General features: G+C 44.2%; 50 protein-coding genes, 6 tRNA genes and 5 pseudogenes (1 of these 61 running past the window's edge). 32 read left to right on the plus strand and 29 right to left on the minus strand.

Annotated elements, in window-relative coordinates; translation table 11 throughout:
- Positions 1-128 precede the first annotated feature (128 nt).
- Positions 129-1409, minus strand: coding sequence for a cation diffusion facilitator family transporter (locus FTT68_RS06570; RefSeq protein WP_180175242.1), 1281 nt, complete (start codon positions 1407-1409; stop codon positions 129-131).
- An 89-nt stretch (positions 1410-1498) separates the two neighbouring features.
- Between FTT68_RS06570 and cadR the strand changes: the two genes are divergently transcribed.
- Positions 1499-1891: a Cd(II)/Pb(II)-responsive transcriptional regulator gene (cadR, locus tag FTT68_RS06575; RefSeq protein WP_000550240.1), complete on the plus strand. Its 393-nt coding sequence runs from the start codon at positions 1499-1501 to the stop codon at positions 1889-1891.
- A gap of 93 nt (positions 1892-1984) precedes the next feature.
- Positions 1985-2146, plus strand: a pseudogene (locus FTT68_RS06580) (IS6 family transposase); the annotation flags it as partial.
- Between the two features lie 41 nt (positions 2147-2187).
- On the opposite strand, the gene FTT68_RS06585 reads toward FTT68_RS06580, so the two are convergent.
- The 3 genes and pseudogenes from FTT68_RS06585 to FTT68_RS06595 all read right to left on the minus strand — a co-directional run bounded on the left by FTT68_RS06585 (position 2188) and on the right by FTT68_RS06595 (position 3809).
- Positions 2188-2490, minus strand: a complete 303-nt coding sequence (locus FTT68_RS06585) for a helix-turn-helix domain-containing protein (protein WP_001140620.1) — start codon at positions 2488-2490, stop codon at positions 2188-2190.
- Positions 2483-2680, minus strand: a pseudogene (locus FTT68_RS06590) (type II toxin-antitoxin system RelE/ParE family toxin); the annotation flags it as partial. The gene FTT68_RS06585 and the pseudogene FTT68_RS06590, both read right to left, overlap by 8 nt.
- 38 nt (positions 2681-2718) lie before the next feature.
- Positions 2719-3809: pseudogene (locus FTT68_RS06595) on the minus strand (IS3 family transposase).
- A 290-nt stretch (positions 3810-4099) separates the two neighbouring features.
- Between FTT68_RS06595 and FTT68_RS06600 the strand changes: the two are divergent.
- The 6 genes from FTT68_RS06600 to FTT68_RS06625 all read left to right on the plus strand — a co-directional run bounded on the left by FTT68_RS06600 (position 4100) and on the right by FTT68_RS06625 (position 11984).
- Complete coding sequence (locus tag FTT68_RS06600; protein ID WP_218947874.1) at positions 4100-4510, plus strand: cation efflux protein, CzcI-like; 411 nt, start codon at positions 4100-4102, stop codon at positions 4508-4510.
- A 48-nt stretch (positions 4511-4558) separates the two neighbouring features.
- Complete coding sequence (locus FTT68_RS06605) at positions 4559-5884, plus strand: TolC family protein (RefSeq protein WP_160240877.1); 1326 nt, start codon at positions 4559-4561, stop codon at positions 5882-5884.
- A 1-nt stretch (position 5885) separates the two neighbouring features.
- Positions 5886-7115 (plus strand): efflux RND transporter periplasmic adaptor subunit, encoded by a 1230-nt coding sequence (locus tag FTT68_RS06610; protein WP_016658777.1) that lies wholly within the window; start codon positions 5886-5888, stop codon positions 7113-7115.
- Positions 7105-10245: an efflux RND transporter permease subunit gene (locus FTT68_RS06615; protein ID WP_096902762.1), complete on the plus strand. Its 3141-nt coding sequence runs from the start codon at positions 7105-7107 to the stop codon at positions 10243-10245. The genes FTT68_RS06610 and FTT68_RS06615 overlap by 11 nt, the downstream gene beginning before the upstream one ends.
- 86 nt (positions 10246-10331) lie before the next feature.
- Complete coding sequence (locus tag FTT68_RS06620) at positions 10332-11231, plus strand: cation diffusion facilitator family transporter (RefSeq protein WP_177156119.1); 900 nt, start codon at positions 10332-10334, stop codon at positions 11229-11231.
- A gap of 186 nt (positions 11232-11417) precedes the next feature.
- On the plus strand, positions 11418-11984 hold the full coding sequence (locus tag FTT68_RS06625; protein ID WP_000678311.1) for a recombinase family protein: 567 nt from the start codon (positions 11418-11420) through the stop codon (positions 11982-11984).
- Positions 11985-12289: 305 nt separating this feature from the next.
- Here FTT68_RS06625 and FTT68_RS06630 read toward each other — a convergent pair whose 3' ends face one another.
- A complete protein-coding gene (locus FTT68_RS06630) occupies positions 12290-13084 on the minus strand; it encodes a MipA/OmpV family protein (RefSeq protein WP_016658412.1) in 795 nt (264 codons plus the stop codon).
- 877 nt (positions 13085-13961) lie between these two features.
- On the opposite strand from FTT68_RS06630, the gene FTT68_RS06635 reads away from it, so the two are divergent.
- The 5 genes and pseudogenes from FTT68_RS06635 (at position 13962) to FTT68_RS06655 (ending at position 17737) form a co-directional block, all read left to right on the plus strand.
- Positions 13962-15773 carry a copper resistance system multicopper oxidase gene (locus tag FTT68_RS06635; RefSeq protein ID WP_004733211.1) on the plus strand — a complete coding sequence of 604 codons (1812 nt, stop codon included), beginning with the start codon at positions 13962-13964 and terminating at the stop codon, positions 15771-15773.
- On the plus strand, positions 15760-16098 hold the full coding sequence (locus tag FTT68_RS06640) for a hypothetical protein (RefSeq protein ID WP_004897649.1): 339 nt from the start codon (positions 15760-15762) through the stop codon (positions 16096-16098). Before FTT68_RS06635 ends, FTT68_RS06640 begins: the two co-directional genes overlap by 14 nt.
- On the plus strand, positions 16085-17029 hold the full coding sequence (locus FTT68_RS06645; RefSeq protein ID WP_168397138.1) for a copper resistance protein B: 945 nt from the start codon (positions 16085-16087) through the stop codon (positions 17027-17029). The genes FTT68_RS06640 and FTT68_RS06645 overlap by 14 nt, the downstream gene beginning before the upstream one ends.
- Before the next feature lie 179 nt (positions 17030-17208).
- The gene (locus FTT68_RS06650) at positions 17209-17454 is read left to right on the plus strand and encodes a type II toxin-antitoxin system RelB/DinJ family antitoxin (RefSeq protein WP_104988060.1); all 246 of its coding nucleotides are present in this window, start codon (positions 17209-17211) and stop codon (positions 17452-17454) included.
- Positions 17444-17737 (plus strand): annotated as a pseudogene (locus FTT68_RS06655) (type II toxin-antitoxin system RelE/ParE family toxin). Before FTT68_RS06650 ends, FTT68_RS06655 begins: the two are co-directional and overlap by 11 nt.
- 128 nt (positions 17738-17865) lie before the next feature.
- On the opposite strand, the gene FTT68_RS06660 reads toward FTT68_RS06655, so the two are convergent.
- Positions 17866-18195: a four-helix bundle copper-binding protein gene (locus FTT68_RS06660; protein ID WP_004641881.1), complete on the minus strand. Its 330-nt coding sequence runs from the start codon at positions 18193-18195 to the stop codon at positions 17866-17868.
- Between the two features lie 346 nt (positions 18196-18541).
- Between FTT68_RS06660 and FTT68_RS06665 the strand changes: the two genes are divergently transcribed.
- The 5 genes from FTT68_RS06665 (at position 18542) to FTT68_RS06685 (ending at position 24229) form a co-directional block, all read left to right on the plus strand.
- Positions 18542-19617 (plus strand): IS3 family transposase gene (locus FTT68_RS06665; RefSeq protein WP_180057589.1). Its coding sequence is split into 2 segments (ribosomal slippage): positions 18542-18794 and positions 18794-19617, totalling 1077 coding nucleotides; the frame shifts between segments, so codons are not numbered across the junction.
- 410 nt (positions 19618-20027) lie between these two features.
- Positions 20028-20591: an alkyl hydroperoxide reductase subunit C gene (ahpC, locus tag FTT68_RS06670; RefSeq protein WP_005180661.1), complete on the plus strand. Its 564-nt coding sequence runs from the start codon at positions 20028-20030 to the stop codon at positions 20589-20591.
- Between the two features lie 201 nt (positions 20592-20792).
- The gene (locus tag FTT68_RS06675) at positions 20793-21668 is read left to right on the plus strand and encodes a pirin family protein (protein WP_180057591.1); all 876 of its coding nucleotides are present in this window, start codon (positions 20793-20795) and stop codon (positions 21666-21668) included.
- A 434-nt stretch (positions 21669-22102) separates the two neighbouring features.
- Positions 22103-23401: an FAD-dependent oxidoreductase gene (locus tag FTT68_RS06680; RefSeq protein ID WP_034598019.1), complete on the plus strand. Its 1299-nt coding sequence runs from the start codon at positions 22103-22105 to the stop codon at positions 23399-23401.
- A gap of 3 nt (positions 23402-23404) precedes the next feature.
- On the plus strand, positions 23405-24229 hold the full coding sequence (locus FTT68_RS06685) for a cyclopropane-fatty-acyl-phospholipid synthase family protein (protein WP_180057593.1): 825 nt from the start codon (positions 23405-23407) through the stop codon (positions 24227-24229).
- A 61-nt stretch (positions 24230-24290) separates the two neighbouring features.
- On the opposite strand, the gene FTT68_RS06690 is transcribed toward FTT68_RS06685, so the two are convergent.
- From FTT68_RS06690 to FTT68_RS06700, 3 genes are all read right to left on the minus strand, one after another.
- Positions 24291-24366, minus strand: a tRNA-Thr gene (locus FTT68_RS06690).
- A 223-nt stretch (positions 24367-24589) separates the two neighbouring features.
- Positions 24590-24817: a hypothetical protein gene (locus FTT68_RS06695; RefSeq protein ID WP_005180651.1), complete on the minus strand. Its 228-nt coding sequence runs from the start codon at positions 24815-24817 to the stop codon at positions 24590-24592.
- Positions 24818-25589: 772 nt separating this feature from the next.
- Positions 25590-25679, minus strand: a tRNA-Ser gene (locus FTT68_RS06700).
- A gap of 121 nt (positions 25680-25800) precedes the next feature.
- On the opposite strand from FTT68_RS06700, the gene FTT68_RS06705 reads away from it, so the two are divergent.
- A complete protein-coding gene (locus FTT68_RS06705; RefSeq protein WP_168370784.1) occupies positions 25801-27681 on the plus strand; it encodes a potassium transporter Kup in 1881 nt (626 codons plus the stop codon).
- Positions 27682-27769: 88 nt separating this feature from the next.
- Here FTT68_RS06705 and FTT68_RS06710 read toward each other — a convergent pair whose 3' ends face one another.
- Positions 27770-28417 (minus strand): hypothetical protein, encoded by a 648-nt coding sequence (locus tag FTT68_RS06710; protein WP_104513219.1) that lies wholly within the window; start codon positions 28415-28417, stop codon positions 27770-27772.
- 264 nt (positions 28418-28681) lie between these two features.
- On the opposite strand from FTT68_RS06710, the gene FTT68_RS06715 reads away from it, so the two are divergent.
- Together FTT68_RS06715 and FTT68_RS06720 are read left to right on the plus strand one after the other, a co-directional pair.
- The gene (locus FTT68_RS06715) at positions 28682-29764 is read left to right on the plus strand and encodes a DNA/RNA non-specific endonuclease (protein WP_168407385.1); all 1083 of its coding nucleotides are present in this window, start codon (positions 28682-28684) and stop codon (positions 29762-29764) included.
- Between the two features lie 69 nt (positions 29765-29833).
- On the plus strand, positions 29834-30079 hold the full coding sequence (locus FTT68_RS06720; RefSeq protein ID WP_104472615.1) for a hypothetical protein: 246 nt from the start codon (positions 29834-29836) through the stop codon (positions 30077-30079).
- Positions 30080-30138: 59 nt separating this feature from the next.
- Here the strand turns inward: FTT68_RS06720 and aqpZ are convergent.
- Positions 30139-30786 (minus strand): annotated as a pseudogene (aqpZ, locus tag FTT68_RS06725) (aquaporin Z).
- A 142-nt stretch (positions 30787-30928) separates the two neighbouring features.
- Positions 30929-31945 (minus strand): AraC family transcriptional regulator, encoded by a 1017-nt coding sequence (locus FTT68_RS06730; protein ID WP_005180609.1) that lies wholly within the window; start codon positions 31943-31945, stop codon positions 30929-30931.
- A 110-nt stretch (positions 31946-32055) separates the two neighbouring features.
- On the opposite strand from FTT68_RS06730, the gene FTT68_RS06735 reads away from it, so the two are divergent.
- On the plus strand, positions 32056-32688 hold the full coding sequence (locus tag FTT68_RS06735; RefSeq protein ID WP_075167324.1) for a hypothetical protein: 633 nt from the start codon (positions 32056-32058) through the stop codon (positions 32686-32688).
- A gap of 423 nt (positions 32689-33111) precedes the next feature.
- On the opposite strand, the gene hisF is transcribed toward FTT68_RS06735, so the two are convergent.
- The gene (hisF, locus tag FTT68_RS06740) at positions 33112-33873 is read right to left on the minus strand and encodes an imidazole glycerol phosphate synthase subunit HisF (RefSeq protein ID WP_317306787.1); all 762 of its coding nucleotides are present in this window, start codon (positions 33871-33873) and stop codon (positions 33112-33114) included.
- 110 nt (positions 33874-33983) lie between these two features.
- On the opposite strand from hisF, the gene FTT68_RS06745 reads away from it, so the two are divergent.
- From FTT68_RS06745 to FTT68_RS06755, 3 genes are read left to right on the plus strand one after another with little or no spacing between them, the layout of a single operon-like run.
- A complete protein-coding gene (locus tag FTT68_RS06745) occupies positions 33984-34934 on the plus strand; it encodes a homoserine kinase (RefSeq protein ID WP_180061509.1) in 951 nt (316 codons plus the stop codon).
- Between the two features lie 17 nt (positions 34935-34951).
- A complete protein-coding gene (locus FTT68_RS06750) occupies positions 34952-35578 on the plus strand; it encodes a DUF1294 domain-containing protein (RefSeq protein ID WP_005180601.1) in 627 nt (208 codons plus the stop codon).
- Between the two features lie 32 nt (positions 35579-35610).
- Positions 35611-36003 carry a hypothetical protein gene (locus FTT68_RS06755; RefSeq protein ID WP_005180599.1) on the plus strand — a complete coding sequence of 131 codons (393 nt, stop codon included), beginning with the start codon at positions 35611-35613 and terminating at the stop codon, positions 36001-36003.
- Between the two features lie 33 nt (positions 36004-36036).
- On the opposite strand, the gene FTT68_RS06760 is transcribed toward FTT68_RS06755, so the two are convergent.
- The 6 genes from FTT68_RS06760 to hisB form a co-directional block, all read right to left on the minus strand.
- Positions 36037-36972 (minus strand): DMT family transporter, encoded by a 936-nt coding sequence (locus FTT68_RS06760; RefSeq protein WP_168395977.1) that lies wholly within the window; start codon positions 36970-36972, stop codon positions 36037-36039.
- An 87-nt stretch (positions 36973-37059) separates the two neighbouring features.
- Positions 37060-37791: a 1-(5-phosphoribosyl)-5-[(5-phosphoribosylamino)methylideneamino]imidazole-4-carboxamide isomerase gene (hisA, locus tag FTT68_RS06765; RefSeq protein ID WP_005180591.1), complete on the minus strand. Its 732-nt coding sequence runs from the start codon at positions 37789-37791 to the stop codon at positions 37060-37062.
- Positions 37792-37969: 178 nt separating this feature from the next.
- Positions 37970-38638, minus strand: coding sequence for a 3'-5' exonuclease (locus FTT68_RS06770; RefSeq protein WP_180175243.1), 669 nt, complete (start codon positions 38636-38638; stop codon positions 37970-37972).
- 75 nt (positions 38639-38713) lie between these two features.
- On the minus strand, positions 38714-39202 hold the full coding sequence (locus FTT68_RS06775; protein ID WP_104513225.1) for a DUF805 domain-containing protein: 489 nt from the start codon (positions 39200-39202) through the stop codon (positions 38714-38716).
- Positions 39203-39353: 151 nt separating this feature from the next.
- Positions 39354-39971, minus strand: coding sequence for an imidazole glycerol phosphate synthase subunit HisH (gene hisH / locus FTT68_RS06780; protein ID WP_005180583.1), 618 nt, complete (start codon positions 39969-39971; stop codon positions 39354-39356).
- Positions 39971-40564 (minus strand): imidazoleglycerol-phosphate dehydratase HisB, encoded by a 594-nt coding sequence (gene hisB / locus FTT68_RS06785; RefSeq protein ID WP_180061507.1) that lies wholly within the window; start codon positions 40562-40564, stop codon positions 39971-39973. Before hisB ends, hisH begins: the two co-directional genes overlap by 1 nt.
- 96 nt (positions 40565-40660) lie before the next feature.
- Between hisB and FTT68_RS06790 the strand changes: the two genes are divergently transcribed.
- The 4 genes from FTT68_RS06790 to FTT68_RS06805 all read left to right on the plus strand — a co-directional run bounded on the left by FTT68_RS06790 (position 40661) and on the right by FTT68_RS06805 (position 42290).
- Positions 40661-41038, plus strand: coding sequence for a GNAT family N-acetyltransferase (locus FTT68_RS06790; RefSeq protein WP_016658426.1), 378 nt, complete (start codon positions 40661-40663; stop codon positions 41036-41038).
- 198 nt (positions 41039-41236) lie between these two features.
- Positions 41237-41312 (plus strand) — tRNA-Phe (locus tag FTT68_RS06795).
- 133 nt (positions 41313-41445) lie between these two features.
- A tRNA-Phe gene (locus tag FTT68_RS06800) sits at positions 41446-41521 on the plus strand.
- Between the two features lie 259 nt (positions 41522-41780).
- Positions 41781-42290 carry a hypothetical protein gene (locus FTT68_RS06805; protein WP_180006561.1) on the plus strand — a complete coding sequence of 170 codons (510 nt, stop codon included), beginning with the start codon at positions 41781-41783 and terminating at the stop codon, positions 42288-42290.
- Positions 42291-42372: 82 nt separating this feature from the next.
- On the opposite strand, the gene FTT68_RS06810 is transcribed toward FTT68_RS06805, so the two are convergent.
- The 3 genes from FTT68_RS06810 to ompR form a co-directional block, all read right to left on the minus strand.
- Complete coding sequence (locus FTT68_RS06810; RefSeq protein ID WP_005180567.1) at positions 42373-43890, minus strand: acetyl-CoA hydrolase/transferase family protein; 1518 nt, start codon at positions 43888-43890, stop codon at positions 42373-42375.
- Positions 43891-44097: 207 nt separating this feature from the next.
- Positions 44098-45558 (minus strand): ATP-binding protein, encoded by a 1461-nt coding sequence (locus FTT68_RS06815; RefSeq protein ID WP_005180564.1) that lies wholly within the window; start codon positions 45556-45558, stop codon positions 44098-44100.
- Positions 45559-45818: 260 nt separating this feature from the next.
- Complete coding sequence (gene ompR, locus FTT68_RS06820; RefSeq protein ID WP_005180561.1) at positions 45819-46583, minus strand: two-component system response regulator OmpR; 765 nt, start codon at positions 46581-46583, stop codon at positions 45819-45821.
- Positions 46584-46918: 335 nt separating this feature from the next.
- On the opposite strand from ompR, the gene FTT68_RS06825 reads away from it, so the two are divergent.
- Together FTT68_RS06825 and FTT68_RS06830 are read left to right on the plus strand one after the other, a co-directional pair.
- Entirely contained in the window at positions 46919-49255 is a 2337-nt protein-coding gene (locus FTT68_RS06825; protein WP_180175244.1) for a Tex family protein, read from the plus strand.
- Positions 49256-49341: 86 nt separating this feature from the next.
- On the plus strand, positions 49342-51321 hold the full coding sequence (locus FTT68_RS06830) for a DUF2075 domain-containing protein (RefSeq protein ID WP_180057347.1): 1980 nt from the start codon (positions 49342-49344) through the stop codon (positions 51319-51321).
- A 34-nt stretch (positions 51322-51355) separates the two neighbouring features.
- Here the strand turns inward: FTT68_RS06830 and FTT68_RS06835 are convergent, their stop codons facing one another.
- From FTT68_RS06835 to FTT68_RS06845, 3 genes are all read right to left on the minus strand, one after another.
- The gene (locus tag FTT68_RS06835) at positions 51356-51667 is read right to left on the minus strand and encodes a hypothetical protein (protein WP_104483908.1); all 312 of its coding nucleotides are present in this window, start codon (positions 51665-51667) and stop codon (positions 51356-51358) included.
- 82 nt (positions 51668-51749) lie between these two features.
- On the minus strand, positions 51750-52637 hold the full coding sequence (locus FTT68_RS06840; RefSeq protein ID WP_005180554.1) for an SDR family NAD(P)-dependent oxidoreductase: 888 nt from the start codon (positions 52635-52637) through the stop codon (positions 51750-51752).
- A 308-nt stretch (positions 52638-52945) separates the two neighbouring features.
- Entirely contained in the window at positions 52946-54223 is a 1278-nt protein-coding gene (locus FTT68_RS06845; RefSeq protein ID WP_005180552.1) for an O-acetylhomoserine aminocarboxypropyltransferase/cysteine synthase family protein, read from the minus strand.
- A 316-nt stretch (positions 54224-54539) separates the two neighbouring features.
- Here FTT68_RS06845 and ettA point away from each other — a divergent pair, with 316 nt between their 5' ends.
- Positions 54540-56201, plus strand: a complete 1662-nt coding sequence (ettA, locus tag FTT68_RS06850; protein WP_005180550.1) for an energy-dependent translational throttle protein EttA — start codon at positions 54540-54542, stop codon at positions 56199-56201.
- A 255-nt stretch (positions 56202-56456) separates the two neighbouring features.
- Here ettA and FTT68_RS06855 read toward each other — a convergent pair whose 3' ends face one another.
- The 4 genes from FTT68_RS06855 to gltX form a co-directional block, all read right to left on the minus strand.
- A complete protein-coding gene (locus FTT68_RS06855; protein WP_180057349.1) occupies positions 56457-56798 on the minus strand; it encodes a hypothetical protein in 342 nt (113 codons plus the stop codon).
- A 150-nt stretch (positions 56799-56948) separates the two neighbouring features.
- Positions 56949-57024: transfer RNA gene (locus tag FTT68_RS06860), tRNA-Glu, on the minus strand.
- A 28-nt stretch (positions 57025-57052) separates the two neighbouring features.
- Positions 57053-57128: transfer RNA gene (locus FTT68_RS06865), tRNA-Ala, on the minus strand.
- 57 nt (positions 57129-57185) lie between these two features.
- Positions 57186-57671, minus strand: the 3' end of a protein-coding gene (gltX, locus tag FTT68_RS06870) for a glutamate--tRNA ligase (RefSeq protein ID WP_104500009.1). 1023 nt of this gene lie beyond the right edge of the window; 486 of the gene's 1509 nt are visible here — the last part of the coding sequence; its start codon lies beyond the right edge, outside the window; it ends in the stop codon at positions 57186-57188.

Genomic DNA, 57671 nt, shown 5'->3' on the forward strand with positions numbered 1-57671 from the left:
CAATACCAGCGCACAGCCCAAAGAATGATTTCGCCCTGAAAATGCCGACCATGGAAAGGATTCATATGCTGCACCTTTAGCTAAAACAGTCTTCAGCTTACCATTCGTGGTTATTTGCAACAGTGCCCTTACTTCAAAGCCAAAATTTTTCGGGCACCATTAAGTACGAATAAAGAAACCAGTATGCCAATGATTAAGTCTGGATAAGCTGATCCCGTCCACGCCACGAGTACACCGGCAAATATAACGCCCATATTTACGACAACGTCATTCGCCGAGAAAATCCAACTGGCTTTCATATGTGCGCCATCTTCTCGATGACCAGAAATAAGATATAAGCATGTCACGTTAGCTATAAGTGCGAGCAGGCCAATAACAATCATGAGCGTTGATTCTGGCTCGCTTCCAAACATGAATCGTCTAATGACATCAACAATCACGATAACAGCAAGTAATAACTGAATCCAACCTGCGAAATGGGCTGCTTTTATTTGATATTTCGCAGCTTTTCCGACGGCATATAGCGCAATACCATAAACGGCTGCATCGGCAAACATATCTAGAGAATCAGCAATCAATCCTGTAGACGCAGCAATAATACCGCTGATGAATTCTATAAAGAAAAGTAGAGCATTAATACCTAATAACAGTTTAAGTACTTTAGCTTGTCTCACAGGATCAGGTTCATTAGGTATATCGCCTGAAGAAAGCTGTGTTTCATCAAGTTTCGCCCCAAAACCCAGTCCTTCGAGTTTAGCCGTAATTTGCTGAATCCCTTCATTATGGAAGACTTTCAGTTTTCGATTGGGAAGATCAAAAGTAAGACCTTTAACTGCTTCAAGATCTGCAAGAGTCATACGGACCATTTGCTCTTCAGCAGAGCAATCCATTTTAGGAATGGTGTAGGTACTTGTTTGCTTGGCCTGTTGATTGCTTATATAAGTTTCAGTCTTCACAAGCTTTGCCCCAAAACCCAGTCCTTCAAGTTTGGTGGTTATATTTTCATCTTTTTGATTATGTAGAACCTTTAAAGAACGGTTAGGTAAATCAAAGATGAGTTTTTGAACACCATCAATTGAAGATAGCGCCATACGAACCATCTGTTCTTCCGCAGAACAATCCATTTTGGGAACTAAGTATTCACTCATGTAGTGCGAATCTTTTAAAACGTTTTCAGTGCTTAAATTTTCTTTGGGATCAGAACCACAACAGGATTGAGCGGTATCTTCACAACTGTTTGAAGTGTTACAGCAAGGAGATGAAGATTTTTTTTCTTCCTCTTCACCACAACAGCTAAGCGTATTATCACAATTCTTTGAATTGTTTGCTTCTGCAATTGATGGATGATTTTCTTGTTGAGATTTCTTATCTTCGCATGGTGTTTCTTTACTACATCCACAACCACTCATAATTATACCCATTAAAAAAATTATAAACTTTGAATATTAGAATCCCTATAGTTACTATAGAGTCAAGAATCTTTGGAAATACTAACTCAATGCATTTAAAAATTGGTGAACTCTCTAAAAAAACCTCATGTTCAGTATTAACAATTAGGTTTTATGAAAAGGAAGGTTTAATTCCGGAACCGGAAAGAACGGAAGGAAATTACCGCCTTTACGATGTAGGCTATGTTGAGCGAATTAAATTTATTTTGAATTGCCGAACTTTAAATATGAGTTTGAATGAAATTCGTCAATTACTTACCTATAAAGACAAACCTGAGAAAAATTGTTCAGATGTGAATGAATTAATTGACTTACATGTCAGTGCTATCAGAGAAAATATAATCAAGCAACAAAAGCTTATTGAACAACTATCTGATTTAAGAGGTACTTGTGATGGTTTATGTACAATTGACCAATGTGGAGTTTTAAAAAATCTAGCTTGATTATCTAGACCTATGCTTTTTTCAAAAAATCGGCACTGTTGCAAATAACCACGAATGGTAAGCTGAAGACTGTTTTAGCTAAAGATGCAGCATATGAATCCTTTCCATGGTCGGCATTTTCAGGGCGAAATCATTCTTTGGGCTGTGCGCTGGTATTGTAAACATGGCATTAGCTATCGTGAACTGCAGGAAATGCTGGCCGAACGGGGTGTGAATGTTGATCACACGAATATTTACCGTTGGGTTCAACGTTATACGAATCTAAAAATGGGAGCCTATAGCTCCCATTTTTATTGTTAAACATTAAATCCTATATGTTTTCCTGTTGGAAGCTCTACATCAATACGGAGCTTCCCACCCATTGCCTCAACATACTTTTTCATGGTTGAAATCTTAAGATCATTGCCACGATTTTCTATTGCTGAAAGCGATGGCTGTTTTATTCCCAAAGTTTCAGCAAGCTCTTTTTGAGAAATTTCGAGTTCTTCACGAATAAGATGAAGCTGATTTTCTAGCAGTAATTCATCAGCCATTTTTTGAATACGGGCTTGGCTCTCTGGAGAGCGGCTAGCTAACAATTCTTGCAGAGTCTTAGCCATTAGATTTATCTCCTAGGGTAGTGAGATGAAGTTGGTATTGTTCATCTGCAATATCCAGCATGTCTTTATAAAAACGCTTTTTACCGCCTTTATCAGCAATACATAGAACAATAGCCTGTCGTAAGGGATCAAATGCGAAGAAAGCTCTTAAGGGTCTACCGCGATGTTGAACACGCAGTTCTTTCATATGGTAATCCTCCCATAAATAACCGAAGTTAAAAGTAGAGGTTAAGCAGCCATTAGAGGTGGCTTTCCTTTGTTAGCTAGATGTGGTCTTTCATGGTTGTAATGCCACAACCAGTTTGTTGCATAATCTTGTACTTCATCCAAAGTATCAAATAAATGCTTGCTCAGCCAACTATAACGTATGGTCCGATTATAGCGTTCAATATACGCATTCTGCTGTGGCTTACCCGGTTGAATATATTCAATACGAATACCGTGCTCAGTCGCCCAGCGCACAAATTCGTGACTGATAAATTCGGGACCATTATCGCATCGGATCACTAACGGTTTTTCTCTCCACTCCAGCAATTGATTCAACGTACGAATAACCCTGATTTTGGGCAATGAGAACCCTGCTTCAATGGCTAGGCCTTCGCGGCGGTAATCATCAATCACATTCAATAATCGAAACTTGCGACCATCGGAAAGCTGATCATGCATAAAATCTAATGACCAAACCTGATTTTCTCGGATTGGTTCCTTCAATGGTTCAGGCGCATGCCGTTTTAGTCTTCTTCTCGGTTTAATACGCAGATTCAGTGCCAACTCACAGTAAATGCGGTAAACCCGCTTGTGATTCCAGCAGCAACTCTCAACATGCCGTAAATACGAGAAGCACAAACCAAAGCCCCAATCGGAATTTTCCTCAGTGAGTTCAATGAGCTGTTCAGCAATGAGTGCATTGTCATCGCTGAGTTTGGCTTGATAGCGGTAGCAGGTTTCACTAATGCCAAATGCTTTACAAGCCAAACGAATACTAATGGCATGCTGGGCAACTGCCTGTTGTGCCATCTTACGCCGGCAAGATGGCTTTACCCTTGCGCAGCAGTGCTGCTCATTGCCATCGCTTCCTGGATGATTTCGGCCTTTAATCGCTCTTCCGCATACATCTTTTTAAGTCTGGTATTTTCGGCTTCTAGCTCTTTCAGTCGAGCCATTAATGATGTATCCATACCACCATATTTGGCACGCCATTTATAAAAGGTAGCATTACTCATGCCGTGTTCACGGCAAAGGGTCGCTACAGGTGTGCCAGATTCTGCCTGTTTCAAGATGGACATGATCTGACTGTCAGTAAATTTAGATGTTTTCATGCAGAATCTCCTGCTCGTATCTTAAGAGAGAATTCTACTTTTAGATCCTATTATTTTTAGGGGGGATTACCGGTGGCCTAACTTAAATAAAAAGTCTCCGACAAACCCGGTACGGTTCACTATCTATTGTTATTCTTACCTGAAATTGATGTGAGCTTATAGAGACAAGGTAAATTTGCAAAAGTGCCGGCTATTCAGTGTTCATTGAATGTTTAATTTAATTTATTAAGCTTGACCTTGGAGTGGCTCTAAGCCTTATACTTGGTACAAATTTTTCGATTGTTATGATGATGCGTTCTACTACATGGATTACAGTCTTGGTTGGATTGTTCATGTTCCAAAGCTTTTGGAATGTGGCGGCGGCCTTTTGTGTCCATGAAAAACAGCCTCAATCACAGCAGAGTTATCATTTTGGTCATCACCAAAATACCTTGTGTGCCAGCGATAGTCGTCAACACGATCATAATGGACAGTCAGAAAACATAAAAACATTCAGTAGCGATTTAGAAATCGGTGAAGATCATCAAGATCATCTACCATCGATGACGCATTTGATTGTACAAAATGAAAAAGTAGATGTGTTTCATCCAAGCTCTGAAGTTAAAGTGAATCCACAATTTCATTGGAAAAACAGCTATCAGGCTCCTGACCTGTTTCAACAAAGCCCACCTCCCGAATTTTCCCCGCTCATGGTGGGGTAGCCTAAAACATTCCCACCACTTTTATTATTTAAATAAGTGGGAAAAATCATGTCTTCACAATCAATTATACTCTTGCGTCATAGCTTGGTTGCTTGTATATGTACAGCGGCTATGCAATATAGCTATGCTGAAAACGTTACCAGCTTTGAATCCGCTTTAGCAAAAGTACAAAGTTACCAGACTCAAGACAAGCTGTGGCAACAAGTTCAGCAAATATCTGAATTGAATATTCAGCAAAGTCGGTTATGGCAGAATCCAAGTATAAGTTTAGAACAGTCTGGCTTTGGCTCAGGTCAAGAACAGGAATTCAATGTTGGCGTTAGTCAACCTCTAGATCTATTTGGTCAGCGTAAGCTGAACCGGGTGATTGCCAATACCTCGAATCAACAAATCCAATTGCAACAGCAATTATGGAAGGCACAAAGCCAACTGATTGTTAAATTTGCATGGTCGCAATTTGCACTTGCTGAGGTTGAGCAGTCTGCTTATTCAGTACAGTTAAAAACAAGTAAAGCCAATCTGGACAGTGCCCAGAAACGCTATCAGGCAGGCAGTATTGCCCTGGTTGATTTTGAGCGTACCCAAATTGAAGCGCTAGAAATCCAACGACTTTATCAGCAAGCGATGCTGAATAAACAAGCTGCCGGTCGTCAGCTGTCTAATTTGTGGGGGGGAGAAACATCTTCACATCTTCAATTGAATAAAACCGCTATCCCTTGGCCAGAGCAAAGTCTCCAAACTGTGCAACGGTATATTGCTGAAGGGTGGCTAGAAAAATTCTATGCCTTGAACATTCAGCAATCGGATCATCAAATTGAAAATTTAAGAATTCAGGCACGTCCCAATCCGACTTTAAATGTAGGCATGAAACGTAGCAAAACCCCTAATGAAAGCAACGATACGACTTTGGCAATCGGCGTGGCTATTCCACTGAATATTTTCAACCGCCAGCAATATGCGATCCCGATGGTCCAGCAACAGCAAATATTGCTGAACCAACAGCAGCAGCGTGAGCTGAAGCAACAAATACTCAATATTGCCAACAGCATGCATCAGCTCAAAGGTTTACGTAGCCAGTTCGATGCCACAACAGCACAAGTTACTTTGGCGACCAAAGTTCAGAGCCGTACTTTACAAGGGTTTCAGGCAGGGAAACTGTCCATTACCGACGTTCAGCAAGCAACCACCCAACTGCAGAATCTTCGATTGGGTCAATTACAAATTCTACGTCAAGCTTGGCAAACTGCCCTCGCAGCTGAGGCACTCAGTATTGGCACAAGTTATGAAGAAATTAGCCGTTCGGATGCCTATACACAACTGAATAAAAAGGCAGTCGAAGCATCGCAAAATTTAATCAATGGGGGAGCACGATAAAATGAACGCCAAGCAAAACGGAAAAATATCCCAGTCTCTCATGATTGCAATTTTGATTCTGATTACGGTCTTGGTCAGTCTGGTTATTTGGTTAAGTTCAAAAAAAACTGAATCTGAGGGGCATGGTCATGATGAGGGAAATGCCGAACATTCTGATGAAGATAGTTCTGAAGAAGGACATGCTGAAGAAGGCGAAATACAACTGACCAGCCAACAAATGGTTGAACAAGGTTTAAAAGTTGCTGTTGCATCCACAGGATTGGTTGAAAAGCTGACAACCCTGCCAGGTAAATTGGTGGTGAATACCGATCAACAAGCGCATATATCGCCTAATTTTAGTGGTCATGTCGAGCAGGTCAATGTGGCTTTAGGACAGAGCGTGCAAAAAGGACAAACGCTGGCTGTACTAATCGTGCCTGAACTGATCGACCAACAGGCAAATCTGCGTATGGCACAGGTGAATCTGGATTTGGCCCGTAAAGATTACCAGCGCGAACAGCAACTCTGGTCACAGGGGATTTCTGCCAAACAGGATTACCAGCGTGCCGAAAATGCCTACCGTCAAGCGCAGATTACTGTCCAGTCCTCACAAGCACGTTTAAATGCATTAGGTGCAAGTGGCAATAACAATGGGCGTTTTCTGATTAAAGCACCGATCTCTGGGGTGATCAGTCAAAAAGATATTGTGGTCGGTGAAAATGTGCAACTGGCTAATCAGCTCTTTGTCATTGAACAGCTGAAAGATTTATGGCTTGAGTTTAATTTGCCGAATCAATTCTCAGGTCAACTGCAAGCCGGGCAAAAAATTGACTTTAAAGTGAATGATTCAGATCAAATCTATAAAGCTACTGTACAAAGCTTAACCTCTCAGGCAGATGTACAAACAGGGCGTCTGGTGGTGCGCGCAAAACTCGATGCGCAAGCTACTGAGTTGCGTTCTAATGTGTTAGTGAGAGTGTTGATTCCGGAAGCTACAGCAAAATCAGCCCTTCGGATTCAAAAGTCTGCGCTGCAAAGTATTGAAGGTGAAGACAGTATTTTCATCGTAGATTCAGAACAAAAAGGTCAAGTCCACTTAAAAGCACAGAAAGTGCAATTGGGGCAGGCTTCAAGTGATGGACAATGGCTTGAAGTGATTTCTGGGCTGACTGAAGGGCAGAAGTATATCGCTCAAGGCAGTTTCTTGTTGAAATCTGAATTAGAAAAAGACGAGGCAGGCCATGAACATTAATTCTGATCTGCCAAAACCAGAAGGTTTATTCGAACGAATCATTCAGTTTTCCATACAAAATGCGATTTGGGTGTTGCTCTTTGTCTGTACCTGGATTGCGGTCGGGGTGTATAGCTATCAGAAACTCCCGATTGATGCTGTACCCGATATTACCAATACCCAAGTCCAGATTAATACTCAAGCCAAGGGTTTTACTGCGCTTGAAGTCGAACAGCGGATTACCTATCCCATTGAAAATGCCATGGCTGGCATTCCGGATCTGGAGCTTACCCGTTCCATATCCCGTTATGGACTCTCTCAAGTCACCATTGTCTTTAAAGATGGGACTGATATTTATTGGGCCCGTCAGCAGATTAACCAACGGATACAGGAGGCGCAATCTGAGTTGCCTGCACAAATCGCACCGACGATGTCCCCCGTTTCTACGGGTCTCGGTGAGATTTATCAATGGGTACTGAAGGCAGATCCGAATGCGAAAAAGCCGGATGGAACTGCATACACGCCGATGGATTTGCGTGAGATTCAGGACTGGATTGTGCGTCCTCAACTGCAACGTGTTAAGGGAGTTGCAGAGGTCAACAGTATTGGTGGTTTTGAAAAAACCTATGTGGTCTCTCCCGATTTAAACCGGATGCAGCAACTGAATATCTCATTAGAACAACTGCAACAGGCTTTAGCGCAAAATAATGAGAACCGAGGTGCAGGTTATATTGAAGACAATGGTCAGCAACTGACGGTACGTGTACCGGGTACATTCAATGGGCTTTCTGATATTGAGAACACCATGCTGGGTAGCCCAAATGGCAGCCCAATTCGGGTTGGTGATATTGCGCAAGTCTCTATTGGGCATGATTTAAGAACCGGTGGGGCAACCTATAACGGCAAAGAAACCGTTTTAGGGATTGCCATGATGGCGATGGGTGGAAATAGCCGGACTGTTTCTAAAGCTGTGGATGCCAAGCTTCAAGATATTCAGAATAGTTTGCCTAAAGGGGTAGTGATTGAAACGGTGTACGACCGTACTACCTTGGTTGAGAAGGCGATTAAAACCGTTCAGAAAAACTTGGTAGAGGGAGCAATCCTGGTCATCATCATTCTGTTCCTGTTTTTAGGGAATATCCGTGCTGCCTTGATTACTGCCTGTGTCATTCCACTCTCTATGCTGTTTACCTTAACCGGGATGGCACAGAAAAATATCAGTGCCAATCTGATGAGTTTAGGTGCACTCGATTTCGGCATCATTGTCGATGGTGCTGTGGTGATTGTCGAAAACTGTATCCGGCGTTTAGCCCATACACAGCAACTGTTAAAACGACCTCTCACACAAAGTGAACGCTTTAAGGAAGTTTTTCTGGCTGCCCGCCAAGCACGTCGTCCTCTTATTTTTGGTCAGCTTATTATTTTGGTGGTGTATTTGCCGATTTTTGCTTTAAGTGGTGTAGAAGCAAAACTATTTCATCCGATGGCTTTAACCGTTGTTCTCGCACTGGTGGCAGCTATTATTTTATCGATCACCTTTGTGCCCGCTGCAGTTGCTTTATGGGTTAAAGGGGAGATCAAAGAAACGGAAAGCCGTTGGATGATCTGGCTCAAAACCCGATATCAACAGATATTGGATGGAGCCTATCATTACAAAGCGGTGGTTTTAACTTTTGCCATTTGTCTCCTGGTCATTACGGGTCTGCTCAGCACGAAGATTGGCAGTGAGTTTGCACCCCAGCTGAGTGAAGGTGATTTTGCGGTACAGCAATTACGTTCTCCAAGCACAGGCTTGGAAGAGTCTTTACGTATTCAGGAAAATACCGAAAAGCTTTTACTGAAAAACTTTCCCGAAATTAAAGCTATATTTGCCCGTACCGGGACTGCTGAAGTGGCGACAGATGTGATGCCACCGAATATTTCCGATGGTTATATCATGCTGAAACCACGTGAGGAATGGCCAGATTCAAAAGAAAGCCTAGATGCACTTCGAACCCGAATGGAAGCCTATCTTGCGACAATTCCCGGCAATAACAGTGAGTTTTCTCAGCCTATTGAGCTACGTTTTAATGAACTGATTTCAGGTATACGCAGTGATGTGGGGGTGAAGGTTTTTGGTGATGACATGCAGGTTTTGAATACTGAGGCTGCAAAAATCGCGAAAATCATTCAGCAAGTCGCAGGTAGCAGTGCGGTGAAAGTTGAACAAACTTCGGGTCTGCCTTTACTCAATGTAGAGATTGATAAAGCTTTAGCTGCCCAGTATGGCTTGAGTGTAAAATCTATTCAGGATGTGGTGGCTGCAAGTATTGGTGGACAAAGCGTGGGAGAGATTTTAGAAGGCGATCGTCGTTTTGATTTTGTTATCCGTCTTGGAGAGCAAGACCGTAGTGTCGCATCTGTTTCCCAGTTACCTATTCAGCTTCCAAATGGTGGCAGTATTTTATTGTCGGATGTCGCGCAAGTCTCGACCATTGAAGGAATCAACCAAGTCAGTCGAGAAAATGGTAAACGCCGAGTTGTGGTTACAACGAATGTTGAAGGGCGTGATTTAGGGTCTTTTGTTTCTGATGTACAGACACAGCTCAAAGCATACACTTTGCCAAGTGGTTATTGGATAGAATATGGCGGTCAGTTTGAAAATTTGGCTTCAGCCAAAGCACGGATGCAAATCGTGATTCCACTGGCTTTAATCACTATCTTTATTTTACTGATGGCGGTCTTTCACAATGTCAAAGAAAGTCTATTGGTCTTTACCGGGGTACCCTTTGCCTTGACCGGTGGTGTGCTGTTCCTTTGGCTAAGGGATATTCCATTATCGATGTCAGCTGGAATTGGCTTTATTGCCTTATCTGGTGTTGCAGTCCTCAATGGACTGGTAATGCTGACCTTTATTAAGGAATTAAGGGACAAATATCCAGTGCATAAAGCCGTGTGGCAAGGGGCTATTTTGCGCTTAAGACCAGTGTTGATGACAGCTTGTGTGGCTTCACTGGGTTTTGTACCAATGGCGCTGGCAACCGGAACAGGGGCTGAGGTTCAACGGCCACTGGCAACCGTAGTGATTGGCGGGATTATCTCTTCAACATTACTAACTTTGGTGCTGTTACCCGTGCTTTATCGTTGGATAAATGAAAAGAAAGTTTCTTAATCCAATAGATTAGTCGATTTACAGCAGAGATATTGGCTGTTATCCAATATCTCTGCTCATCATAAATAGAATAAGGAAAATATTTTATGTCAGAACATCATGATCATAGCCATGCGGTTGTTACTGAAGAAAATAGTAAGAAGTTAATGGTTGCCTTAGGTTTAACGACTACTTTTTTAATAGTAGAAGTTGTCGCTGCTTTTATTACCCAAAGTTTGGCTTTGTTATCTGATGCAGCTCATATGTTTACTGATGTAGCCGCTTTAGCTATTGCTCTTGCCGCTATCAAAATTGGTAAAAAAGCCGCAGATGATAAAAGAACTTTTGGCTATCAGCGATTTGAAATTTTAGCGGCTCTGTTTAATGCGGTGATGCTTTTTGTGGTAGCAATATATATTGTATATGAAGCTTATCAACGTTTTACGAATCCTGCTGAAATTCAAAGTGTTGGAATGATGATTGTCGCGGTCATTGGTTTGGTCATAAATTTGATTTCAATGAAAATCCTTTCTGCTAGTGCTGAAGGAAGTCTAAATATAAAAGGTGCATATTTAGAAGTTCTTAGTGATGCTCTAGGATCGATAGGCGTGATTATCGGAGGAATAGTTATTTATTTTACCCAGTGGATGTGGGTTGATACCGTAATCGCTGTGTTAATTGGCTTCTGGGTCTTACCTCGAACTTGGATTTTATTAAAACAAAGTATTCATATTCTGCTTGAAGGAGTTCCTGATGAGATTGATATTGAGTCGTTAAGAAATGATTTATTGAAGCTAGAGGGCGTTGAAGGGATTCATCAGTTGAAAGTCTGGGCTATATCCTCAAGAAATATTCATTTAACTGCTCATTTGGTTGCTCCGAATAGCAATACAGATCAACTCTATCAAAATGCCTTAGAAGTTCTAAAACATAATCATAATATTACTGAAATTACGTTACAAATAGAAAATACGAAATGTAATACATTGAACCAACATAAACACTAATTTGGACTTTAGTCTTCATATAGATGTTTTGTGTAACTTTAAAGTATACCCTAAAGTTACAATCTGAAAGTTCATGAAATTATGTATCATTTAAATGATTTTTAATCATACGTAACATGTAACTTTAGTGTTAAGGAATTATAATTTACGAAATTGTTCATTTTTATCCAATTGGGGCGTGAAAAAGTGAAAGGCCAAAAAGTAGGGTATGTCCGGGTAAGTTCTGTCGAGCAAAACACTGGACGTCAACTTGAAGGAATTGAGGTCGACCGGATTTTTGTTGACCGTGCTTCAGGTAAAAATACTGACCGACCTAAATTTCAGGAAATGTTGAACTATGTCCGGGAAGGGGACAGGGTGATTGTACATTCAATGGATCGTTTTGCGCGAAGCCTAAAAGATTTGGTCACTGAAGTAGATAAACTGGTCAAACGAGGGATCGCCATCCAGTTTGTAAAAGAAAATATTACTTTTACAGCCGAATCCACCCCGATGGATAATTTGATGCTTCAAATGATGGGTGCTTTTGCACAGTTCGAACGTGAGATCATTTTAGAGCGGCAAAAGGAAGGAATAAAACTCGCCTCTGCTCAGGGGAAGTACAAAGGTCGGGTGCATAAACTAAAGCCTGACCAAGCTGAAGCTTTACGACAAGCATGGAAGGAGGGGAAGTATCCATCGAAAATGGCATTAGGGAAAGCTTTTGGGATTAGTCGTCAGGCGGTATACCGATATTTACAAGTTAGTGAATAGCTTATTGGGATTAGCAACTAAATTTAGTTTAACTTATAAAAATCATGAAACACTGTTCGAATTTTAAGCGTGGAACATGAATAATCAATAAAAAGCCGCTCTGGTGCCCTATATTCCAGAACGGCTTGCTTTAATATAATGATATTTAAAGAGAAATATCAATCATTACGTATAAGGTGTATTATGTTAATTTTAGAAATACTTGATGATGGCTAATTGAAAGTGATTACATAAAAAAAGCCTAGAATGAGTCTAGGCTTTAGATTGATTAGCAAAATCGTTTTATTAAAAATAAATATCAATACTTAAAATTTATATGTCAGTGCCATATAAAAATTAGTGAGTCCACTTTTATCAACTAATGGCCCATCTTGAACTTTACTTGGTAAAAACTTTTGCATTGCTACACCACTTAATTTGACTTTATCTGTCAGTGCATAACTTGCACCTAAAGATACATGTGGAATAAAGACATGATTTGGTTTATATGCTGCAACACCACGAGCAACTTCACTGTCTAAAATACCATAATAATAATTTGCTCTTTTATCCGATAGCCAATCTACTCCAGCATTTGGCATAAGAGTGACTTTAGGATTTATTCTCCAGAAGTATTGATAATTAAAGCGAAGTTCTGCTCCTTCACTAGCACCACCAACATCATTGACAGCTTGTAGTGAAAATAAGCCATAAGGTAGTCGTACAATACTTTCTAAACCTAAATCTACACTACGATCACGATCTTCTAATTGTGATTTACTAATATTTTTAGCAGCTAATTTTTCTGTGCTTAAGTCATCGACATCTAAATTCATCATATTGATGTTAGCAATCGCATTTACGGTAAGAAGTTTATCTTTGTAGAGTTCTACACCTGCATATAAACCACGAATAAAAAAATCCTCAGTTTCATATGAAATCACAGGTATAGGAGTGATTTCAGTTTTTTCCCCTACATATATACCGTTACTACCAACTGCACCTATGCCTAAACTTAAACCTTGAGGTTTACTGATTTGTCCTTTTTGTTGTCTATCTTCAGCAGCAAAAGTAGCCATAGGAATGCATAAAATTATAGTAAATCCGAGCTTTTTAAGCATATTTTACTCATTGTTTCATAAAAACTTATTCAATATACACGGTAAGGTAATAAAGAAAATGTGAATTTACTGGCTCAATTACGTTTTTTTTAAGCATATAACTAATAGCTTATCCAACAATATAGTTAATGATATTTTAAAAGCTTCTTAGTTGGTTCAAAATTTGAGTTGTTTACTCCATTTAACTTATGTTTAACATAATGGTTGTTATACGCAATAAAAAAAACCTGGGCACCAACCCAGGTCTAAAATTTAAAAAACAGATAAATATCAGTGCAATAAACTCATTTTTCTAATTTCGCATAACGTGTATTATGTTAATTTTAGAGAAACTACTAAATTATATTGAGTTGTAAATATTTGAAAATTCCGTTAAGATATTTTGGATTAAATTCTATTCCTAGATAGCATTCGTGTTGACTCATCTCTCCAAAAAACTTTGGTTTTGTTTTCTTATGGTTTTTGCCATAGGATGGAGTAGTGTGTCTGTTGCATCAGTAAAGATAATGCATATCAATATGCAAACTGAAATGAGCCAAGATCATTGTTTAGATCAAGCACAGCAAGTCACTCAACATGGTATTAATCACGAAGTACAGACGAATACCGATTGCCATAATCATTTAGCTCTTAATCAGAATATAGATCACAAAAAGTGTCAGGAATGTTCTAGCTTATCCTGCCAGACACAGATCTCATGTCTTCATTCTTTGCAAAGCTCGCTAGATCCCCTAGATACCTTCTATTCTATAGATCAGCCTAATTTTTATTACCCCAACCAATATCTAAATGGGTATTGGCAAGAAATTTCACGTCCCCCTAAAGCTTAACCAATTTTTTTAAAATTTATTTATTTTTCAAAAATTAAGGTTAAGTTATGTCTCATAAAATTAGTTCGTACCTATTAGCAGGTATTTGTTTTGCATCGTCGCCTTTGGTTTTTGCCGAAGTGCGTGAATATCAGCTTGTTATTGATGAAGCAGTGGTCAGCCCAACTGGAAAGCCTGTAAAGCGCATTACCGTAAATGGTCAATTTCCTGCGCCTTTGCTTGAGTTTGAAGAGGGTGATGAAGCCATCATTCGCGTGAAAAATAATTTAAAAAACCAAGATTCTTCTATTCATTGGCACGGACTGTTGTTGCCGGGCATTATGGATGGTGTACCGGGATTTAATGGTTTTAACGGTATTAAGCCTCAAAGCGAGTATGTTTATAAATTCAAGATTCGCCAAAGCGGGACTTATTGGTATCACGCTCATTCTAAAGGACAGGAACAGGACGGCTTATATGGTTCTTTTGTGATTTATCCAAAAGGTAAAACACCATTGGCAGCACATGAAAAAGCTGAACGTGACTATGTGGTGATGTTGTCAGATTTTCATGAAAAAACCAGTGATCAAATTCAGAAAGATCTTAAAATTTCAGCTGAATATTATCAAGATCAGCGTGAAACCTTGGGTGATGTTTGGAAGCAGGTTAAACGTGATGGCATAAAAGCGACATGGTCTGACCGCAAAATGTGGAATCAGATGCGTATGCTAAAAACCGACATGTCGGATGTTACAGGTTATACCTTCCTCATTAATGGCAAAACACCTGAACAAAATTGGACAGGAATGTTTAAACCGAATGAAAAAATTCGCCTACGTTTTGTGAATGCATCTGCGATGTCTTTCTACGATGTCCGTATTCCTAACTTGAAAATGACTGTGGTCAGTGCTGATGGTCAGCCTGTAAAACCTGTTGCTGTGGATGAGTTTCGTATTGGCACAGCTGAAACTTATGATGTGATTGTGGAGCCAAAAGGCGGACATTATCAAATTGAAGCTGAGTCAATTGACCGTTCAGGTTATGCGATTGGTACACTGCACAATGAACTAAATCCTATGACACATGGCATTCATATGCCTGCACCACGTCCACGCTCACTTTTGACCATGGAAGATATGGGACATGGTGACGGTGATCATGCAGGAATGGATCATTCGAAAATGAACCACGGCAATATGCAAGGCATGGATCACTCGAAAATGGATCATTCAAAAATGAACCATGGCGATATGCAAGGCATGGATCACTCGAAAATGGATCATTCACAGCATGGCACAGCAAAACCACAAGAAAATGATCAAGTGGTTTATGGTTGGGCAAATGCATCTACACCTGCGGGCAATAAAGCCTTGCAATATAGTGATTTAAAATCTTTAGAACCGCAAAAAGATACTCGTGAAGCTAGCAGTGAATTAGTAGTGCGTTTGGGCGGTACTATGGAGCGTTATATTTGGACGATTAACGGTAAAAAATTCAGCGATGCTGAGCCATTAAAAGTGAAGTATGGCGAGCGTATCCGTATCAAATTTATTAATGACAGTATGATGGCGCACCCCATGCATTTACATGGCATGTTTATGCAGTTGGAGAATGGTCAAGAGTCGGTAGATATGCCGAATAAACACACATTGATTGTACCACCGGGTAAAACAGTGACTGCTTTATTAACTGCGGATGAGTTGGGCGAATGGGCAATCCATTGTCATTTGTTGTATCACATGAGTGCAGGAATGATGAACAAGTTGATCGTGGCAAATGTTAGCGATGAACAAGTGTCTACAACGCCAATTCAAGGTACAAATTCGACTCAAACTCACCAAGTAACTGAGCAAAAAGGAGCTGGACATGCACATCACTAATTTTGTATTTAAAGCGTTTTTTTCTGTTGCGGTATTGAGTTTAACAAGCTTAAGTTTGGCGCACGAAGGGCATCATTCAACTGCTCAGACTGATGGAAAAAATGTACCATCAATGAATCATCAAGCGATGTCTGAGATGGATCATTCACAGCATTCTCCACAAGAGCATGCACAACACATGCAGATGATGGGGAAAATGAATCATGCTGCACATTCAGCACCGATGAACCATCAACATGCAGGTCATCAGCCAATGCATCACAAATCAACAGAGAAACAGCAAGATCAAAAAGTACAGAAAGGAGATCAACATGCGCACCATTAATCTTTTTTCTAAAACTGTTTTAGCAAGCTCTTTGTTGATGGTCAGTGCAGTGAGTTTGGCACATAATGGTGAAGATCATAGTGCGCCTGAAAAAATGACAGTTGCTACATCTTCTAGTCAAAATCAGCCGATGCAAATGGATCGCTCTCAAATGAACCATAGCCAAATGAATCAGGCACAACATCAGGCAAAATCTACGGTTAATCATTTACATCATGTACCAGATGCGAATGCTCAGCAGAGTTCGCATTATGATCATCGCTCAGAACACGGTGCGCAAATTTATGCGATTACGACAGTGGACAATAAGTGGCTTGTCAATGAAGATGGCACAGGTGATTTAAAGTCAGAGTTTGAAACCCGTATTGGCACAGATGAAAATAAGGTTTTTATTAAAATTCATGCCGATAAAGAAGAATCGCATGATGCACATTATGATGCCAAACTTTTATATAGCCGTATGATTTCAGACTTTTGGGATGCACAGATTGGTGCACGTTATCGTAGTGAAAAAGTTGAACTCAATGATCATCGCAAAGACACCGAAGAAAATGTTGATGCGGTGATTGGCTTACATGGTATGGCGCCATATTTCTTTGAAACTGATGCTTATCTCTATGCGGGAGAAGACAATTATGCGGGCTTTAGCCTAGAAACGGAACGTGATTTTCTGATTACGCAAAAGTTGATTATTCAACCTTATTTAGAGTTGGATGCTATCTTTAGTGATGACTCTAAATATGCGAAAAAAACTGGTTTAAGCAGTGCAACCGCAGGGTTTGAAACTCGCTATGAAATCAGTAAAAAGATCATGCCGTATATCGACATTGCCTATGAGTATTCAAAAGGTAATGATGAAACGTCGTGGCAAATAGAATCAAACTCTGAGAAAGGTTGGTTATATGGAGCTGGTGTTAGATTTAGATTTTAATTAATTTAATGATTACTAAATAGCTTTATTTAAATAAAACTCTAGCTTAATGTGGCCGGAAGCAAAATGTTAACTTATTTTGCTTCCTTCCATTTAACATAATGGCTGTTATGCGAAGTCGACTTGTAATGCAATTTGCATTACAATATTCCTAGTACATTAAATACTTGGGAAATATGATGGCTACTGTTAACTTCAGGATCGATGAAGCCCTTAAAGAAAAATCTTATTCAATCCTTAAAGAGCAAGGTATTACACCTACGGATTTCTTCACTAGTATTCTTGAGTATGTTGCTACGACTGGGAAACTGCCTGTCAAAAAAGCTTTGCTTTCAGAAGAAGATGAAGAATTATTAGCTCTTGTCCGTAAGCGCATTAATGATCCTAAAGAGATGTTTGAGGAAGTCACATTAGATGACTTATAAGCTTTTACGTCACAAGGACTTTACAGCAGAATGGGAAAAACTCCCTGTTGCTATACGAGATTAATTTAAAAAGAAACTAGCCAAAGTCATAGAGCAGCCACATATTCCAAAGAATATGCTTAGAGGCGATCTTGCAGGTTGCTATAAAATCAAATTATTAAAAGCTGGTGTCCGACTTGTCTATCAAGTTAAAGATGATCAGGTAGTTATCCTGCTCATTACCGTCGGAAAACGAGCTGATAGCATAGTTTATGACGAAGCGAAAAAGCGAATTAAAGACTAAAAATGGGAGCTTAAAGCTCCCATTTTTGGCTTCGTATAAGGTGTATTATGTTAATTTTAGGAAAGGCTCTAGACTAGCAGAATGATTATGTTAGTCTAGAGCCATATAATTAACATTATTGAAGTATTTTACATGGCAATTTTTCGACATTCTTCTGCACACTGACGGCAAGCCTCAGCACATTTTTTACAATGATCATGTGAATGTTTTTCACACTCTTCCGCACAATATTCACAGATCTTAGCACAAAGCTCACAAATCTCTTTGAGGAAAGGTGAGTTATGTTGTTGCATACGCACACATAACTGACAAATATCTGCACATTCTAGACAACGTTGAATACATTCACGCATCATCTCTAAATCTTTTTCTTTTAAACAAGAAGTTGCACATTCAGTACAAATAAGTGAACAGTTTGTACATGCAGAAATACACTCTGAAAATTCCGTATTAATCATTTTTTACTCTCAATTTATATAATCAAAGAAATAATTAAAACATAATTTTTTTCTACTAATTATTTTAAATTATTAGTAAATGTAATACATAATGTTAATTTATATGAATAATGTTAATTTTAACTAAATCTTATTTATATTCCAAATTATTAAAAAACAGTTTTTAATTAGGATAGATGATCAAGTATCAAAAGCAGCTATTCTTAAAATAACTACAATAATTTTATCACTTTAAAAATAGATTTTCCCTCTATTTAACATAATGGGTGTTATACGGTAATCCCCCCTAAAAATAAAAGGATCTAAAAGTAGAATTTTCTCTTAAGATAAGAGCAGGAGATTCTGCATGAAAACATCTAAATTTACTGACAGCCAGATCATGTCCATTTTAAAACAGGCGGAGTCTGGCACACCTGTAGCCACCCTTTGTCGTGAACATGGCATGAGTAATGCCACGTTTTATAAATGGCGTGCCAAATATGGCGGTATGGATACCTCATTGATGGCTCGACTGAAAGAGCTGGAAGCAGAAAATACCAGACTAAAAAAAATGTATGCTGAAGAGCGATTAAAGGCAGAGATTGTTCAGGAAGCAATGTCAAAAAAGTGGTGAAGCCATCTTGCCGACGTCAGATGGCTCAACAAGCCGTTGCCCACTATGCCATTAGCATTCGTTTGGCTTGCAGCGCATTTAGTATCAGTGAAACCTGCTACCGTTATCAGGCTAAACTGAGTGATGACAATGCACTCATTGCAGAACAGCTCATTGAACTCACTGAAGAAAATACAGATTGGGGCTTTGGTCTGTGTTTCTCTTATCTACGTCATGTTGAAAATTATGTTTGGAATCACAAGCGTGTTTATCGTATTTACTGTGAATTAGCACTGAATCTGCGTATTAAGCCAAGCAGAAGACTGAAACGACATGCACCAGAACCACTGAAAGAGCCGATCCGGGCAAATCAGGTCTGGTCACTGGATTTTATGCATGATCAGCTGATCGATGGTCGTAAGTATCGGCTATTGAATGTAATTGATGATTACCGTCGAGAAGGTTTAGCGATTGAAGCAGGATTCTCATTACCTACAATCCGAGTTATTCGTACGTTGAATCAGTTGCTGGAATGGCGAGAAAACCCGTTAGTTATTCGGTGTGACAATGGCCCGGAGTTTATCAGTCATGAATTTGTACGCTGGGCAACTGAACAAGGTATTCGTATTGAATATATTCAACCAGGTAAGCCACAGCAAAATGCGTATATTGAACGTTATAATCGGACTATACGTTATAGCTGGCTAAGCAAGCATCTATTTGACACACTGGAAGAAGTACAAGATTATGCAACGAGTTGGCTGTGGCATTACAACTATGAAAGACCACACCAAGCAAACAAAGGAAAGCCACCTCTCATGGCTGCTTAACCTCTACTTTTAACTTCGGTTATTTATGGGAGGATTACCATTTCAGTGAGATAAAAAGTGTAAATTTTTAAGTATTTTTTATTGAATTTTTACAAAATACAATACATAATTCATTAAGTTTTTGAAATATATATATTAATTATAATTTGGTATGTATATCCCTTCTAAGGTCATCATCTAAAGCAGAAATTGATAAAAACCCTTTGTTTTGGCAAAGGGTTTTTTATTGCCTGTGTGAAAAGTAGGATAGATCAATTGAGGAAAACGATAAAAACTTCAATGGAGATAGAATATTTAAATCTGTATTTCCGATTATTTTTATAAAAAAGTACAGTTTTACCGATTTACATCAGTTTTGTATTCTAGCTTCACAAGATAAGCAATCCCCACAACGCACTGAGGAATACAAAATGAGTTTAATCAATACCCAAGTGAAAGCCTTTAACGCTACTGCTTACCAGAATGGTCAATTCATTGAAGTGTCTGAGCAGGACATGATCGGTAAATGGTCGGTGGTATTTTTCTATCCTGCAGACTTTACCTTTGTCTGTCCAACCGAATTAGGCGATCTGGCTGATCATTATGCTGAATTCCAGAAAATGGGCGTTGAAATTTATGGCGTATCCACTGATACCCACTTCACCCATAAAGCCTGGCACGATACTTCAGACGTGATTGGTAAAATCCAGTATCCGCTGATTGGCGATCCAACCTGGACTCTGGCAAAAAACTTTGAAGTGTTAATTGAGGCTGAAGGTCTGGCTGACCGTGGTACTTTCGTGATTGATCCGGAAGGTACCATCCAGATTGTTGAAATTAACGCTGGCGGTATTGGCCGTGATGCCCAGGAACTGCTACGTAAAGTCAAAGCAGCGCAATATGTCCATGCACACCCAGGTGAAGTTTGCCCGGCAAAATGGAAAGAAGGTGAAGCAACGCTTGCACCGTCAATCGACCTGGTCGGTAAAATCTAATCCAGTTGCATTTATCTTCTGATGAAAATCCAGAACTCCGGTTCTGGATTTTTTTTGTCTGTTGAAAGAGAAACCAAGCAGAATCCGGATGCGCCTGGATGATTCTATTCTTGCAATGCAGTATGCCAGATTTGCGCTAGCTGGCCGCACCGCAAAGGCTTAACATGAAACGATCAATTCTCCTTGCAGGCGCAGGACAGTATGAAAAAAATAATTGGTTTATATCGAAATAAAAACATGCACTGGGTCGGTGATGGTTTTCCGGTACAGAACCTGTTTGCTTATGACCGTTTAGGTCAGGCCATCAGCCCGTTTTTAATGCTCGACTATGCTGCGCCTTATCCGTTTGAGGCGACGAAAGCGCAGCGTGGTGTGGGTTCACATCCGCATCGTGGCTTTGAAACTGTGACTCTGGCCTATCAGGGTGCCGTCACCCATCAAGATTCGGCCGGTGGCGGGGGCACTATTCAGACTGGTGATGTGCAGTGGATGACAGCCGGTGCCGGCGTGGTGCATGAAGAGTTTCATTCTGCCGATTTTGCCGAAGCCGGTGGACTGTTTGAAATGGTCCAGCTCTGGGTCAATTTGCCAGCCAAAGACAAAATGACCACGCCGCGTTATCAGGCCATTGCCGCTGCCGATATTCCCCGAATTGAACTGGACGATGCCGCCGGGCACCTCCGGGTGATTGCCGGGAACTATTTAGGTCACACCGGGCCGGCACAGACCTTTAGTCCGGTCAATGTCTGGGATGGTAGCTTGCATAAAGATGCGCAAACCTTTGTGCATGTCCCGGTGACTCACAATGTCCTGCTGGTGGTGCTAAAAGGCGAGCTGCTGGTGAATGGCACTCAACAGGTGCAGGACAGTTCTATCGTGATGTTTGCCCGCGATGCCGAGCCGAGCATTCAGTTGCAGGCGCAGCAGGAAACACAGTTTTTAATTCTGACCGGTGAGCCATTAAATGAGCCAATTCAGGGCCATGGTCCTTTTGTGATGAACAGCAAACAGGAAATTATTCAGGCCTTTGAGGACTTTCATTCTGGTAAGTTTGGCCAAATTCCGCCGCAAAGCTAAGCATTCAGCGATCCTGCTGCGAAAAGAAAAAAGCCTCTGATAAAAATCAGAGGCTTTCTTGTTATTGCGCTGTTAAGTTTCTTGTTTTATCTCATTTGTATCATTATCTGTAATGATTTTATGTGATGTGGTTGTCATTCTTGTGTGGAGCGTATACTAGCGGAAAGCACGCACTTTGTAAAACAACTATTCTAAAACTGGTTAATTTATACCTATTGTTTTTAAATGATTTTTAAAAATTAATAAATAAAATTTCAGGTATTTCTTATATTTACACGGGGGCTTGAAAATACGTTAAAAAATGTAACAGAAGTGGCATTTTAGAACTTTATTACACTTTGTAAAAAGGGTGAATCTGGTAGTTTTTAATAGCTCATTTTGGCAAGGCATGGTTCATAATTTCGGTCAATGTTTTCATTAACGGATAAGACGTTTTGGATATTGCAGTCATCGGTAGTGGCATGGCTGGGCTAGCTACCGCAAGAATTCTTAAAGATGCAGGGCATAACATTACAATTTTTGAAGCTCTGCCTGGACGTGGAATGGACAGCCACAGTACTGAGTTTGAAGGCGGTTTAATTGACGCACCGCTGCGGGTCATGAATCCGCATTTGTGGAAAAACACGCTCAGTTTAGCCACCTATCTGGGTATTCCGACCTTCCCGGTACGGACCTATATGGCCTGTAGCTGGTTATTTGAAGACCGGACCGAAACCTGGTTAACCACCTCGCGTACGCGTATCGGGAATTTCCCGATTATCAATAACCGTAAAGGCTTGCAGCAATACGGCTGGCGTCTGGTTAAAGGCATGTTGCAGTTAAAAACGGCAATTGCCAAATTCTTCCGGTCGAAGAATCAGGACATTACCCTGGCTGAGTTCATCAACCAGAATGAAATTGAAGAAGTGTTCTGGCATGGCGCGGTAATGCCGGTGTTGTACACCATCTGTACCTGTAACCCGAAAACCATTGGCGAATGGCCAGCGAAGCCGCTGTTGACCTTCTTGCGTCAATTGACCGATGGTGATGCGCTGTTGCGTATTCAGGGTGGCACTCCGGCGCTGGTGAATAAGCTGATTGAAGGTATTCATATCAAGAGTGGTTCACCCATCACCCATATTAGCCAGCAAGATGATCAGGTCTATGTCAAAAATGCCGAAGGCGAAACTGCGGTATTTGACCGTGTGGTGGTGGCCACCCCAACCACCAATATCGAGAACTTCCTCGATCGTGAACAGTTTGCCGAAGATATTGCCTTGTTAAAGCAGTTCAAGTTTGAACAGGGCGAACTGGTGATTCATACCGATAGCACAGTGATGCCGCCAAAACGCAAAGACTGGTCGGTACTGAGCTATATGATGGACCGCAAGTTTACCCGTCAGCAATTTACTGTCTGGCTAAACTCGATTGAGCCATCGCTGGTCGGTAAAACGCCGGTGTTCCAGACCTGGCGTCCGGTCACGCCTATTGATCCGAAGAAAGTCATTTCTTCTGTCACCCTGACCCGTGCGGTGGTGGATTCAAAAACCGTGGCACTGAACAAAGAATTGCAACAGCGTCATAAAGTCGCTGATCGCAAGGTGTTCTTCTGTGGTTCATGGTCATGTGACGGCTTGCCAATTTTAGAATCAGCCGTGACTTCAGCCATGCATATTGCAGAAATTTTTGGTGCACCGTTGCCGTTTGTGGGCTTAAAACCTAAAGTAGAGGTTGCTCCCCAACTCGGCTATTAATCTATGCGCTGGCTTCAGGCAATTTTTCGACAGGCTCCTTCCCATAAATATGCAATCAATGCAGCGCTTTTGGGAGATCCTGCCGAGTTGCCCTGGAGCAATCTGGGCTATTGGCACTCATCTGCACAGGACTATCCGGCGGCGTGCCAGCAGCTGGCCGATCATTTGGCCGAAGCCGTTCAGTTGCAATCCACAGATCGTCTGCTCGATTTAGGCTGTGGACAGGGCGCCAGCCTGTTGCACTGGCAACAGCATTATCAACTTTCAAATATCACTGCTGTTGAACTGCAAACGACCTGTGTCGAGCAGATTCAAGTGCGCTGGCCAGAGCTGCCCATCTATGCGCAGTCTTTTTTAAATTTAAAAAATCTCATACCTCTGGCGCCATTTGATGTGGTGCTGTGTATTGATGCGGCCTATCATCATGCTTTGAATTCATTTCTGGATGCCGTGCAACCGGTTTTAAATTCAAAAGGCCGTCTGGGTTTTCACACCCTGATATTGTCACCGCAGTTTTTAAAATCAAATACATTACAACAGCACGCTTATCGCGCTTTATTAAAGGCGGCGGATGTGTCGTTGCCGGAACTGAAAACCGCAGTACAACTGGAGCAGTGTTTGCAGGAACGCGGTTTTACCCAGATTCAGATTGAAGATTTATCTGCACCAGTGTTAAACAGATTTGCCGAATATATCCAGCAGCTGCACTGGCCGCAGCACAGTCCAGGTCTGGACCGGATCAAGATTGCCATGACCGCAAAGCTGTGCCGACGTTTATATAAAGATGGCTGGGTGAGATATGTGCAAGTGACCGCACACACGCAATAAAGCAGAAAAAATAGCGACATAAAAACAACAAAGGCCCACTAAAATAGCGAGCCTAAGAAAATGGTGCCGGCACACGGATTCGAACTGTGGACCTACTGATTACAAGTCAGTTGCTCTACCAACTGAGCTATGCCGGCATTGTGGAGTTGCATTTTACAGATTTTTAATTCGGGCGCAAGCGAAAAAATAAGCAATTAAAAGTAGGCGACAGGCGCTGTTTTATTTTTATCCAGCTCTTGTTTTCGCGCTTAAACATCGTGGAAGAGGCAAGTTTCTGCTCAAGACAACAATAGCTCACGTTCAGGGTGAGCTATTGTTTTGAATTTAAAATAAAGGGGGGTTAAGTGCCGCAGAGGCGTGCTACTTGCTCCTTAAAATACGGTCTAAATCTTGTGCACATTCTTCAAGGGTAAAAGCCATATCGAGTTGCATTTGTGGTTTGAGTTCGTTGGCGAGAGATCTCCACTGCTCAATAAGTTTAAGGGCTTTTTGAATTTTATGTCGATTGAGGTCTTTGGCGATGGTGGGGGTATAACCACCACGTTTGGCATTTTTAATTTGTTTGACATAATTTGCGCTGTTATTCATGCTCGCTCCCGAATAGCAGTTTTTTGACTGATTGGCTTTAAACATCTTTTTTGGCACGATTAAATGAAGAATATTTTTTAAGTTAATAGTTTTAAACAGTTGTTTATTTTGCCTATTGTTCTCCTTGTTCTGTTTAGGTCTGTGTTTAACATAGCACAATGCTTGCTGCTGTAAAGCTTGCGAATTCTATGCCACTTTTTACTGTTGTAGCATGAGATGATGACTTTTTGTTGACATCTGTGGTTTAAAAACAGGTTGGAACTGTGGCAGGCTGTAACTTTCACATATATGCGGGCAGGATGGCATAACCCGAAGATCATGCTTAACAACCCAAGAGATGAACGGGGAGTCAGAAAAATTGATGCTATTTTCAGCAAAGCCTGAGATGGTGCTGGAAAAATAAGCGCTACAAGTCAATGAATTTATCAATATAGTTTTGAATTTGATAGAAAAAGTCTATCTCAGGTTTCCTATTTTATCTGTGTTAAAAACTTGACCATCCATTTAAATTTTAGGGAAGCAGATGCGATAGATGCTCTGCTTTTTCAACTATAAATTTAAATTCAAAAGCTGATGAATTTAAAACTTAGCGGATGTATTCAGGCTCAAGTTTTTAAATTCAAAAAAATAAAAGTACTGTTGTTATTTTAAAATCTAATCCAGAAACAATCAGATAATTTCACTGTCTGGAACTGAATAATTTTGAAAAAGCAGAAAAGTCGAAGCATAAAAAAAGACCCAAATTTTACAATTTGAGTCTTTTTAAACATTCTGGCGGTGAGAGAGGGATTCGAACCCTCGATACGCGTCAACGTATACACACTTTCCAGGCGTGCTCCTTCAGCCACTCGGACACCTCACCATAGGCCGTGGATAATACCCAAAAAAAGTCACTCTGCCAAGCTGAAACAATTGATTTGCGGAAAAACTTTTGGGCTGGTGCTATTATGCGCAAAAATACGGTCTATCCATGAAGACATTCTATGCAAAGTACTGCAAAAAAAGCCGCCCTGCCTGTGATTACCCTCGCGGCACTGGGCGTAGTTTTTGGTGACATTGGAACGAGTCCACTCTATGCCTTGCGTCAATGTTTCCTGACCGCACATCTGGCCATTTCTGAAGGCAGTGTTCTGGGGATTTTATCGCTGATCTTCTGGTGCATGATGCTGACCATCAGCTTTAAATACGTCACCATCATCATGCGCGCAGACAACAACGGTGAAGGCGGAATCATGTCGCTGCTGGCCTTAAACCTGCGTACCACCCGTATTTCTGAACAGAAGAAAATCTACCTGATTGCACTGGGCTTTATTGGTGCATCGCTGTTTTTTGGTGATGGGATTATTACCCCGGCCATTTCGGTGCTGTCGGCGATTGAAGGGCTGAGTATTGCCACCCCGATGTTTAACCAGTGGCTGATTCCCTTATCTATCGGGATTCTGGCTGGACTGTTTCTGGTACAGCGTCATGGCACTGGCATCATGGGCACCTTCTTTGGGCCGTTGACCCTGCTCTGGTTCCTGTCGATTGGCGGGGTGGGGCTGTGGAGTATTATCCAGACGCCGTATGTGCTGGCGATGATCAGCCCGCACTGGGCCATCAACTTTGTGCTGGAACAGCCTTATGTGGCCTTTTTAACCATGGGCGCGGTGATTCTGACCATGACCGGTGGTGAAGCGATTTATGCCGATATGGGCCATTTTGGCCGCTTGCCAATCCGGATGGCCTGGTTTGTGATTGTACTGCCATGTCTGTTATTGAATTACGCCGGACAGGGCGCCTTGTTGCTGCGTGATCCGGATGCGATTACGAATCCTTTCTATCTGCTGGTGCCGGACTGGGGTCTGTATCCGATGATTGCGCTGGCCACGGCTGCGGCGGTGATTGCCTCACAGGCGGTAATTACCGGTGTATTTTCGATGGTCAATCAGGCTATTCAGCTGCGTTATTTGCCGCGTTTATCGGTCAAGCATACCTCAGAAGTGGAACAGGGCCAGATTTATCTGCCCTTCATTAACTGGGTACTGTTTGTATCGGTGGTGATTCTGATTCTGCTGTTCGAAAATAGTGCCAATCTGGCCAGTGCCTATGGCGTGGCGGTGACCATGACCATGCTCTGCGGCACCATTTTAATTTCCATTCTAGCGTATGGTTTCTGGCGCTGGCCGGTGTGGAAAGTGCTGCTGTTTGCACTGCCTTTTTTAATTCTGGATCTGATTTTTGTCGGTTCAACCTCACTGAAAATTGTCGCCGGTGGCTGGGTACCAATTTTAATTGGTGCCATTGTATTTACCCTCCTGATGACCTGGAAAGATGGCCGTGCCTTGCTGATTCATCATCTGGAAAAAGATGCCTTGCCGATTGAGCTGTTTATTAAAAGTATCAGCATGGGCAATGACACCAAATTTGTGCCGGGTGAAGCGGTATTCTTGACTGGTACGCCGAATATCGTGCCACATGCGATGTTGCATAACATCAAGCACAACAAGGTGCTGCATGAGCGCAATATTATGGTCACGGTGGTGACACGTGATATTCCGTATGTGCCGCAAGAAGAGCGGGTACAGATTGAACGGCTGGATGAACGTTTTTACCGGATTTTTATCTATTACGGTTTTAAAGATCAGCCAAATATTCCGCGCGCGTTAAAGCAGGCCTATGATGATTTGGGCTTTGAATTCGACATGATGCAAATGAGCTTCTTTATTTCACGTGAACGCATTATCAGTACAGTCGGCGAAGGCATGGCACCGTGGCGGGAAAAGCTGTTTATTTCGATGCAGCGCAATACCAGTCCGGTCAGTGACTTCTACCAGATTCCGACCAACCGGGTTGTGGAGCTGGGCAGTCAAATCCAGATCTGATGCAACGGCGTGGTCTCAACGCCACTGCAATAAAAAAACCAGAGCATAGCTCTGGTTTTTTTGGAGGATAAAAGCCTAAAACAGGTCTTTAATTGGCTTCATTCAGGCTTGGGGCTTCAGGTAAGGCTTGAACAGGCGCTTGCATTTGCTCGGCGCCAGCTTCAGGTGCGGCCTGAATAGCAGGGTCTGCCATTGGTGCTGCTTCTGGTGCAGCGGCTAAGGCTTCCTGGGTAACATCGGTTTCGGCTTCTATACCATTCACCGGCGCTTCAGCTGAGGAGTCCATCATGGGCGCTGCATTCTGGGCGGCTTCCGCTGCAGGTGCAGTCAACTCTGCTGCGGGTGGTTCAGTAATAGGCTGTGCGCCCTGGGCCAACGGATCAGTTGACTGGCCAGCCGGTACCGGTTGTGAGGTCAGCGCTGATGCATCGGGTGCAACCGCTTGTACCGGAGCATCATGGCCTGGTACCTGGGCGGGTGCATCTGCCGGAATCACATCCAGCTGCGGATTGGTCGGCATCGGCTGAACCACTTGCGGATTGGCTTCAGAGACAATGCGCACCTGACCGCTGGCCACGATATCCTGCAATGAACCCGGCTGACCATTAACCGTGGTCACCACTTTGGCTTTCGATAAGCTTTCCAGGGTATCACCCGGTTGAATGGGAGGTTCGGCAAAGGCAGTTGCACTCATTAAACCGGTAATCAGGCCGGCACCCAGTAATTTGGAATACATAGATTCCTCCATCAAATTTTTATCACACGATTTTTTCGTGAACTACCTTGGCATATAACACTGGCCTGACGCAACGCAGCACACTGAAAGCCATCCAGACTTATCATAAACTGCGTTAAAACTCTGACAGACTGTTACACAGTCACCGCCTGTACAGCGGTTTATTGTCTAATTGTTAAGCGAACAACAGCCAGAACATATACAAGTTGCAGACCCCTTGTTAAGCTCGGCCAATATGTGATTCTTATAGTTTTTAGCAGTGTAATGGCCAGAAAAAAGCGCAGTACAAATCCGCCTCTCTTTCCCTTTTTTCATCAAGGAAGTTTAAAAGTTGTTTTAGGTGTGGTGGCCGCTGGCAGTTTTGCGATTGCCTTTGGACAGGAAAAAATCAGCCAGTGGATGTCCTTGACACCAAGCACTTCGAATAGTGCCTGTCTGGAACAGTTTTACCGCGATGTGCCGCCGTATTTAATTAAAGACAGCCTGCGCAAAGACAGTTATCCGCTGTGTTTTAATGGCTTTAATGTGATGTATTCCGGCGTGTCCAAAACTCCGCTGTGGGTGGCAGAAAGTCTGACCCCGGCGCGTTTAAGCCAGAAAATTCCACGTGAAGACAGTTTTCATGAAGAAGAGCGGGTGAGAGAGCAGCACCGCGCGACCTTAGCGGATTATCGCGGTTCAGGTTATGACCGCGGACATATGGCCCCAAATGCGGATATGTCCAATAAAGCGGCGCAATACGACAGTTTCTCGCTGGCCAATATGGTGCCACAAGCGCCGAAGAATAATCAGCAGGTCTGGCGTGAACTGGAAGAAGCCACCCGTGCGCTGGTGACCAAGCATAAACAGGATGTGTATGTCATCACCGGGCCGACTTTTAGTGGCAAAAAACTGAAAGCGATTGGTAATGGGGTAATTGTCCCGACCTCGGTGTATAAAGCCATTTACTTACCTAAAACTGGCGCAATTGGCGCCTACTATGCACCGAATGACAATTCCCTGCAGGTCAAGGTGGTCAGCGTCTGTTATTTAGAAGAACAGTTAGGCATTAACCTGTTTCCACAGCTGACCGAAGAGCAAAAACGCAATACCTATAAATTGCCGCTGACCGCCAACGCGGTAAAAGCCAATAAACCACTGGAATATTCGCATTGGGATGCAGAAAGCCAGTGTGCTGAAGATGTTGCCCCGGAGCAGCTACAGGCCTTACAGCGTCAGTTTAAATCTGGCGGTAGCACGGCCACTGCCAGTGGTGCAACCTTGGATGCCGAAACCCAGGATGCCATCATTAAGCAGTTGATTGAGGCCTTGTTGCACTATATCTTACAGTTAATGAATAAAAGCTGATCAGCACATATAAACGGCAGGATGGCAATTGATCCTGCCACAACAACCAGCATTACGGCCGAGGTGGGTATGTTTAAACCGTTTCAACATGGGACAGAATCTCATGCCATTCATGATCTGACTGTCGAGAATGATCTGGACTGCGTGAATGTCTATGGCAATTTACAGCTCACCAAGGACCAGGCGGGTCTGGCTGCAGCCAAAGCCTTGCAGGCATTGCTGAATGAGGTGGTTGCAGCTCTGGAAAAAGAGCCAAATTTGCCTGAAAAAATCCAGCGTACCGAAGCACGGGAAATCGAAAATCCTTTTCTATAAATGGCCCATCTAAAAAATAAAAAGCCCACCGAAGTGAGCTTGTCGGACGTGCAGCAAGATTAGTCTTTCTTGCCGACCACTTTATAAATCACCGCGCCAATCACCGCACCAATCATCGGTGCAACCCAGAATAACCAGAGCTGGCTTAAGGCGGCAGTTTCAGCAAAGAATGCCACACCGGTACTACGGGCCGGGTTGACTGAGGTGTTGGTGACCGGAATACTGATTAAGTGAATCAGGGTTAAAGCCAGACCAATCGCAATTGGTGCAAAACCAGCCGGCGCACGCTGATCCGTCGCGCCTAAAATAATAATCAGGAAAAAGGCGGTTAAGACAATTTCAATGATCAGTGCTGAAACGAGTGAATATTGCCCCGGGGATAATTCACCAAAACCATTGCTGGCAAAACCACCGGTGCCGCTAAAGCCGGCCTGACCCTGGACAATCAGGTATAAAATCCAGGCTGCGACGACAGCACCCAACACTTAGGCAATGATATACGGGAGCAGTTCTTTGGCTTCAAAACGGCCGCCGGCCCATAAGCCCAGACTCACGGCCGGGTTAAAGTGACCGCCTGAAATATGCCCCAAGGCATAGGCTGCGGTTAAAACGGTTAAACCAAAGGCAATCGATACGCCGACAAAGCCAATGCCCAGTTCAGGGAAGGCTGCAGCCAGCACGGCACTACCACAGCCGCCGAATACCAGTCAAAAGGTCCCCAGAAATTCTGCACAATATTTATTCATTTTCATGTCTCCAGAATTTTATTTATGTGATGAAAATTATAAAGTGTGAAATATATCACACTATTTTTGTAAAATACTCTTTTTTTATGTGCTTCAAATTAAACTAAAAAGATGAAAGATTGATTAAGTTGTTCTGACGCCATTGCTGTGGAGTGTGCTGGGTCCACTGTTTAAAGGCACGCTGAAAGGCACTCTGTTCCGAATAGCCGAGCAGCAGGGCAATTTCCTGTAGGCTTAAATGTGGATCTTTTAAATATTGTTCGGCCAGTAAGCAGCGCACTTCCTGAATCCGTTGCTGATAGGTGGTGCCTTGCTGCTGTAAATGCCGTTGTAACTGCCGTACTGACAAATTCAGCTGTTGGGCAATATGCTCAATCTGGTACATATTGCGTTGTAAACCGGTCAGAATCGCTTGCTGTAAACGGTGATCAATCTGGGTGGAGTTTGGCAGTTTTTCCAGCAGTGCCTTGGCCTGTTGAAGCAATAAATGCTGTAAGGTCTGATCCCCCTGATAAAAGGGTTTCGACAGTTCCTGCAACGGCATTAGCACCTGGGTTTTTTCCTGGGAAAAACGTACCTTGCAATGAAAATACTGCTCATACAGTGCCACATGTCGTGGCGCCGGATTCTGGAAATGCACCTCATGCAGGCAAATATCCTGAAATTCCATAAAATGTTTCAGGAATTCCACCATCAGCGCAATGGCAATTTCATTGGTCAGTTGCGTGGTCATGGTCGGCGGCAGATCAGCCCAGCGAATGGAGAGATAATTGCCTTGCACTTCCACCTGTAACGGACTGCCGTCATACACCAGCCGGTGAAAGTCATGATAGCGTTGCAACGCTTCACCCAGATTGTCACAGGACAGGGCAATATAGGCAATAATGCCCAGATGTTTGGGCTGCACCAGCGCGGCAATTTCTAGTCCCAACGCCGGACGCTGTAGCTGCTGTTCCAGTTCGGTCAGCAAGTCGCGCCAGAGAATATAATCAAAACGTTCCTGATGTTGAACCTGCTGTAATTTTTCTGGAACCGGCAGCTGTTGTGCTTGATAAAAGTCGTACAGCAACTGGGCCAAGCCGCCATAAATCGAGCCGGTATAATCCTTTATCCGTTGCATAGCTTGTCATTTTATTCTTGTCGTGATTTGTCAATCATATTCAATTTTTCCGTCAATATCTAGCCTGTGCCGACGCTTATAGTGAAGGAAAAGCACAGGAGGACTGGAGCATGTTAAAAGGATTTATTGCAGGTTTATTGGTGGCCAATGCCTTTGAATGGGTGGCACATAAATATGTATTACATGGTACCCATCGGCCGGGGCAGCCGCGTCACAGTCCGGTGCCACGCAGTATGCGTTCGCATTGGGAGCATCATCGTGAGGTGCGGAAAAATCAGTTTAATGATGAAAGCTATGTGATTGGCTGGTCGCACTGGCGCAATAAAAACGAGATTATTTCGCTGGCCGCCGCCGCGGGTGTATTTGGGCTGGTATTTTTCCCGATTTCCAAAGGCATGATGGCCGGCAGCATGTATAGTGCCCTGAATTATTACTATATTCACCGCCGTGCCCATTTGGAGCCAGAGTGGGCCAGAACAAAAATTCCCTGGCACTATGACCATCATATGAACAGCAATCAGGATGCCAACTGGTGTGTAACCAAGCCCTGGTTTGACTATATTCTGGGCACCCGGGTTATATCTTCACCGGATTTGCAGGAGCAGAATCCGCTCGGGATTGCCTTGCCACGGCCGCTGTCGGCGCTATTAAACCGCGGCGCGGAAAAATTCTTCCCGGCCAAATGGGTCGACCGGAATGAAAAGCCATCCCCAGATCTTGAGCCACTACCTAAAGCCAGTTAATGAGAGGGTTGTTTATCTGCTGAGCAAATTCATCGTTGATTGGCCCAAAGTCAGTATATTCGCGGAACAATAATACTGGATCAATTATGTGATAGAGATCAAATAAAACTGATTGAAAACAACTGCTTTGCAAGCTGTTGTCGTGAATTGTCAATAAAATTGGCGTTGATGGTCAATATCTGTTCAGGGAAGTTTTCTATAGTAAAGAAGCTGAAGATAGCGGCAGAACTTCTGCCTACATCGAAGGTGATTCTGTTGAAATATGTACGTTTTAATGCCAAGCGCTGTAGCAATTCTTGGTTTATAGGGAGTCTTCAAGACTCCTTTTTTTTATCTTCATTTTTTATTTGTTTTGCTTTGCCGCATAAAAAAAGAGTGTATGGCTACACTCTTTTCAGTTCTGAAATTTTTGAGCCAATGGGCTTAAAGGCGCATTTCAATACCTTGTGCCGCCAAGTATTGCTTGGCTTCCGGAATGGTGTGCTGACCAAAGTGGAAAATTGAGGCCGCCAGAACTGCATCGGCGCCGCCTTTTAAAATCCCGTCTGCCAGATGCTGTAAATTGCCAACACCGCCAGAAGCAATGGTTGGAATATTGACGTGGTCATTAATGGTCCGCATTAGCGCTAAGTCATAACCGGCTTTGGTACCATCGGCATCCATAGAGGTAATTAGCAGTTCGCCCGCGCCGTAATCAGCCATTTTCACGGCCCATTCAATCGCATCAATCCCGGTCGGTTTGCGGCCACCGTGGGTGAAAATTTCCCATTTGTTGTCGCCGGTTTTTTTGGCATCAATCGCCACCACAATACATTGTGCGCCAAAACGTTGTGAGGCTTCCTGTACAAATTCCGGATTAAACACCGCAGCCGAGTTAATGCTGACCTTGTCGGCACCGGCATTTAGCAATAAACGGATATCTTCGACCTTACGCACGCCGCCGCCCACAGTCAGTGGAACAAACACGGTTTCTGCCATACGCTCAACGGTACGGTAGGTGGTGTCACGGCCATGATGGGTAGCGGTAATATCTAAAAAGGTGATTTCATCAGCGCCCTGTTCGTTATAACGACGCGCCACTTCAACCGGATCACCTGCATCACGAATATCCAGAAATTGCACACCTTTCACCACGCGGCCGTTATCTACGTCTAGGCAAGGAATAATACGTTTAGCAAGCATAATTTTTTCCAGTCATTTCAGCTGATTATGAAACTCACCCACACAAGCGCTACACCTTGGCAGATGGACACGCTATTCTATCAAACTTATGTAAGATTTTTCGCAGGTTTTCTATGTCGGTTTATACGCCTTTGACTTTAAAGGAAGTTCAGGATTTTGCAGCCCCTTATGGACTTGAGGTGGTCGATCTGATTCCGATTCAAGGCGGTATTCAAAATACCAATTACTTTTTGGTGGCTCAGGACGGTACACACTATGTGTTGACCGTGTTTGAAGACATGGATGAACAGGCAGCCGGTGAACTGGTGCCGGTACTGGAACATTTGGGTCAGGCAGGTCTGGCTGTGGCGGTGCCGCTCAGTTATGCTGGCAAGGCCATCCACTCGATTAAACAGAAACCGGCCCAGATTGCGCCGCGTTTAATCGGCGAGCATCCAATGCCGGCCAGCATCGCTCAGGTGGAAGCCATTGCCGTGGCACAGGCCAAAATGCATGTGGCCTTAAAAGATTTTCCTTTAAAACGCGCTTTTGTCCGCGATCATGCGTACTGGCTGGCGGTATCCCAGGAAATTAAACCCAGCTTGAGCGAGGCAGATAAAGTCCTGCTCAGCAAATTGCTGGGACTGTATGAAGCGCTTACCGCGATTTATCCGGACCGTCCAAAAGGGTTTATCCATTCTGATTTATTCCGCGATAATACCCTGTTTGAAGGCGATCAGCTGCAGGGCATTCTGGATTTTTACGAGCTGAATCAGGATGAATGGCTGTTTGATATTGCCATTACCTTAAATGACTTCTGTACTGAGTATCCGCAGGTCAGCCTGAATGAAGACAAAGCCATGGCCTTTTTAAAAGCCTATGACAGCATTCGTCCTTTAACCGAAGATGAAAAAGCCTGTCTGGAGCTGTATCTGGCAATGGCTGCTGGCCGTTTCTGGATGATGCGTTTACAGGTGGCACAAAAAAATGCTTTGCAAGGACGCAGCGGTGACGCAATTTTGCAGAAAAATCCGCTCGAGATGCGTAATATGTTGATTGAACGCTTAAAGTTCGTCACAGCTTAAACATAAAGGGTAGGGAAATGCGCGATCAGGGCCGGTTAATTGAATGGTTTGATGACAAGGGCTATGGCTTTATTCAACCCAATGATCCGGACAAAGACCGCGTATTTTTGCATATCAAGGATTTTGCCCGTCCGGGGCCGCGCCCGATTGTCGGTTGTGCACTGGATTATCAGGTCATTTTAGATGAACGCGGCCGCTATCGGGCCCAGCAGGTGGTGTATTTAAAAGCCTCGCAGGTCAAGCCGCGTGCTGATGTGGTGAGCAAGCCGCGGCAGCGTCCTGCGGCCAAACGTCCGGCCATGCAAATCCTGTGTGTGGCCTATATTCTCGTGCTGGCGGTACTGACCCTGACCGGTTTATTGCACGGCCTGCTGCTGTTATTGATCAGCCTGATGAATGCACTCAGCTATTGGCTGTATGCACAAGACAAGGAAGCGGCCCAACTCGGTCACCGCCGGATTCCGGAACAGAGCCTGCATCTGGTTTCGGCTCTGGGGGGCTGGCCGGCGGCCTGGCTGGCACAGGAAAAAATGCGACATAAAACACAAAAACAACCTTTTCGTAAAATTTATTTTTGTACAATTGGCTTAAATATTCTTTTGATTTTATGGTTTATTTCTCCTTTTAATCTGTTGACGCTCTGAGCATAGCGGGGCGGGGAGTGCAGGACAACAATATGAATACTTCCATTGACCGTGACCCGAATCGTAGTCTGACTTTTATTCTGTATCTTCTGTATATCGTGGCGATTTTTAGTGCCGGCTTGCTGGCAATCGTCGCGCTAATCATCAATTATGTAAAACGCGGCGCGGTACGCGGTTCGATTTTTGAAAGCCACTTTACTTGGCAAATTCGCAGCTTCTGGTGGTATCTATTCTGGAATATTGTGGCCTTTGTGCCGTTCTTTTTTATTTTCTTTATTGATGAAGACCCGAACCGCTTTGCCCAGGTCATTTTTGGTGCTTCGGCCTTCTGTCTGGCGGTGATTGGCCTGTCCTGGCTGTGGATTGTCTATCGGGCTATTCGCGGTATTATGCGCCTGAATGATAATGAGCCGATGTATTCTTAAATATCTGAATCATAAGACCGATCTTCCCAAAATTTAGTCCGGAAGATCGATCGCTGATGGCGTGTGCTGCTGTTTCTGACGCAGAAATTTCGGTTTCCATTCACTGATAATCACGCCCAGCACCACCAGAAAACCACCGACCAAAGCCATAAACGGTAAACGCTCGCCGGCCAGACGGCCAAATAGCGAAGCCCATACCGGTTCTCCGGCATAAATAATTGCCGCCTGTGCCGGGCTGACTGCACGCTGCGCCCAGTTCATCACCAGCTGAACCAGTGCACTGGCCAGACCTAAACCGCCCGCCAAGAGCAGCAGCATCCAGGAAAATTGTGGTAGTTGCTGCTCACCGACCAGTGGCATGGCAAGAAAGGCAAACAGGGAGGCGAACAGCAGTTGAATCACCGTGACCCGTTGCAGATTGACCCGTCCGGCAAAATGGCTGATCAGGATAATTTCCAGTGCAATCGCAATGGCGCCGAGCAGGGTAATCAGCTGACCAAAACTCAGCTGTAGCTGCCCCAAACCATTGCCGGTCAGTAAAACCAGCCCGATAAAGGCACAGCTAGCGCCCAGCCAGATCATGATGTGTAGCCGTTTCCGGAACAGCAGCCACAGTAAGATCGGCACCAGCGGCACATATAATGCGGTTAAAAATGCCGATTCGCTACTGCTGATGGTCTGCAGCCCTACGGTTTGCGTACCATAACCGACGGTCAGGCTGGCCCCAATCAATGCGCCGGCCCAGAGTTCTTTGGCTTGCACAGCGCGTAAATGCGGCAGCGAAATCAGTGCGACTGCCAGTGCAGCGGCGGCAAAACGGCAGCCGACAAAAAACATCGGGCTGGCATAATTCAGCGCCAGCTTGACTGCCACAAAGGTACCGCCCCAGAGCATGGTAATCATGATCAGGGCCAGTTGTGGCGCTTTGCTGTTAAGTGTGGTTTTAAGGTTCACAGGGGCATCAGACATGGCAGATCAGCGAGTATTCGAAAAAAGACATCAACCCGGTGAGGGCATAAAAAAAGAGGCCCGAAGACCTCTTTCTGACAGCAGCACTTAGAGGGCTTGCTCATCCAGCAGCAATTGCGCTTCACGCAAATTCAGGCTGCCTTCATAAATGGCACGACCGGTAATCGCCCCTAAAATGCCCGGTTGGCCTTTTAAGTTACGGACATCATCCAGATTGGTCACGCCGCCTGAAGCAATCACTGGTAAACCTGAATATTGCGCCAGATTGACAGTCTGCTCGACGTTTACGCCTTGCATCATGCCGTCACGGGCAATATCGGTATACACAATGCTGGAGACACCGGCATCGGCAAAACGTTTGGCCAGATCGGTGGCTTTCACTTCAGTCACGTTGGCCCAGCCATCGGTCGCGACCATGCCATTCATGGCATCAATGCCGACAATGATATGACCAGCGAATTTTTTGCAGGCTTGTTCGACAAATTCTGGCTCTTGAACGGCTTTGGTGCCAATAATCACAAAAGATACGCCTGCATCGAGGTAATGTTCAATGGTTTCAAACGAGCGAATACCGCCACCAATCTGAATTGGCAGGTCTGGCTGTGCTTTGGCAATGGCCTCGACCACCGGTTTATGGATTGGGGTACCTGCAAAAGCGCCATTTAAGTCGACCAGATGCAAGCGACGCGCACCTTCATTGACCCAATGCTGTGCAGTGGCCACCGGATCATCAGAAAATACGGTATCGTCTTCCATACGACCTTGTTTTAAACGGACACATTTTCCATCTTTCAGGTCAATTGCAGGGATGATCAGCATGCTTTCGCTCCTTGCTTCATCGGTTAAATTTCTTGCCGCCCATCTTAGCAATAAACGAAAATTTTCTAAATGCCATATTTGCATGCAAAAACAAAAACAGCCTGTGCTATGTCAGGCGGTCAACAAAGGTTCGATGAAGAAAATCCGGCTGTCTGTGCAGCTTGATCTTCAAAGCGGTTTAGGGCGGGGTTTTAGATGGCCGGATTCTGAGTTTGAGCGAGGTATTGGGAATCTGTTTCGGCAACAGGCCCAAACGCAACAATTCTTCAAAAACCAGTACCGGGGCATAAGCATCGGCGGCGGCATATTCCATTTGTGCTGTGCTTAATACCGGATTGGCCCAGTTCGAGGTGCTGAGCCGTTTGCTTTTGGGAAAATAGACCTGAAACAGCAGCGCCATGGCATGTTTTAATCCGACCGGGTTTTTAAAGCCAAAGCTGTGAAAGCATTTGGACAGTTCCAGCACACTGTTCAGTTCCACGCCTTTTTTACGAAACAGATGGGCATCATTTTTCAGGCCAAAGCCGACTTTAATTTGGTCACGATTGGCGAAGATTGGCTTGAGAAAGCTCCAGATTTCCTCATTCATCTGAAACAGATAGGCCCGATCTAGCGTCGCCAGCTGAATCAGGTGCGGGCCATCCGACACTTCGCCGCTTTTAAAAATTGGTTTGGATTCAGAATCAAAGCCGAGTACCGCCGCAATACTCAGCTCATGCGCATAGTGCTGACATTCGGCCAGCGTTTGAATCAGGTGAATTTTAGAGGGCGGCAGACTTTGAAAGCGCGGCAACTGTTCCAGTTGGCTGGAAGAGGGCATATGGGGTGATGTTGAAGATAAGCTCATGCCATCTTTTCCTTGGGCTGGCGATAAAAAATAAGGCCTGAATTGTCAGGCCCTATTTTAAGCAAGCGGGACCTTTTAGGCCAGCACTGCGCCAAAGATGGCAAACGCAAATAGCAGTACCAACAGAATAATATAAATCCAGGCCAGCGCCGCTTCCCAGCCAGCCGTGGCACGTGGCGGGCCATAGCTGTTAACACGCTGATCGCCCGGGGCGAAAAACAGATACAGCATCAGCAGCAGGTTGGCCACCGGAACCAGCATCAGTAACGACAGCCAGCCGGTATGGTTACGGTCATGCAGACGGCGGATGGTGAAAATAAACATCAGATATAACACCCCCAGATAAATCAGTGCGCCCAGCACCAGCGGGGTGAGCGGAATGCCGCCAGCAGGGTCAATATTCATCAGCCCGGGAAAGAGCAGGGCCAAAACCAGAAAAACCGGAATCATTAACAGTGCAATCAGGCAGTTCCAGGCCAGATAGGAGAAACGTCCAAAACGCCCCGCCGCGCTGAGTGCCGAATCTTGTGTCGTGATGTGTTGGGTATGAGTGGTGCTATGCATTTTTGAATTACCTGTTTTATTTTTATTGAGTTGTATAAAAAGAAGTCAAATATTACTAAAAATTGCTTAAAAAAGAAAGAAATAAAAAATAGGTGAAAACAAAGCCGGGACGAACCCGGCTTTATACATCTTGCGCAACAGAGGAAGGGTGTTAAATCTTCCAGTCGACAAAGTTCTTTAACAGTTGCAGACCAGCAGTATGGCTTTTTTCCGGGTGGAACTGGGTCGCGAACAGGTTGTCTTTGTGCAGGGCGGTACAGAATTGCAGCCCATAGTCACAGGTCGCTGCCACAATTGTGCTGTCTTTCGGCTCGACATAGAAGCTGTGCACGAAATAGAAACGTGCATCCTGTTCAATGTTGTTCCACATTGGATGGCTCGGGTCAACCTGATGCACCTGGTTCCAGCCCATGTGTGGCACTTTTAGACCTTCAACCTCCGGGAAGCGTTTTACCACCCCTTCAAAAATACCCAGTGCATCGGCACCGCCATTTTCTTCGGAATGTTGCATCAGCGCCTGCATACCCACACAAATGGCCAGTACCGGTTTATTAAACACCGCCTGACGCACGACCTCATCGATCCCGGCTTCATGCATGCCTTGCATACAGTCGCGCATGGCGCCGACACCCGGAAACACGATTTTATCGGCCTGGGCAATCAGTTTCGGGTCATTGGTGACATCCACCGTAGCACCGACGTGTTCCAAAGCTTTGGCGGCAGAGTGCAAATTCCCCATGCCATAATCAAGAAGGGCAATACGGGTCATTACAGGGTACCTTTGGTCGATGCCACAGTATTTGCAGCACGTGGATCAATTTCACAGGCCATACGCAGTGCGCGCGCAAAGGCTTTAAACACGCTTTCAATCTGGTGGTGGCTGTTTTTGCCTTTCAGGTTGTCGATGTGTACGGTCATTAGCGAGTGGTTCACAAAGCCCTGGAAGAATTCAGAGAATAAATCGACATCAAAACGGCCAATGGTGGCGCGAGTAAATGGCACATCCATAAACAGGCCCGGACGACCAGATAAATCCACCACGGCACGGCTTAAAGATTCATCGAGTGGGGCATAGAAGTGACCATAACGCTTTAAGCCTTTTTTATCGCCCAGTGCCTGTGCAAAGGCCTGACCCAGGGTAATACCACAGTCTTCTACGGTATGGTGGTCATCAATTTCCAGATCGCCATCACAATGAATATCAATATCAAACAAACCGTGTCGCTTGATTTGATCAATCATATGGTCTAAAAATGGAATACCAGTGTTGAGTGTGCCTTGACCGGTACCGTCGAGGTTTAAACGAACTCGAATTTTGGTTTCGTTAGTGTTTCTTACCACTTCACTGATACGCTCTGCCATGGACACGTTCCTCAAAAAACGTTAAAAATGATGGATGTAAAAATGTTTCGCTGCGACGAAGTCCCAGCATATTAGATTGCTCAGGAGGGTTAATCAATGCCTATTACCGTACATGCTTATACTTCACTGGAAAATGATGAAGTGCGCAGCCAGCTTGAGCGACTGTATGACACCAGTCCAGAGTTTGGTGATGGCCAGGATGCGGTAGAGCAACTCGAGCAACATCTGAACCAGTATACCCTACTTTATACCGCAGAATTTAATACAAAATTAATTGGTGCAATTTGGTGTACCGGGCAGGGCGAAAGCAGGACCCTGGAATATATTGTGGTGCATCCGGCCAATCGTGGTCGCGGTGTGGCCGAGCGTCTGGTCAGTGAAGTCTGCCGCATGGAAGAAGCCAAAGGCGTGAATCAGTTTGAACCGGGCTGTGGCGCAATTCACCGCTGTCTGGCACATCTGGACAAGCTCTAAGCGAGTTAAAATGAAATTCAAGAGAGGCTAATCGCCTCTCTTTTTTTATCTGCTGGCCTGCAAATGACTGGAATCATGGGCGTTTCACTTAAAAAATAAGCAGACAGCGTACAAAATGCTGTAAAAGTAAACAAATACTTGAATTTATGCAAAAGCTGCTTGACGGCACCGGGCGGAGATTGTTTAATACGCGTCATCGGCGTGATAGCTCAGTTGGTAGAGCAACGGATTGAAAATCCGTGTGTCCCCAGTTCGATCCTGGGTCTCGCCACCATATTCAAACGTTTAAACGTTTTCAATCCCTGATCCCATCAGGGATTTTTTTTGGGTAAAAAATACTCGATTAAATAAAAATGTCATGATTTATATTGACTAATTTCCCCAGATGCGGCTTAATACACGGCATCGGCGTGATAGCTCAGTTGGTAGAGCAACGGATTGAAAATCCGTGTGTCCCCAGTTCGATCCTGGGTCTCGCCACCATATTCAAAAAGCCCCTGCATTGCAGGGGCTTTTTTTTATGGCATTTAAAAAATGGCAGCATGATCTTTCATCTTTCATCTTTCATCTTTCATCTTTCATCTTTCATCTTTCATCTTTCATCTTCAAGATTCACTGGGTCTGATCAGATCGGGAACACAGTTACGCTAATAACAGCTTAATAACACGAATCCTGCTGAATAAGATTGCATTCTGGCGCTTAATAGAGAGACATGTTTCATTACTGTTCAGGAGGCCGTGTATGACGCGCTTTCAGATGTTCTCCTCGACTGTAATGATTATGCTGGGAATCGGCTCAACGTCGGTCTGGGCGCAACCCGAGCGTCTAGCAACGCTTCAGGTCATGGCAGAACCTGAACTACGTCAGGAAGTGGGCTTTATTCCGTATCAGGAAGATCGTGCAAAGCGTAAGGCATTACAGCACCGGATCATGCAAATTCAGCAGGACACTCAAAACCGGGTAATTGACCCGGACCCGCCTGTCCTGATTACCATGCCGGCCAAAGAACCGGTCAATATGGATCATCTTTCTCCCGCGTTGCGGCAGCATATTCTGGCGATTGCCGCCGGTCTGCAGTCGGATAACCCGCTACGTGGCCTGGAAACCCTGCTGGCGCCATTTCGTGGCCCGGATGGACAGATTCAGCTTGATTTACCCAATGTTTCGTTAGGCGTGGTCGATTATGAGATGAATCTGGGCAATAGCTTGTTCCCCGATATTAGCTCACAGTTACGCAACCCGACCCGATAATAGATGACGTGACAGGGGAAACTGTCCAGCCATAAAAAAACGCTCCAGAGGAGCGTTTTTTTAGATCTGATTCAGGCCGAGATTAAGCCGTTTTTACCGCTGCTTCTTGGGCCAGCATGTGACCATTTTCTTCGAAGTTGCTGTGCCAAGCCAACGCTTCACGTAACAGGTGAGGAGTGTGGCCGCCTTTTGCACATGCGCGGTCGAAGTAGTCGTTTAATGCATCACGGTACATTGGGTGTGCACAGTTGTCGATAATCGCACGAGCGCGCTCACGCGGTGCCAGACCACGAAGATCGGCAAGACCCTGTTCAGTCACCAGAATGTCAACGTCGTGTTCTGCATGGTCAATGTGTGATGCAAATGGAACAACAGATGAAATGTCGCCGCCTTTGGCAATAGACTTGGTCACGAAAATGGCCAGGTGAGCGTTACGCGCGAAGTCACCTGAACCACCAATACCGTTCATCATTTTGGTACCGCATACGTGAGTGGAGTTCACGTTACCGTAGATATCGAACTCAAGCGCAGTGTTGATGCCGATAATACCTAAACGACGTACCAGTTCAGGGTGGTTTGAAATTTCCTGTGGACGCAGAACTAATTTGTCTTTGTACTGTTCTAGGTTGTTAAATACTTTCTCGCCGTATTTCGCAGACAGGGTAATAGATGAACCTGAAGCGAACTTCATTTTACCGGCATCAATCAGTTCGAAAGTACAGTCTTGCAGTACTTCTGAGTACATGATCAGGTCTTCGAAGTTTGATTCTTTCAAGCCGGTCAATACTGCGTTAGCGATTGAACCAATACCTGCTTGTAAAGGACCGAGGTTTTTCGGTAAACGGTCTTCAGCTACTTCTTTTTCAAAGAATGCGATCAAGTGGTTGGCAATTGATTGAGTCTCGTCATCTGGTGCAGTGACAGTTGATGGAGAGTCATGTAATTCGCTGTTAAATACGATACCAACGATTTTTGCAGGATCGATGTTAATTGCTTGAGTACCGATACGCTCGTCAACTTTGGTCAACGGAATTGGTTGACGGGTAGGACGATAGGTCGGGATATAAATGTCGTGTAAGCCTTCAAACGCCGGGCTTAAGTTGGTGTTGATTTCAACAATGACTTTTTCAGCAAAAATTGCAAAGCTTGCAGAGTTACCTACAGAAGTGGTTGGCACGATGCCGCCATCTTCAGTAATTGCAACGGCTTCAATTACCGCTACATCTGGCTTTTTCAGCTGCTGGTTACGCATTTGCTCAACTGTTTCAGACAAGTGCTGATCGATGAACATGACTTCGCCTTTGTTGATGGCTTTACGTAAAGTGTTATCCACTTGGAAAGGCAGACGACGTGCCAGTACACCGGCTTCAGTCAGTTGTTTGTCGAGATCGTTCCCTAAGCTCGCACCAGTAATTAATGTAATTTTTAGAGGATTCGCTTGTGCTTGTTTCACTAAAGCCAAAGGAACAGCTTTCGCTTCACCGGCACGTGTAAAGCCACTCATACCAACAGTCATACCGTCTTGGATGAATTGAGCAGCTTGCTCCGCACTCATAACCTTGTCATGTAGGGAAGCTAAACGGATGCGATCTAGGGACATGGTTTACTCTCGTTTGAAAAATCAGAACTGATGGCGATTGTACCCATCAAAAAAGCCATTTTGCATACCTGTTAGGCTAAGGTCTAATTTTTTCAAAAAATGCAGGTATAAATATATTTGATGCTTTTTATCTTGTTGAAAATTCAATAATAAAAATTAAAAGCCAAATCTTCACCAAGAACTGATTGATCAATGTTTAAGCATGATTTAGAAATGTTCTGTAATACTTTGCTTAATTTTTTCTAGGGTGCTGCTGTTGTTTTTTTCATCATCTGGCTGTTCGGGCAGCGGTAAAGAGATGATGACTTCCAGTCCACCGTGCTCGCGATTGCGAATAATCAGCTCGCCTTGGTGAATATCGACAATCCGTTTCACAATGGCCAGACCTAAACCGCTACCTTGGACGGTACGTGCGGCATTCCCACGCACAAAAGGCTGCATTAAAGATTCAATCTGATCTTCAGGAATGCCTTCACCATGATCGGCCACACTAATGCAGATAAATTGTTCCTGCACTTTGGCAGACAGCTCAATCGGTTCAGTGCCATAACGCTTGGCATTGTTAATCAGGTTGCCAATCAAGCGTTTCAGCGACAGGCTGCGTGCCTGCAGAATTGGTAATTCTTCCGGGCTAAAGCGAATGTCCAGCGGTTTAAACTGGATCACCAGTTCCTGTAACAAGGCATTTAAATCGGTATCTTGCAGTTCTTCATCCGAGCCATCACGCATATAGGAAATGAACTGGTCCAAAATGGCGTCCATATCTTCGACATCGTAAATCAGGCCTTCTTTTAAAAAGTCTTCATCCGGCATCATTTCTGCACTCAGGCGAATCCGGGTCAGAGGCGTGCGCAGGTCATGCGAAATTCCGGCCAGCATAATCCGGCGGTCACGCTCGGTCTGTTCCAGGGTAAAAATCATCTGGTTAAAAGCCTGATTCACCTGACGGATTTCCAGTGGGCCGTGGTTGGTTTCTAAATAAGGCGCTTTGCCGGTTTGACTATAGGTGTTGGCCGCTTCCTGCAAACGGCGTAATGGCCGGTTCAGCTGACGCACCAAGGTCAGAATAATAATCGCAGACAGCAGTGGAATGCCGAGCAGCCAGCCAAACACCAGTTCCGGGCTGTAGTTGGCATAGGTTTTTAATGGTTCACGAACCCAGTGGCCGTTCATTTCCGGCGTTTGAATCCAGATACGTGGGCTGGGCTTGAACTGGAAATACACGGTTACATCATCGGCTTTGAGTTCATTGGCCAGTTTTTTCTCGATTTGTCGGGTAAAGAATTCGGCAATAACCTTGTCACGGACATTTGGATATTCCTTGGGATCGGTAATGTATTCAATCCCGACCCGGTTTTTTAGCCAGGCATCCACATCGACTTCGGCATCATTATGGAAAATCCGTAATTCCGGATTGTTTAGAATTTCCAGTTCAACTGCCAGATAACGGGCATGTTGCTGGATTTCTGGCAGATACAGGGTGCGCCAAAAGAACCATAGTGACATAAACAGACTGAAAATCACCACAAACAGCACCAGCACGGTGGTCCGCATGGCAGCCGAGCGCGGTTTGATTTTATCCAGAAAGCGTTCCCACGGCGTGCGTTTGCGTTCTGAATAGGTTTCAAAGTCGGTAAAGTCTTGTGGATCGATGGGGTCGAGTTTCACAATGAGTCCTTTTTAAAAAGGGAAAGTTCTCCCCCAAAATTGGATACGCGTTAGGTCATCCGCAACTGTTTGAGGCAGGACTCAAGTAAATTACTTATGTTTCTGCGAAATATTGGTTGAAATGACGGAATTTGCCGAGTTTTGCGGATGACAATGGTTTTGCTTACTTTTGCCGAAACAAAAGTAAGGCGAACCGCAGGTTGTATCCCATCAGTGGGGAATAGACCGTAAGACTCCGTCATAGATTCGATGAGTGAGCTTTATTCCGCACCATCTGGAACAAAGACATAACCCACACCCCACACCGTTTGAATATAACGCGCACGTGCCGGGTTTTCTTCAATCAGGCGACGTAAACGAGACACTTGCACATCAATCGAACGTTCCATTGCACCCCATTCACGGCCACGCGCCAGATTCATCAGCTTGTCGCGGGTCAGCGGTTCACGAGGATGTTGTACCAGCGCTTTTAACACTGCGAACTCACCTGTAGTTAAAGTCACGACTTGACCTTCACGGGTCAGGGTACGGGTCGAAAGATCTAGCGCCCACGGTCCAAAGCTGACCACTTCCATCTGCTGGCTTGGTGCGCCTGGGACTTCACGTACCTGACGGCGTAATACGGCACGAATACGCGCTAACAGTTCGTTCGGGTTAAACGGTTTTGGCAGATAGTCATCGGCACCTGCTTCAAGGCCGGCAATACGGTCTGAGTCGCTGCCGCGTGCGGTCAGCATGATAATTGGCGTATCAATGCTGGACTGGCGTAAACGGCGGCAAATGCTCAGGCCATCTTCAACCGGCAGCATGAAATCGAGCACGATCAGGGAAAACAGCTCGCGTTGTAACAGGCGATCCATTTGCGTAGCATCATGGGCAGTTTTGACCACGAAACCTTTATCTTCCAGAAAACGCTGTAACAGCGTACGCAAACGCACATCATCATCGACAACGAGAATGCGTTCAACGCGGTCAGTTTCGGTATGTACGGCATCTGTATTTTCAGCAGGTACAACTAAACTCATGATGTGCTCCTTTATTCTTTATTGTGGTCGTATGCAAAGCTTTCACTGACTTTGAGTATACGATTCATCTGTATGCCTTGACTATGCTCTAAAGCAACAAATATTGCAGTTAAAATCAAGACATAGATACCAAATATATACATCTATGATAGAAGATAAATCCCACAATTTGGGGAAGAAAAGGCCCTGAAATGATGAATTTACCGCAAAAATGTGAAATATCTGCGAATTGGCAAGAATCGCCATCTGTAAATTTCATAAAACAATTGTGGATTTTATGGGCCTGGTCTTTATAATCATGCCATTTAGTACTTATCCTTGTGGGATCAAACACGATGACTGACTTAGTTCAGCAGTTGGCAAAAGAACTTGCCGTACGTCCAAATCAGGTAGAAGCTGCCATCAAACTCATTGATGAAGGTGCCAGTGTTCCTTTTATTGCACGTTACCGTAAAGAAGTAACGCAGGGCTTAGACGATACGCAACTTCGCCAGCTCGATACACGTTTAGCGTATTTGCGTGATTTGTTTGAACGCCGTGAAAAAGTGATTGAATCACTAAAAGAACAAAATAAATTATCTGATGATTTATTGGCACGTGTGAATGCGGCTGAAACTAAAAATGCCTTAGAAGAAATTTACGCGCCGTACCGTCCAAAACGTACCAGCAAATCTTTTAAAGCCAAAGAAGCCGGCTTGGGTCCAATCGCAGAGAAAATCTTTGCAGAAGCGATTGATCCAGTAGAAGCGCTTGCAGGCTTTAGCCATGAAGATTATCCAGACCTGGAAAGCCAGCTCGATGCCATTCAGCACATTTTAATTGATGACTGGGCGCAAAATATTGCACTCACCACCGAACTGAAAGCAACCTTTGCCAAAACCGCTGTGCTGAAAAGTCTGGTGGCCAGTGATGAGAAAAAAGAAGTTGGTAAAAAATTCCGTGATTACTTCGATTTCTCTGAAAGCCTGAACAAAGTACCATCGCACCGTTTGCTGGCCATGCTGCGCGGCCGTCAGGAAAACGTGCTGGGCTTAAAAGTTGATGGTGAAGATGAAGCACCACTGGCACGTATTGAAACCGAATACAATTTAGATGCCGTGCAGCCACAAGCGCGTCAGGACTATTTAAAGCAGACCGCAAAACTGTTCTGGCTGGGTAAAGTTCGCCCGACCATTGAGCATTCCTTACTGACTGAAAAACGTCTGGCGGCTGAAGCAGAAGCAATGCAGGTGTTTGCTGAAAATCTCCGTCATCTGCTGCTGTCTGCACCTGCTGGCGCACGTACGACGCTGGGCGTTGACCCGGGCATCCGTACCGGTGTGAAACTGGCGGTAGTGAATGAATCAGGCGATGTATTGGCGCACAGCACTATTTATCCATTTGCACCAAAAGATGATAAAGCCGGTTCATTAACGGAACTGGCGCGTCTTTGCCGTGAATTTAACGTCGATTTAATCGCGATTGGTAACGGTACCGCAAGCCGTGAAACTGAAGCGTTAGTGGCTGAAATGATGGCCGCGAATTCTGACCTGAAACTGACCCGTGTATCAGTGTCTGAAGCAGGTGCTTCGGTTTATTCAGCTTCTGAACTGGCTTCACAAGAACTTCCAGAACTGGATGTGTCGATTCGCGGTGCAGTATCCATTGCCCGTCGTTTACAAGATCCATTGGCAGAGCTGGTGAAAATTGATCCGAAATCAATTGGTGTGGGTCAGTATCAGCACGATGTGAACCAGACTGGTTTGGCCAAAACCCTGGAAGCGGTGGTGGAAGACTGTGTGAACTCGGTAGGTGTGGATGTGAATACGGCATCTGCAGCAATTCTGGGTTATATCGCTGGTCTGAACAAATCAATTGCCCAGCAAATCGTGGACTTCCGTAAGGAAAATGGCCGTTTTGATAATCGTCAGGCCCTGAAAAAAGTGCCACGTTTAGGTGAGCGTACTTTTGAACAGGCGGCAGGTTTCTTGCGTATTCAAAATGGTTCTGAGCCTTTAGATGCCTCTGCGGTGCACCCGGAATCGTATGCGCTGGTGTCTAAAATTGTCGAAGCCAAAGCGACCACAGTCAAAGATATTATTGGCAATACTGAAATTATCCGTCAGGTCAATGCAGAAGAATTTGTAGATGACCAGTTTGGTTTACCAACCATTCAGGACGTGCTGAGCGAACTTGAAAAGCCGGGCCGTGACCCGCGTCCGGAATTCCGTACCGCTAAATTCCGTGATGATATTACTGAAGTATCACAATTGTCTGAAGGCATGCAGCTAGAAGGTGTGGTCACCAATGTCACCAACTTCGGTGCCTTTGTGGATGTCGGTGTACATCAGGACGGTTTAGTCCATATTTCTGAACTGGCCAATGAATTCGTGTCTGATCCGCATAAAGTGGTGAAACCGGGTCAAATTGTTCAGGTGCGTGTTTTAACGGTAGATGTTGAGCGTAACCGTGTGAACCTGTCGATGCGTCCGGAAGGTGCTGCTGCAGCGAAAGCGCCACGTCAGCCACGCCGTGACCAAAATGAACAGCGTACTGAACGTAAGCCGCAGGGTAAACGTCCGCAACAGGCGCGTCCGCAGGGTGATCGTCCTCAGGGCAAAAAGCCGCAAGACAATAAGATTGGTGGTTTAGGTGCATTGTTATTGCAAGCCGGGATTAAAGGTTCGAAGTAATCTTTAGCTTTGAAAAAACCTCCCAATTGGGAGGTTTTTTATTTTGATTTTCAGTATATTGATTAAAAAATCATTGAAATTGAAAGATGTTAAAAAGCTATTATCAAAATGAATTTAAAAAATTTGTCGCCACAACAGAAGAAGCGATTTTAGGTCATTTAGCCCATCATCATCAGTTTGCATTAGATGAATTGCAGAAAAATGCTTGGTTAAAACAAATTCAACTACTCAAACAGCAGCTGCTCCAGTTTGAGGCTGGGCAAATCTTTTTTGAATTTAGTATTCCGCGTATGGGGAAGCGCGTAGATAACATTCTTATTATTCATGACTTAATTTTTGTGGTGGAGTTTAAAGTGGGGGAGCGGCAATTTACTCCCCAAGCTAAAACACAGGTTATTGATTATGGTTTGGACTTATTAAACTTTCATGCCGGGAGTCATCATCAAAGCATCGTCCCGGTATTGGTTGCTACACATGCTCAGGCTGTTGAGCAAAATTGGTCAGCCATACGCGAGCTAAATGATGTGCTGTGTTGTAATGCAGAGAATTTGGCTGAGGTTTTGGGACAAGCTGTAGAGAATTTTTCTGAAACTACGGATTTTGATCTGGAGACTTGGATCAATTCAAGTTATAAGCCTACGCCGACCATTATTGAAGCAGCTCAAGCGCTCTATCAAGGACATCGGGTTGAAGATATTTCGCGAAGTGATGCAGGGGCGATGAATTTAGAAATTACTTCTCGGCGCATTAAATATATTATTGAGCAGTCTAAGAACAATAAAAAGAAAGCCATCTGTTTCTTAACTGGTGTTCCGGGTGCAGGGAAAACTTTAGCGGGCTTAAATATTGCCAATCAGCGTTTAAAGGCAGATGAGTCAGAACATTCTGTATTTTTGTCCGGAAATGGTCCGCTGGTAGAAGTGTTACAAGAAGCCTTAATTCGAGATATGGTGCAGAGTAGCAAGCAAAATCATCAAACCATTAAACGTACCGATGCCGCACGTCGTGCTAAAACCTTTATTCAAAATATTCATCATTTTCGTGATCACTATTTGCGGTCAACAGAAGTGCCTGTTGAAAAAGTGGTGATTTTTGATGAAGCACAACGCGCTTGGCAAAAAGAGCAAGTCTCCAATTTTATGAAACAAAAGAAGGGGATTGAAAATTTTGCAATGTCTGAGCCTGAATTTCTCATTGATGTGATGGATCGGCATCAAGATTGGTGTGTGATTGTCTGTTTAATTGGGGGGGGACAAGAAATTAATACCGGTGAGGCTGGTGTTTCGGAATGGGTGGCCGCACTGCAACATTCATTTCAGGATTGGACCGTTTATTATTCTGATCAAATTCTACAGCAGCATGTTTATCTTGAGTCGAATGAGCAAATTGCCTGGTTAAAAGCACATGGTCAACATGAGCCAAACTTACATCTGGCGACTTCTGTTCGCTCATTTAGAAGTGAACGTGTCTCGCATTTAGTTCATGCCGTATTGGCTAATCAACCTGCATTGGCAAAGCAAATTTATCAGCAGATTCAACAGAATTATCCTATTGTGTTGTGTCGAGACTTAAAGCAAGCTAAACAATGGTTAAAAGGAAAAGCCAAGGGCTCTGAGCGTTATGGCATTGTGGCCAGCTCGGGTGGACGACGTTTAAAAGCAGAAGGTTTAGACGTTAAAAATAAAATCAATCCATCTGATTGGTTTTTAAATACAGCCCAAGATGTACGTTCTGCTTATTATTTAGAAGATGTGGCTACTGAGTTTGATATACAAGGCTTGGAAATCGACTATAGCTGTGTGGCTTGGGATATAAACTTTTATTTTGATCAACAATGGTGTTATCAGAGTTTTAGAGGAAGTCGCTGGCAACGTATACGCCATGAGGCCAATAAAAAATATTTACTTAATGCCTATCGTGTTTTATTAACACGTGCGCGTCAGGGAATGGTGTTATATATACCGCGTGTCGATGGTCAAGATTGGACACGACCAGTCAAAGATTATGATGCAACGTATGAATTTCTTTTAAGTTGTGGATTTGAGGAGCTGACGGCCATAGAGTAATGCATCAGCCCTCTTATTGTATGCGGGCTATGGTTTAAATCATCGGCACAATCCAGCTACATAAAATCAGCATAATGCCCAAATGCCCCAGCTTGCGGGTAAAACTCACCAGTGGCGTAGGCGGCTGTTCCAGCTGTTTGGCATATTCCTGCAAACTCAGCTTATTGGCAGCTTTACTGGAAAATAAAAACACACCTAAATCAATACAGATCAGAATCGTGCCCACATCGGCAATCAATTCCATCAGCTCATAATCCTGATGATATAGCGCCATCGCCACCTGATAGCCCAGAAACAGGGCAAAGGCAAAACACCCATATTGCAGAATAAGGGAAAAGGTCCGCATAGTCTTACTTTAACTGTTCAAAATGAGGGGTTTTATAACATAAAAAGACCTGTCATTAGACAGGTCTTTAAAAAGGATTATTTTACCAGTGTTCACCCGGGAACAAACGGGCATACGCTTTTTGTACCCAGTTCAGCTTTTGTGGCTGACCCACCGAAGCCGATGAACTTGGGAACAGGTTATAACCAATCGACATCAGCTTGTTGTTAATATCCGGTGCAATCGCATAAGTAATTGAAGCCAAACGGCCTAAATGTGTGGCAATTTTCTTCGGACGTTTCACAATGGCATAGCAGATTAAATCGGCCGCCTGTTCCGGTGAAAGGGTAGGAACATATTTATACATTTTGGTGGGTGCGATCATTGGAGTACGCACCAGTGGCATATAAATGGAGGTAATTGCAATATTGTGTGAATGTACTTCGGCCGATAGACAGCGGCTAAAAGCATCCAATGCGGCTTTAGAGGCAACATAAGCCGAGAAACGGGTCGCATTGGCCAATACGCCAATCGAGCTGATGTTAATAATCTGGCCGCTACGACGTACCATCATTTGTGGCAGAATATTCATCACCAGACGCACGGCACCAAAATAATTCAGCTGCATGGTGCGTTCAAAATCGTGGAAACGGTCTAAAGATTCATGCACGGCACGACGGATTGAACGTCCGGCATTGTTAACTAAAATATCAATATGATCGACAGACGCTAAAATATCTTTTGAAGTCTGGTCAATGGCTTCCCAATCATTTAAATCACACGGGAAAATAGATGCTTTGCCGCCTTTGGCTTCAATCTCTGCTTTGACCTGCTCCAGGGTTTCCTGGGTACGTGCCACCAGCAGCACATGCGCTCCCGCCTCTGCCAGACGATAAGCGGTGGTCAGTCCGATACCACTGGATGCACCGGTAATCAGTACGGTTTTTCCATTTACTTTTTTCTTGAAAAGTTTCTCTAGTTTTGCCTTCACACTCGTATCCCTGCTTGATTAAAAGATCAGACTCAATGGTCTTTGTTATTTGAATTTTTGCGCCCAATCTTATTGGTTCGGGCTGTTATGATGGGCATTATAATAACCGAAGTTTAAAAAAAAGCTATAAAATAAGTGCTTGAAATTGAAAGTTATTTTAGAGTAATTGCTCTAATGGGGTGTTTTGGTGGATTGGTAAATTCTGCTTAAAATTTTTCGACAAAGCAAGTCCTTGTTTCTATGTTTAAAAAGCAAAAAGTCTGCCATTGCAGCGCAAAAGCAGACCGTTTGTCGTGAAATTGCAATAATTAGACGCTAGCCAGTGCCTGCTCCAGATCAGCAATCAAATCATCAATATGTTCAATGCCAATCGACAGGCGCACCATATCTTCACTTACCCCCGCCGCTTTCAGCTCTTCATCATTTAATTGTCGATGCGTTGTTGTAGCCGGGTGGCAGGCCAGACTCTTGGCATCGCCAATATTGACTAAACGGGTAAACAGTTGCAGCGCATCAATAAAGCGGGTGCCGCCTTCACGGCCATCTTGCACACCAAAGGATAGAATCGCAGACGGTTTGCCTTTAACATATTTTTGCGCCAGCGCATGTTGTGGATGATCTTTTAAACCGGCGTAATTGACCCATTTCACTTTAGGGTGCTGCTGCAAATATTCCGCCACTTTTTGGGCATTTTCGGTATGACGTTCCATGCGCAGGCTTAAGGTTTCCAGTCCTTGTAGAATCAGGAAAACATTATGTGGGCTAATCGCTGCACCGGTATTGCGTAGTGGCACCACGCGGGCGCGGGCAATAAAGGCCGCTTCGCCCAAGGCTTCGACATAATTCACCCCGTGATAGCTTGGGTCAGGGGTATTTAGAGATTTAAAACGTTCAGGATATTTACCCCACGGGAATTTACCGCTATCGACAATAATTCCACCAATCGAAGTGCCATGACCGCCAATATATTTGGTCAGCGAATGCACCACAATATCGGCACCAAAATCAAAGGATTTTTGCAGCACCGGTGTGGCCACCGTGTTATCCACCACCACCGGAATGCCATATTCATGCGCAATTTGGGAGATGGCTTCTAAATCAATAATATTGCCGAGCGGATTACCAATGGATTCCACAAAAACCAGTTTGGTTTTGTCATCAATTAGTTCGCGTAAGGCTTCCGGGTTCTGATAATCAAAGAAACGGACTTCGACGCCCTGTTTGGGCAACGTATGTGCGAACAGGTTGTAGGTACCGCCATACAGGGTTGAAACCGATGCAATATTATCGCCGGCTTCGGCCAGGGTCTGAATGGTATAGGTAATTGCAGCCATCCCCGAGGCCAGTGCCAGCGCACCAATCCCACCTTCGAGCGCTGCCACGCGTTGTTCCAGCACTGCCGTGGTCGGGTTCATGATACGGGTATAAATATTGCCTTGTACTTTTAAATCGAACAGATCGGCACCGTGCTGGGTATTGTCAAAGGCATAAGAGGTGGTCTGGTAAATGGGTACTGCCACAGCTTTGGTGGTCGGTTCAGGGGTGTAGCCAGCATGAATGGCCAAAGTTTCAGCTTTATACGTCATTTTTCGTTCATCTTGCGTGAGTTATATTTTGATCAAGTGTAGCAGGTCTATTTATGAAATAAAGAGGGAAATATCTGCAATAATTATCTTTAAATTTCATAAAGACACCCTCATTTTAAAATTTCAAAGGCGGATAAGGCTGCAATGTATACCTGAATTTTGGACACTTTAAAGAGTTGTAACAAAGCGTGGAAGATGAGGCCGATCCCTTATCTTTTTCTGGCTTTCAGGTATAATAGCCGATTATTTTTTCGCTCATTTGAGTAGGGGTGGCGGTTTTGCCCCCGAAATTGGTTTTTCTATTGAGGAGTCCTACGTGGCCCAATATATTTATACGATGAACCGAGTGTCGAAGATGGTTCCGCCGAAGCGCGAAATCTTAAAAGACATCTCTTTATCATTTTTCCCAGGCGCAAAAATTGGTGTGCTTGGTCTAAACGGTGCAGGTAAATCGACCTTGCTTCGTATTATGGCGGGCGTAGATAAAGATTTCTCTGGTGAAGCACGTGCACAGCCAGGAATTAAAATCGGCTACCTTGAGCAAGAACCACCGCTCGATCCAACCAAAGACGTTCGTGGTAACGTGGAAGATGGCGTACGTGAAGCCCTTGATGCATTAGCGCGTCTGGACGAAGTATTCGCTGAATATGCAGCTGAAGATGCAGACTTTGATGCGCTTGCAAAAGAGCAGGAAAAGCTGGAAGCCATTATTCAGACTTGGGATGCGCACAACCTGAATAACCAGCTGGAGCAAGCCGCAGCGGCATTAAACCTGCCAGCATGGGATGCAGATGTGACTAAGCTTTCAGGTGGTGAGCGCCGTCGTGTGGCACTGTGCCGTTTGCTATTGTCTAAACCAGACATGCTGCTGCTGGACGAACCGACGAACCATTTAGATGCATCATCTGTTGCATGGTTAGAACGTTTCCTGAAAGACTTCCCGGGCACCATCGTGGCGATTACCCACGACCGTTACTTCCTTGATAACGTTGCCGAGTGGATTCTGGAGCTTGACCGCGGACATGGTATTCCATATCAAGGCAACTATTCGTCTTGGTTAGAGCAAAAGAACGCGCGTTTAGAGCAAGAGCAGAAGCAGGAAGAATCTTTTGCGAAGGCATTGAAAAAAGAACTTGAATGGGTTCGTTCAAATGCTAAAGGTCAGCAAAAGAAAAACAAAGCGCGTATGGAGCGTTTTGAAGAGCTGAACTCACGCGAATTCCAGCAGCGTAACGAAACTTCTGAAATCTACATTCCACCTGGTCCACGTTTGGGTAACAAGGTGGTTGAGGTTGAAGGCATCAGCAAGTCATTTGGTGATCGTACCCTGTATAAAGATTTAACCTTCACTGTACCACCTGCAGCAATTGTCGGTATTGTGGGTGAGAACGGTGCAGGTAAAACCACACTGTTTCGTATGATGACTGGTGAAGAGCAGCCAGATACCGGTACGGTAACACTGGGTGAATCGGTTAAAGTCGCTTACGTGGGTCAGATTCGTGACACGCTAGATGACAACAAAACCGTGTGGGAAGAAGTGTCTGGCGGTTTAGACATCTTACGTATTGGTGAATACGAAATTGCGTCACGTGCTTATATTGGTCGCTTTAACTTTAAAGGCCAAGATCAGCAAAAACGTGTTGGTCAATTGTCAGGTGGTGAGCGTAACCGTTTACAACTGGCAAAAATCCTGCAAATGGGCGCTAACGTCATCCTGCTCGATGAACCGTCAAACGACCTGGACATCGAAACTTTACGTGCGCTTGAAGATGCAATTCTGGTCTTCCCGGGTACCGTGATGGTGATCTCGCATGACCGTTGGTTCCTGGACCGTATTGCAACGCACATCTTGTCATTCGAAGGTGAAACCCCTGAATTCTTCACTGGTAACTATGCGGAGTTCGAAGAATACCGTCGTAAACGTGATGGTGATGACCTGATTACCAAGCGTCAGAAATATCGCAAAATTGGTGGTTAATCCCATCTAAATAAAAAACCAGCCTTCGGGCTGGTTTTTTTATGTAGTTTGAATAGAGAGCTATAAAGAGATGGGTATTATCCTGGTCGCGCTATATAGATATAGAAGGAAGGCGTGTAGCGATCGCAGGAAGTGTGCAATACTTTTAGCACTTCATTGAAGGAGATGATTTTTTACCTTTTTATAATCATGGGCTGGCGTTGGGAGCTATCCTGATCAACGCCAGATGCAGCTTTTTTAAGTCAATGAGAAAAATCAGATTTCCCACTCATGGTTGCACTCGCGGCATTTCCATTTCTTCTGGTTTTGCATAAAAGCCTGCATTGAAATTTTAAAATCTGGCAAATCACGATAGAACATGAAGCCGGCAATTAAACAGATCACAAAGACAATTACGGTTGTTGTTTGTAGGGTAGTGCCCGCACCATCCCCAAAAATCCACATGGCAATACTAATCAGCACCAGCAGCAATAAAATAAAAATGGCTGGAATCAGAAATACCAGGCTTTTTGGCACCACCGGACGTGGAGCTGCTTGGCCTGCTTGCGCAACAGGCATGATTTTCGGGCTTTGACACTTCGGGCAACGGTATTGCATTACAACTCCAAAATTCTAATCTGTGGTTTATTTTAATCGGAATACATCAGAAAGCAAAAAAGCACAGCAAAATAAAACAACAGGCAATAAAAAACCCAAGTCATAATGCTTGGGTTTTTTATCAGATCACTTTAAAAGTGAGCTTAAATATGGCGTCCCTACGGGGATTCGAACCCCGGTTACCGCCGTGAAAGGGCGATGTCCTAGGCCTCTAGACGATAGGGACTTATTGAGGCAACACAATTATGAAACCATGGTGGAGCCAAGCGGGATCGAACCGCTGACCTCTACAATGCCATTGTAGCGCTCTACCAACTGAGCTATGGCCCCAGTCTGTGTGAGCGCTATATTATGAAGATAATGCTCACACGTCAACAAAAAACTGCATTAACTTGCATCAACTGCATCATTTTTCGGCAATTTTAAGCTTTCATTGAGTTTTTCCCAAGCTTTTAGCTCTTTTTTGCTTGGTCCGCCCACAATTTCCAGCGCATGGCGCAGACGGGCAAAAGTTAAATCCGGACCAATAGTGACCATGGTCTGCATCACTGGCGTAGAGGCAGTTGAACCGGCAATGGCAATAAAGAATGCCGGCATAAAGTCGCGCAGTTTAATTTCCATTTGTGCGGCCAGGTCCATTAAGGTCTGGCTCACGGTGTCATTGTTCCAGGTGAACAGACTTTCCAGACGCCAGATGGCAAACTGCAAGCTTTGACGAACCTGTTCTTCAGACAGTTTTTTACTTTCAAACTGTTCTTTTGAAAGTGTCGGGAAATGGTTGAAGTAGTGCGCAGACCAGTTCACGGCTTCAGATAATAAGTTGATACGTGGCTGAATCGCGGCAGCAATTTCTTCCAGTTTGGCACGATCAGC

The organism is Acinetobacter sp. Q85-2 (genome assembly GCF_013420555.1).
GTDB classification, from domain to species: Bacteria; Pseudomonadota; Gammaproteobacteria; order Pseudomonadales; family Moraxellaceae; genus Acinetobacter; species Acinetobacter indicus.

Bases quoted from the DNA above. Each gene is read 5' to 3' on its own strand.
- FTT68_RS06570 (WP_180175242.1), bottom strand. From the start codon at position 1,409: ATGAGTGGTTGTGGATGTAGTAAAGAAACACCATGCGAAGATAAGAAA.
- cadR (WP_000550240.1), top strand. From the start codon at position 1,499: ATGCATTTAAAAATTGGTGAACTCTCTAAAAAAACCTCATGTTCAGTA.
- FTT68_RS06585 (WP_001140620.1), bottom strand. From the start codon at position 2,490: ATGGCTAAGACTCTGCAAGAATTGTTAGCTAGCCGCTCTCCAGAGAGC.
- FTT68_RS06600 (WP_218947874.1), top strand. From the start codon at position 4,100: ATGCGTTCTACTACATGGATTACAGTCTTGGTTGGATTGTTCATGTTC.
- FTT68_RS06605 (WP_160240877.1), top strand. From the start codon at position 4,559: ATGTCTTCACAATCAATTATACTCTTGCGTCATAGCTTGGTTGCTTGT.
- FTT68_RS06610 (WP_016658777.1), top strand. From the start codon at position 5,886: ATGAACGCCAAGCAAAACGGAAAAATATCCCAGTCTCTCATGATTGCA.
- FTT68_RS06615 (WP_096902762.1), top strand. From the start codon at position 7,105: ATGAACATTAATTCTGATCTGCCAAAACCAGAAGGTTTATTCGAACGA.
- FTT68_RS06620 (WP_177156119.1), top strand. From the start codon at position 10,332: ATGTCAGAACATCATGATCATAGCCATGCGGTTGTTACTGAAGAAAAT.
- FTT68_RS06630 (WP_016658412.1), bottom strand. From the start codon at position 13,084: ATGCTTAAAAAGCTCGGATTTACTATAATTTTATGCATTCCTATGGCT.
- FTT68_RS06635 (WP_004733211.1), top strand. From the start codon at position 13,962: ATGTCTCATAAAATTAGTTCGTACCTATTAGCAGGTATTTGTTTTGCA.
- FTT68_RS06640 (WP_004897649.1), top strand. From the start codon at position 15,760: ATGCACATCACTAATTTTGTATTTAAAGCGTTTTTTTCTGTTGCGGTA.
- FTT68_RS06645 (WP_168397138.1), top strand. From the start codon at position 16,085: ATGCGCACCATTAATCTTTTTTCTAAAACTGTTTTAGCAAGCTCTTTG.
- FTT68_RS06650 (WP_104988060.1), top strand. From the start codon at position 17,209: ATGGCTACTGTTAACTTCAGGATCGATGAAGCCCTTAAAGAAAAATCT.
- FTT68_RS06660 (WP_004641881.1), bottom strand. From the start codon at position 18,195: ATGATTAATACGGAATTTTCAGAGTGTATTTCTGCATGTACAAACTGT.
- ahpC (WP_005180661.1), top strand. From the start codon at position 20,028: ATGAGTTTAATCAATACCCAAGTGAAAGCCTTTAACGCTACTGCTTAC.
- FTT68_RS06675 (WP_180057591.1), top strand. From the start codon at position 20,793: ATGAAAAAAATAATTGGTTTATATCGAAATAAAAACATGCACTGGGTC.
- FTT68_RS06685 (WP_180057593.1), top strand. From the start codon at position 23,405: ATGCGCTGGCTTCAGGCAATTTTTCGACAGGCTCCTTCCCATAAATAT.
- FTT68_RS06695 (WP_005180651.1), bottom strand. From the start codon at position 24,817: ATGAATAACAGCGCAAATTATGTCAAACAAATTAAAAATGCCAAACGT.
- FTT68_RS06705 (WP_168370784.1), top strand. From the start codon at position 25,801: ATGCAAAGTACTGCAAAAAAAGCCGCCCTGCCTGTGATTACCCTCGCG.
- FTT68_RS06710 (WP_104513219.1), bottom strand. From the start codon at position 28,417: ATGTATTCCAAATTACTGGGTGCCGGCCTGATTACCGGTTTAATGAGT.
- FTT68_RS06715 (WP_168407385.1), top strand. From the start codon at position 28,682: ATGGCCAGAAAAAAGCGCAGTACAAATCCGCCTCTCTTTCCCTTTTTT.
- FTT68_RS06720 (WP_104472615.1), top strand. From the start codon at position 29,834: ATGTTTAAACCGTTTCAACATGGGACAGAATCTCATGCCATTCATGAT.
- FTT68_RS06730 (WP_005180609.1), bottom strand. From the start codon at position 31,945: ATGCAACGGATAAAGGATTATACCGGCTCGATTTATGGCGGCTTGGCC.
- FTT68_RS06735 (WP_075167324.1), top strand. From the start codon at position 32,056: ATGTTAAAAGGATTTATTGCAGGTTTATTGGTGGCCAATGCCTTTGAA.
- FTT68_RS06745 (WP_180061509.1), top strand. From the start codon at position 33,984: ATGTCGGTTTATACGCCTTTGACTTTAAAGGAAGTTCAGGATTTTGCA.
- FTT68_RS06750 (WP_005180601.1), top strand. From the start codon at position 34,952: ATGCGCGATCAGGGCCGGTTAATTGAATGGTTTGATGACAAGGGCTAT.
- FTT68_RS06755 (WP_005180599.1), top strand. From the start codon at position 35,611: ATGAATACTTCCATTGACCGTGACCCGAATCGTAGTCTGACTTTTATT.
- FTT68_RS06760 (WP_168395977.1), bottom strand. From the start codon at position 36,972: ATGTCTGATGCCCCTGTGAACCTTAAAACCACACTTAACAGCAAAGCG.
- hisA (WP_005180591.1), bottom strand. From the start codon at position 37,791: ATGCTGATCATCCCTGCAATTGACCTGAAAGATGGAAAATGTGTCCGT.
- FTT68_RS06770 (WP_180175243.1), bottom strand. From the start codon at position 38,638: ATGAGCTTATCTTCAACATCACCCCATATGCCCTCTTCCAGCCAACTG.
- FTT68_RS06775 (WP_104513225.1), bottom strand. From the start codon at position 39,202: ATGCATAGCACCACTCATACCCAACACATCACGACACAAGATTCGGCA.
- hisH (WP_005180583.1), bottom strand. From the start codon at position 39,971: ATGACCCGTATTGCCCTTCTTGATTATGGCATGGGGAATTTGCACTCT.
- hisB (WP_180061507.1), bottom strand. From the start codon at position 40,564: ATGGCAGAGCGTATCAGTGAAGTGGTAAGAAACACTAACGAAACCAAA.
- FTT68_RS06790 (WP_016658426.1), top strand. From the start codon at position 40,661: ATGCCTATTACCGTACATGCTTATACTTCACTGGAAAATGATGAAGTG.
- FTT68_RS06805 (WP_180006561.1), top strand. From the start codon at position 41,781: ATGACGCGCTTTCAGATGTTCTCCTCGACTGTAATGATTATGCTGGGA.
- FTT68_RS06810 (WP_005180567.1), bottom strand. From the start codon at position 43,890: ATGTCCCTAGATCGCATCCGTTTAGCTTCCCTACATGACAAGGTTATG.
- ompR (WP_005180561.1), bottom strand. From the start codon at position 46,583: ATGAGTTTAGTTGTACCTGCTGAAAATACAGATGCCGTACATACCGAA.
- FTT68_RS06825 (WP_180175244.1), top strand. From the start codon at position 46,919: ATGACTGACTTAGTTCAGCAGTTGGCAAAAGAACTTGCCGTACGTCCA.
- FTT68_RS06830 (WP_180057347.1), top strand. From the start codon at position 49,342: ATGTTAAAAAGCTATTATCAAAATGAATTTAAAAAATTTGTCGCCACA.
- FTT68_RS06835 (WP_104483908.1), bottom strand. From the start codon at position 51,667: ATGCGGACCTTTTCCCTTATTCTGCAATATGGGTGTTTTGCCTTTGCC.
- FTT68_RS06845 (WP_005180552.1), bottom strand. From the start codon at position 54,223: ATGACGTATAAAGCTGAAACTTTGGCCATTCATGCTGGCTACACCCCT.
- FTT68_RS06855 (WP_180057349.1), bottom strand. From the start codon at position 56,798: ATGCAATACCGTTGCCCGAAGTGTCAAAGCCCGAAAATCATGCCTGTT.